The organism is Streptomyces sp. NPDC006012 (assembly GCF_042871185.1).
Classification (GTDB): domain Bacteria; phylum Actinomycetota; class Actinomycetes; order Streptomycetales; family Streptomycetaceae; genus Streptomyces.
Genome location: NZ_JBIAIE010000026.1, coordinates 57,349 through 108,225 on the forward strand (window position 1 = coordinate 57,349; position 50,877 = coordinate 108,225).

At 72.3% G+C, this 50,877-nt stretch carries 44 protein-coding genes and 1 pseudogene (1 of these 45 only partly in view); 22 read left to right on the forward strand and 23 right to left on the reverse strand.

Annotation, left to right across the window (positions count from 1 at the left end):
• Positions 1-325 carry the 3' end of a hypothetical protein gene (locus ACFYPJ_RS31775; RefSeq protein ID WP_389024684.1) on the forward strand. It extends 491 nt beyond the left edge of the window, so only the last 325 of its 816 coding nucleotides appear in the window; its start codon lies off the left edge, out of view; it ends in the stop codon at positions 323-325.
• Between the two features lie 84 nt (positions 326-409).
• Here the strand turns inward: ACFYPJ_RS31775 and ACFYPJ_RS31780 are convergent, their stop codons facing one another.
• Entirely contained in the window at positions 410-1,066 is a 657-nt protein-coding gene (locus tag ACFYPJ_RS31780) for a winged helix-turn-helix transcriptional regulator (protein WP_389024685.1), read from the reverse strand.
• An 87-nt stretch (positions 1,067-1,153) separates the two neighbouring features.
• Here ACFYPJ_RS31780 and ACFYPJ_RS31785 point away from each other — a divergent pair, with 87 nt between their 5' ends.
• Together ACFYPJ_RS31785 and ACFYPJ_RS31790 are read left to right on the forward strand one after the other, a co-directional pair.
• The gene (locus ACFYPJ_RS31785; RefSeq protein WP_389024686.1) at positions 1,154-2,362 is read left to right on the forward strand and encodes a pyridoxal phosphate-dependent aminotransferase; all 1,209 of its coding nucleotides are present in this window, start codon (positions 1,154-1,156) and stop codon (positions 2,360-2,362) included.
• A 133-nt stretch (positions 2,363-2,495) separates the two neighbouring features.
• A complete protein-coding gene (locus ACFYPJ_RS31790; RefSeq protein WP_389024688.1) occupies positions 2,496-2,837 on the forward strand; it encodes an SCO4225 family membrane protein in 342 nt (113 codons plus the stop codon).
• A 32-nt stretch (positions 2,838-2,869) separates the two neighbouring features.
• Here ACFYPJ_RS31790 and ACFYPJ_RS31795 read toward each other — a convergent pair whose 3' ends face one another.
• A complete protein-coding gene (locus tag ACFYPJ_RS31795) occupies positions 2,870-3,310 on the reverse strand; it encodes an ATP-binding protein (RefSeq protein ID WP_389024690.1) in 441 nt (146 codons plus the stop codon).
• Positions 3,311-3,471: 161 nt separating this feature from the next.
• Between ACFYPJ_RS31795 and ACFYPJ_RS31800 the strand changes: the two genes are divergently transcribed.
• The 7 genes from ACFYPJ_RS31800 (at position 3,472) to ACFYPJ_RS31830 (ending at position 7,645) form a co-directional block, all read left to right on the forward strand.
• Complete coding sequence (locus tag ACFYPJ_RS31800) at positions 3,472-4,305, forward strand: helix-turn-helix domain-containing protein (protein WP_389024769.1); 834 nt, start codon at positions 3,472-3,474, stop codon at positions 4,303-4,305.
• Positions 4,302-4,508, forward strand: coding sequence for a DUF397 domain-containing protein (locus tag ACFYPJ_RS31805; RefSeq protein WP_389024692.1), 207 nt, complete (start codon positions 4,302-4,304; stop codon positions 4,506-4,508). Before ACFYPJ_RS31800 ends, ACFYPJ_RS31805 begins: the two co-directional genes overlap by 4 nt.
• Positions 4,509-4,550: 42 nt before the next feature.
• Positions 4,551-5,084 carry a hypothetical protein gene (locus ACFYPJ_RS31810; protein WP_389024771.1) on the forward strand — a complete coding sequence of 178 codons (534 nt, stop codon included), beginning with the start codon at positions 4,551-4,553 and terminating at the stop codon, positions 5,082-5,084.
• A 3-nt stretch (positions 5,085-5,087) separates the two neighbouring features.
• Positions 5,088-5,693 carry a histidine phosphatase family protein gene (locus ACFYPJ_RS31815; RefSeq protein WP_389024694.1) on the forward strand — a complete coding sequence of 202 codons (606 nt, stop codon included), beginning with the start codon at positions 5,088-5,090 and terminating at the stop codon, positions 5,691-5,693.
• Between the two features lie 150 nt (positions 5,694-5,843).
• The gene (locus tag ACFYPJ_RS31820) at positions 5,844-6,515 is read left to right on the forward strand and encodes a hypothetical protein (RefSeq protein WP_389024696.1); all 672 of its coding nucleotides are present in this window, start codon (positions 5,844-5,846) and stop codon (positions 6,513-6,515) included.
• A gap of 70 nt (positions 6,516-6,585) precedes the next feature.
• Positions 6,586-7,008, forward strand: coding sequence for an acyl-CoA thioesterase (locus ACFYPJ_RS31825; protein WP_389024698.1), 423 nt, complete (start codon positions 6,586-6,588; stop codon positions 7,006-7,008).
• Positions 7,009-7,381: 373 nt separating this feature from the next.
• Positions 7,382-7,645 carry a hypothetical protein gene (locus tag ACFYPJ_RS31830; RefSeq protein WP_389024700.1) on the forward strand — a complete coding sequence of 88 codons (264 nt, stop codon included), beginning with the start codon at positions 7,382-7,384 and terminating at the stop codon, positions 7,643-7,645.
• Between the two features lie 45 nt (positions 7,646-7,690).
• Here the strand turns inward: ACFYPJ_RS31830 and ACFYPJ_RS31835 are convergent, their stop codons facing one another.
• From ACFYPJ_RS31835 to ACFYPJ_RS31865, 7 genes are all read right to left on the reverse strand, one after another.
• Positions 7,691-9,079: a nucleobase:cation symporter-2 family protein gene (locus ACFYPJ_RS31835; RefSeq protein WP_389024702.1), complete on the reverse strand. Its 1,389-nt coding sequence runs from the start codon at positions 9,077-9,079 to the stop codon at positions 7,691-7,693.
• Between the two features lie 310 nt (positions 9,080-9,389).
• Positions 9,390-10,769: an 8-oxoguanine deaminase gene (locus ACFYPJ_RS31840; protein WP_389024704.1), complete on the reverse strand. Its 1,380-nt coding sequence runs from the start codon at positions 10,767-10,769 to the stop codon at positions 9,390-9,392.
• A gap of 117 nt (positions 10,770-10,886) precedes the next feature.
• Positions 10,887-11,876, reverse strand: a complete 990-nt coding sequence (pucL, locus tag ACFYPJ_RS31845) for a factor-independent urate hydroxylase (protein WP_389024706.1) — start codon at positions 11,874-11,876, stop codon at positions 10,887-10,889.
• Between the two features lie 7 nt (positions 11,877-11,883).
• The gene (uraH, locus tag ACFYPJ_RS31850; RefSeq protein WP_389024708.1) at positions 11,884-12,297 is read right to left on the reverse strand and encodes a hydroxyisourate hydrolase; all 414 of its coding nucleotides are present in this window, start codon (positions 12,295-12,297) and stop codon (positions 11,884-11,886) included.
• Positions 12,294-12,812: a 2-oxo-4-hydroxy-4-carboxy-5-ureidoimidazoline decarboxylase gene (uraD, locus tag ACFYPJ_RS31855; RefSeq protein ID WP_389024710.1), complete on the reverse strand. Its 519-nt coding sequence runs from the start codon at positions 12,810-12,812 to the stop codon at positions 12,294-12,296. The genes uraH and uraD overlap by 4 nt, the downstream gene beginning before the upstream one ends.
• A gap of 162 nt (positions 12,813-12,974) precedes the next feature.
• Positions 12,975-13,286 carry a helix-turn-helix domain-containing protein gene (locus ACFYPJ_RS31860; protein ID WP_389024773.1) on the reverse strand — a complete coding sequence of 104 codons (312 nt, stop codon included), beginning with the start codon at positions 13,284-13,286 and terminating at the stop codon, positions 12,975-12,977.
• Between the two features lie 47 nt (positions 13,287-13,333).
• Positions 13,334-13,585 (reverse strand): hypothetical protein, encoded by a 252-nt coding sequence (locus ACFYPJ_RS31865; RefSeq protein WP_389024712.1) that lies wholly within the window; start codon positions 13,583-13,585, stop codon positions 13,334-13,336.
• Positions 13,586-13,753: 168 nt separating this feature from the next.
• Here ACFYPJ_RS31865 and ACFYPJ_RS31870 point away from each other — a divergent pair, with 168 nt between their 5' ends.
• The 3 genes from ACFYPJ_RS31870 (at position 13,754) to ACFYPJ_RS31880 (ending at position 16,953) form a co-directional block, all read left to right on the forward strand.
• Entirely contained in the window at positions 13,754-14,584 is an 831-nt protein-coding gene (locus ACFYPJ_RS31870) for a TIM barrel protein (protein ID WP_389024714.1), read from the forward strand.
• Positions 14,585-14,636: 52 nt separating this feature from the next.
• Entirely contained in the window at positions 14,637-15,551 is a 915-nt protein-coding gene (locus tag ACFYPJ_RS31875; RefSeq protein WP_389024716.1) for a 2-hydroxy-3-oxopropionate reductase, read from the forward strand.
• Between the two features lie 667 nt (positions 15,552-16,218).
• Positions 16,219-16,953 (forward strand): TIGR04222 domain-containing membrane protein, encoded by a 735-nt coding sequence (locus tag ACFYPJ_RS31880; RefSeq protein WP_389024718.1) that lies wholly within the window; start codon positions 16,219-16,221, stop codon positions 16,951-16,953.
• A gap of 87 nt (positions 16,954-17,040) precedes the next feature.
• Here the strand turns inward: ACFYPJ_RS31880 and gcl are convergent, their stop codons facing one another.
• The gene (gcl, locus tag ACFYPJ_RS31885) at positions 17,041-18,825 is read right to left on the reverse strand and encodes a glyoxylate carboligase (RefSeq protein ID WP_389024720.1); all 1,785 of its coding nucleotides are present in this window, start codon (positions 18,823-18,825) and stop codon (positions 17,041-17,043) included.
• 265 nt (positions 18,826-19,090) lie between these two features.
• Between gcl and ACFYPJ_RS31890 the strand changes: the two genes are divergently transcribed.
• On the forward strand, positions 19,091-19,759 hold the full coding sequence (locus tag ACFYPJ_RS31890) for a hypothetical protein (protein ID WP_389024722.1): 669 nt from the start codon (positions 19,091-19,093) through the stop codon (positions 19,757-19,759).
• A gap of 1,031 nt (positions 19,760-20,790) precedes the next feature.
• Here ACFYPJ_RS31890 and ACFYPJ_RS31895 read toward each other — a convergent pair.
• Together ACFYPJ_RS31895 and ACFYPJ_RS31900 are read right to left on the reverse strand one after the other, a co-directional pair.
• Complete coding sequence (locus tag ACFYPJ_RS31895; protein WP_389024724.1) at positions 20,791-22,395, reverse strand: AMP-binding protein; 1,605 nt, start codon at positions 22,393-22,395, stop codon at positions 20,791-20,793.
• Positions 22,392-24,062 (reverse strand): AMP-binding protein, encoded by a 1,671-nt coding sequence (locus ACFYPJ_RS31900; RefSeq protein WP_389024726.1) that lies wholly within the window; start codon positions 24,060-24,062, stop codon positions 22,392-22,394. The genes ACFYPJ_RS31895 and ACFYPJ_RS31900 overlap by 4 nt, the downstream gene beginning before the upstream one ends.
• A 198-nt stretch (positions 24,063-24,260) precedes the next feature.
• Between ACFYPJ_RS31900 and ACFYPJ_RS31905 the strand changes: the two genes are divergently transcribed.
• Complete coding sequence (locus ACFYPJ_RS31905; RefSeq protein ID WP_389024728.1) at positions 24,261-25,094, forward strand: response regulator transcription factor; 834 nt, start codon at positions 24,261-24,263, stop codon at positions 25,092-25,094.
• Between the two features lie 53 nt (positions 25,095-25,147).
• Here the strand turns inward: ACFYPJ_RS31905 and ACFYPJ_RS31910 are convergent, their stop codons facing one another.
• Positions 25,148-26,227: an alpha/beta fold hydrolase gene (locus ACFYPJ_RS31910; RefSeq protein ID WP_389024730.1), complete on the reverse strand. Its 1,080-nt coding sequence runs from the start codon at positions 26,225-26,227 to the stop codon at positions 25,148-25,150.
• Between the two features lie 326 nt (positions 26,228-26,553).
• On the opposite strand from ACFYPJ_RS31910, the gene ACFYPJ_RS31915 reads away from it, so the two are divergent.
• Complete coding sequence (locus ACFYPJ_RS31915) at positions 26,554-27,489, forward strand: helix-turn-helix domain-containing protein (protein WP_389024732.1); 936 nt, start codon at positions 26,554-26,556, stop codon at positions 27,487-27,489.
• 3 nt (positions 27,490-27,492) lie between these two features.
• Here the strand turns inward: ACFYPJ_RS31915 and ACFYPJ_RS31920 are convergent, their stop codons facing one another.
• The gene (locus tag ACFYPJ_RS31920) at positions 27,493-28,083 is read right to left on the reverse strand and encodes a flavoprotein (protein WP_389024734.1); all 591 of its coding nucleotides are present in this window, start codon (positions 28,081-28,083) and stop codon (positions 27,493-27,495) included.
• Between the two features lie 456 nt (positions 28,084-28,539).
• Between ACFYPJ_RS31920 and ACFYPJ_RS31925 the strand changes: the two genes are divergently transcribed.
• Positions 28,540-31,383 (forward strand): AAA family ATPase, encoded by a 2,844-nt coding sequence (locus tag ACFYPJ_RS31925; RefSeq protein ID WP_389024736.1) that lies wholly within the window; start codon positions 28,540-28,542, stop codon positions 31,381-31,383.
• Between the two features lie 201 nt (positions 31,384-31,584).
• Entirely contained in the window at positions 31,585-32,373 is a 789-nt protein-coding gene (locus ACFYPJ_RS31930) for a S1 family peptidase (protein WP_389024738.1), read from the forward strand.
• A 201-nt stretch (positions 32,374-32,574) separates the two neighbouring features.
• Here the strand turns inward: ACFYPJ_RS31930 and ACFYPJ_RS31935 are convergent, their stop codons facing one another.
• Positions 32,575-33,669 carry a PP2C family protein-serine/threonine phosphatase gene (locus tag ACFYPJ_RS31935; RefSeq protein WP_389024740.1) on the reverse strand — a complete coding sequence of 365 codons (1,095 nt, stop codon included), beginning with the start codon at positions 33,667-33,669 and terminating at the stop codon, positions 32,575-32,577.
• Between the two features lie 482 nt (positions 33,670-34,151).
• Here ACFYPJ_RS31935 and ACFYPJ_RS31940 point away from each other — a divergent pair, with 482 nt between their 5' ends.
• On the forward strand, positions 34,152-37,376 hold the full coding sequence (locus ACFYPJ_RS31940; protein ID WP_389024742.1) for a S8 family serine peptidase: 3,225 nt from the start codon (positions 34,152-34,154) through the stop codon (positions 37,374-37,376).
• A gap of 132 nt (positions 37,377-37,508) precedes the next feature.
• On the opposite strand, the gene ACFYPJ_RS31945 is transcribed toward ACFYPJ_RS31940, so the two are convergent.
• Positions 37,509-38,750, reverse strand: a complete 1,242-nt coding sequence (locus ACFYPJ_RS31945; RefSeq protein WP_389024744.1) for a ThuA domain-containing protein — start codon at positions 38,748-38,750, stop codon at positions 37,509-37,511.
• A 286-nt stretch (positions 38,751-39,036) separates the two neighbouring features.
• Between ACFYPJ_RS31945 and ACFYPJ_RS31950 the strand changes: the two genes are divergently transcribed.
• A complete protein-coding gene (locus tag ACFYPJ_RS31950) occupies positions 39,037-41,253 on the forward strand; it encodes an MMPL family transporter (RefSeq protein WP_389024746.1) in 2,217 nt (738 codons plus the stop codon).
• A gap of 131 nt (positions 41,254-41,384) precedes the next feature.
• Here ACFYPJ_RS31950 and ACFYPJ_RS31955 read toward each other — a convergent pair whose 3' ends face one another.
• The gene (locus ACFYPJ_RS31955; RefSeq protein WP_389024748.1) at positions 41,385-42,614 is read right to left on the reverse strand and encodes a beta-ketoacyl-[acyl-carrier-protein] synthase family protein; all 1,230 of its coding nucleotides are present in this window, start codon (positions 42,612-42,614) and stop codon (positions 41,385-41,387) included.
• 68 nt (positions 42,615-42,682) lie between these two features.
• Here ACFYPJ_RS31955 and ACFYPJ_RS31960 point away from each other — a divergent pair.
• Positions 42,683-42,769 (forward strand): annotated as a pseudogene (locus ACFYPJ_RS31960) (acyl-ACP desaturase); the annotation flags it as partial.
• A 60-nt stretch (positions 42,770-42,829) separates the two neighbouring features.
• On the opposite strand, the gene ACFYPJ_RS31965 reads toward ACFYPJ_RS31960, so the two are convergent.
• Genes ACFYPJ_RS31965 through ACFYPJ_RS31975 form a run of 3 tightly spaced genes read right to left on the reverse strand, consistent with a single transcriptional unit; the run spans position 42,830 to position 45,560 of the window.
• Positions 42,830-44,041, reverse strand: coding sequence for a cytochrome P450 (locus ACFYPJ_RS31965; protein WP_389024750.1), 1,212 nt, complete (start codon positions 44,039-44,041; stop codon positions 42,830-42,832).
• A 23-nt stretch (positions 44,042-44,064) separates the two neighbouring features.
• Positions 44,065-45,297, reverse strand: coding sequence for a beta-ketoacyl-[acyl-carrier-protein] synthase family protein (locus ACFYPJ_RS31970; protein WP_389024752.1), 1,233 nt, complete (start codon positions 45,295-45,297; stop codon positions 44,065-44,067).
• A complete protein-coding gene (locus tag ACFYPJ_RS31975) occupies positions 45,291-45,560 on the reverse strand; it encodes an acyl carrier protein (protein WP_389024754.1) in 270 nt (89 codons plus the stop codon). The genes ACFYPJ_RS31970 and ACFYPJ_RS31975 overlap by 7 nt, the downstream gene beginning before the upstream one ends.
• A gap of 554 nt (positions 45,561-46,114) precedes the next feature.
• Here ACFYPJ_RS31975 and ACFYPJ_RS31980 point away from each other — a divergent pair.
• Positions 46,115-46,681 carry a universal stress protein gene (locus tag ACFYPJ_RS31980; protein ID WP_389024756.1) on the forward strand — a complete coding sequence of 189 codons (567 nt, stop codon included), beginning with the start codon at positions 46,115-46,117 and terminating at the stop codon, positions 46,679-46,681.
• A gap of 19 nt (positions 46,682-46,700) precedes the next feature.
• Here ACFYPJ_RS31980 and ACFYPJ_RS31985 read toward each other — a convergent pair whose 3' ends face one another.
• From ACFYPJ_RS31985 to ACFYPJ_RS31995, 3 genes are all read right to left on the reverse strand, one after another.
• Positions 46,701-49,247, reverse strand: coding sequence for a DUF4118 domain-containing protein (locus tag ACFYPJ_RS31985; RefSeq protein WP_389024758.1), 2,547 nt, complete (start codon positions 49,245-49,247; stop codon positions 46,701-46,703).
• A gap of 1 nt (position 49,248) precedes the next feature.
• Positions 49,249-49,929 carry a response regulator gene (locus tag ACFYPJ_RS31990; RefSeq protein WP_389024760.1) on the reverse strand — a complete coding sequence of 227 codons (681 nt, stop codon included), beginning with the start codon at positions 49,927-49,929 and terminating at the stop codon, positions 49,249-49,251.
• 130 nt (positions 49,930-50,059) lie between these two features.
• On the reverse strand, positions 50,060-50,767 hold the full coding sequence (locus ACFYPJ_RS31995; protein WP_389024762.1) for a potassium-transporting ATPase subunit C: 708 nt from the start codon (positions 50,765-50,767) through the stop codon (positions 50,060-50,062).
• Positions 50,768-50,877: the final 110 nt, after the last annotated feature.

Below are 50,877 nucleotides of genomic sequence, written 5' to 3' on the forward strand. Positions count from 1 at the left end.
TCTGGGGCAGCCGGTGCGTGCCGAGCTGCGCGCCGACGCCAAGCACATCGGCGGCTCGGCCGCGGTGGACGGCTCGCTGGCCGAGCCGCTGGTGCCCGGGAACTCCGTCAAGCAGGACACGGCCGGGGACGAGGAGAAGGACGGGTCGGCGAAGACCGCGGTGCTCTCCAGCATCAAGCCCGACGACGGCTGGTCGTCCGGCTGGTGGTCGGACCGCTGGGTGTGGACCGGGGTGGGCGGTGTGCTGGCCGCGCTCGCGGGTGTCGGCGGGTACACGCTGACCCGTGGCTCGGGGCGGCCGTCCCGGGTGCCGCCGGGCGTCTGAGGACGACCGCACGCAACCGACCGCGCGCGCACGACCGCGCGCGCAGGAGGGCCCGCCGGACGGACCGGCGGGCCCTCACTCCTTTCACGCCTCCCGCAGCGCCTTGGCGAGGGGGCCGTCCCCGGTGACGGTGAGGCGCCCGGACCGCACCGCGTCCGACACCCGCAGCAGGCCCCGGGCGACGGCCGTACCGGTCCCGGTGTCCATCGAGAGCCGCGCCTCGGGCTCCGCGGGCGCCTGTCCGTCGCCGTACACCGGTCCGTCCTCGGCGCCGACGTACAGGTGGAAGTCCCCTTCGTCCAGACGGATTTCGACCAGGTGGACTTCGGCCAGGCGGACGTCGACGAGCCCTTCCTCCGCCAAGGCCCGCAGCAGGGGCAGCGCGAACCAGTGCGCGCGCACCGCGTCGGTCGGGCCGCGTTCCCTCAGCTCGGACTGCCCCCATGCGCCCAGTGCCTGCACGACGGGCAGCAACTCCCGTCCGCGTGCGGTCAGTTCGTAGACGTACGCGGCGGCCGGCGGGGGCAGCCTGCGGCGGGTGGCGAGGCCGTCCCGCTCCATGTCCTTCAGCCGCGAGGCGAGTACGTCCGTGCTCACTCCCGGCAGATCCGCGTGCAGGTCGGTGTAGCGGCGCGGACCCGCCAGCAACTCGCGGACGATCAGCAGGGTCCAGCGGTCGCCGACGAGGTCGAGCGCGCGAGCGGCGGAACAGTACTGGTCGTAGCTTCGGCGAGGTGACATGCGACGCAGTCTAGACATGTTGTTGGACTTTCCAAGCTCTCACTTGGTAAAACCAAGCAACACCAGTTATCTGAGGGGAAGCGGCGCATGGAGTTCCGGCAGTCGAACAAGCTCAGCGAGGTCTGCTACGAGATCCGCGGCCCGGTGATCGAGCAGGCCGACGCGCTGGAGGAGGCGGGCCACAGCGTGCTGCGCCTGAACACCGGCAACCCCGCGCTGTTCGGCTTCGAGGCGCCGGAGGAGATCGTCCAGGACATGATCCGGATGCTGCCGCAGGCCCACGGCTACACGGACTCACGCGGCATCCTCTCCGCCCGCCGGGCGGTCGCCCAGCGCTACCAGAACCTTGGCCTCGCGGTCGGCGTCGACGACGTGTTCCTCGGCAACGGCGTCTCCGAACTGGTGTCGATGGCCGTGCAGGCGCTGGTGGAGGACGGCGACGAAATCCTGATCCCGGCACCGGACTACCCACTGTGGACGGCGGTCACCACGCTGGCGGGCGGCAAACCGGTCCACTACCTGTGCGACGAGCAGGCTCAGTGGTACCCGGACCTGGCCGACATGGCATCGAAGATCACCGACCGCACCAAGGCCGTGGTGATCATCAACCCCAACAACCCGACCGGCGCCGCCTATCCGAAGGAAGTCCTCGACGGCATCCTCGACCTCGCCCGCCGCCACGGCCTGATGGTCTTCGCCGACGAGATCTACGACCAGATCCTGTACGACGGCAGCGTCCACCACCCCGCCGCCGCGCTCGCCCCCGACCTGGTCGTCCTCACCTTCTGCGGGCTGTCGAAGACGTACCGGGTGGCCGGCTTCCGCTCGGGCTGGCTGGTGGTCACCGGACCCAAGCAGCACGCCAAGGACTATCTGGAGGGCCTGACGATGCTGGCCTCCATGCGGCTGTGCCCCAACGCGCCCGCCCAGTACGCCATCCAGGCCGCGCTCGGTGGCCGCCAGTCCATCCACGAACTCACCGCACCCGGCGGACGCCTGCGGGAGCAACGGGACGTGGCCTGGCAGCGGCTCAACGAGATCCCGGGCGTGTCCTGCGTGAAGCCCAAGGGCGCGCTGTACGCCTTCCCCCGCCTCGACCCCAAGGTGCACAGGATCCACGACGACGAGAAGTTCGTCCTCGACCTGCTGCTCCGGGAGAAGATCCAGGTCGTCCAGGGCACCGGGTTCAACTGGCCGTCCCCGGACCGCTTCCGGATCCTCACCCTGCCGCACGCGGACGACCTGGAGGCGGCGATCGGGCGGATCGGACGGTTCCTCGGCGGATACCGGCAGTGACATCCGCCGGGCCCGGTGCCTGAGCGCGGTGTGGCCCCCAGGCGGGGATGAGTACCGGTACTCATCCCCGCGAAACGTTCCCCGGGCCACCCTGTGAGGACACCATCACGGCCCGACCCGAAGGACACCTGACATGCCGAACGCCTCCCGCACGCGCCGCTTCCTCGCGCTCGCCACGGACAACTGGCCCGCACGCGGCTATCTCGCCGTGGTCGCCGCGTCGCTGGCGTTCTTCCTGTACGCCGTGTACCTGTCGCCGGACCCGGGGTTCGCCGCGATCTGGCCGTACATGACCACGGCCCCGCTCAGCATCCTCGCCTTCCTGGTGCCGACCCCGGAATGGGACTCCTCGCTCTCCTGGCTGAGCCCATTGATCTTCTCCGCCGGTGTGGCGTTGTCCGGTCTGGTCAACGCGGCCCTGATCGGCCTGCTCGCGCGCGCGCTGCGCACTGGGACGCCGCACCCGACCGCCTGAAGAAGTCACCGGCCGGGGCACCGTCACGCGGGTCACGCGAGAGCGACCTCGCACCAGACGGTTTTGGTGTACGGGTCCGCACACGTCGTACCCCAGTGGGTGGCCAGTGCCTCCACCAGCAGGAGCCCTCTGCCGGACTCGGCTTCGAGACGGGCCGGTCGGAGGGTTCCGGGGCCGGGCGGACGGCGGTCGGGACGCGGATCCGTCACCTCGATACGGAGCGTGGCGTCCGCGGGGTACAGGGTGAGCCGGAGGCGGAAGCCCTGGCCCCGCGCCCGGCCGTGCAGTGCCGCGTTCGCGGCGAGTTCGGTCACGAGCAGCGCCACCGTGCGGTTGGCCTCGGTGTCGTACGTCCAGCCCCAGCTGTGGACTTGCTCGGCCGCCAGGTGCCGGGCGAGCCGGGCGCCTCTCGGAGTCGCGGAGAGGAGGAGGGTGGAATGACGGGTCACCGAGTCGGCAATATCAGCGTTCACCTCACCCAGCGTGGTCACTCGTATCTACGCTGAACAGCAACACCATCGGTACGCAGCGTCACTGTCCGGTCGCGGTCCGGGACTGTCCGGACGGCGACGCGTGACGCGGCGGACGGGTCGGCAGTTGCGCACGAGAGCCATGCGGTGGAGGTGTCGGAGTGGTGGACGTGACCGGTGGAGACACCGAGGACGAGGAGTCGGCGGCCGTCCTGCGGACCGTCGGCAAGGTCGTCAAGATGTGGCGCGAGCGGAAGGGGCTCACCCAGGCCGACCTGGGTACGGCCATCGGTTACAGCGAGGAGCAGGTGTCCTCGGTGGAACGGGGACGGCGGGCACCGAAGTCGCAGCTCCTCGAAACGGCGGACCAGGTGCTCGAAGCCGGCGGGATGATCGCCGGGTTGACGAAGGACGTGGAGCGGGCGCGGTATCCGAAGAAGGTGCGGGATCTGGCCAAGTTGGAGGCGGAGGCGGTCGAGATCTGCGCCTACGACAATTCCGTCGTCAACGGGCTCTTGCAGACGGAGGAGTACCTGAGGGCCGTGTTCGGCGCACGGCGACCGGCGTTCTCCGAGGAAGAGGTGGAGCGGCTTGTCGCTGCGCGGTTGGCGCGGCAGACGATCATCGATACCAAGCAGATGATCCCGGCCTTCGGCTTCGTGCATGATGAGGCGACCCTGCGGAGGCGCGTCGGGGGCAGAATGGTCCTGCGCCGACAGCTCGAACGGCTACTGGAAATCGGGCAGATGCGGAACGTGGAAATCCAGGTGCTACCTCTGGATCGCGAGGACAACGCCGGTCTCGGCGGGCCCTTTCACCTGCTGCGGCTCAGGGAGGGCACCACGGTGGGGCACAACGAGGTTCAGCGGACCAGTCGACTGATTTCCGAGCCCAAGGAGATCCAGATCCTCGAACTGCGCTACGGGGTCGTCCGGGCCCAGGCCCTTCCACCGCAAGACTCAATGGCCTTCATCGAGAAAGTTCTTGGAGAGACATGAGCGTGCAGCCCTCGACCGGTCACGACCCCGAGTTGAAGTGGTTCAAGAGCAGCTACAGCACCGACGACGGCCCCGCCTGTGTGGAGGTCGCCTTCGTCCCCGGCACTGTCTGGATACGGGACTCGAAGCGGCACCGGAGCCCCCAACTCACCGTCGGCGCCAAGCCATGGTCCGCCTTCGTCTCCTACACCACCGCGCACTGAGTACCCCAACCGAAAAGGGGGCCGCCGATGGCGGAGATCGACCTGACCGACCGCCCGCTGCTGCTCCTCGACGTCGACGGCCCGCTCAATCCCTTTCGTGCCCGGTTCCTGCGGCACCGCGGCTTCGTCACCCGGCGGCTGCATCCGGCGGACTGGTCGACTCGGCAGCCGCCGGGATCCCGGCGGCTGCGCCGCGGGCTGCGGGTGCGGCTGCACCCCGGTCACGGCGCCCGGCTGCTCGCCCTGCCGTACGAGCTGGCGTGGGCGACCACCTGGATGCACGAGGCCAACGAGATGATCGCGCCGGTGATCGGGCTGCCGGGCACGCTGCCGGTCATCGAGTGGCCCGAGTTGTTCGCCCCGGATCCCGAGGGGCTGTACTGGAAGACCCGGCACGTGGTGGCGTGGGCGGCCGGGCGGCCGTTCGTCTGGGTGGACGACATGGTCACGGATCTCGACGTACGGCATGTCGCCGCGTACCACGACCGCCCCGCGCTGCTCCTTCCGGTCGACCCGCGCCACGGCCTGCGGGAGCGTGAATTCATGGAGTTGGAGCGCTGGGCTCGTAGCCTGTGACCCATGGGTGATCTTCTCCTGGTCCGGCACGGCGAGACCGAGTGGTCACGGTCCGGACGGCACACCGGCTGGACGGACCTGCCGCTCACCGACCACGGCCGGGACGAGGTGCGTCGACTGCGGCCCCTGGTGGGCTCGCTGCGGATCGGCGCGGCGTTCGTCAGCCCGCTGCACCGGGCCCGGGAGACGGCCGGACTCATCGGGGCGGACGGCGCCCGCGTCGACCCCGACCTGCACGAGTGGGACTACGGGGGCTACGAGGGGATCACCACCGACGAGATCCAGCGCACCCGGCCCGGCTGGTTCCTGTTCACCGACGGGGTCGCGCCGGGGCCGCCGGAGCACCCCGGGGAGTCTCCCGAGCAGGTGGGCGCACGGGCCGACCGTGTCCTGGCCAGGGTGGACGCCGCACTCGCCGACCTCGACACCGACGCCGATGTGCTGCTGGTCGCGCACGGGCACTTCCTGCGCGTCCTCACCGCCCGCCGCCTGGGGCTGCCGCCCGCGCACGGTGCGCTGTTCCGGCTGGAGACCGGGACGCTGTGCCGGCTGGGCACCGAGCACGAGCGGCCCGTGATCGCGGAGTGGAACGCCCGGCCGGCCGGCTGACCGGGCCGGGTCGGGCCGGGCCGGTCCCACCGACGGGTTCGGCCCGCTGTCGGACCCCGGTCGTACGCTTCGAAGGGAGCGTACGACCGGCCCCGGGCAGGGTCGGTCGGCGGCTCCGTAAAGGGAGTGTCCACCGGGGAGGAGCAGGCCGTGACCCGACCGCCGACCGTCGCGCAGCGGCGGGTGATCGACGCCGCCGATCCCGTCACCGGACGGCTGCGCGGCACGGAGCCGCAGTTGGCGGCGCTGGTGAAGCGGGGGTTGGCCTTCCGGCATCCGCGTCCGCCGCACGACCACTTCCTCACCCCGGCGGGACACCGGGTGCGCGAGACGGCCCCGGCGCCCGCCGCCCCTGCCGGACCGGCCACGGCCCCGGCCGAACACCCCCACCTTCCCTCAGCCCCGGCCGACGACGGCGGGGTGTTCGCGGCCCGCGTCGGCGGACCGGAGGAGACCGGGGCCGCCTCTGGCCCGGACCGGGCGCGTGAGGTGCACACCGCCTGGCAGGGGCTGCTCGAACTGCGCCGGATGACGAACACCGACGGGTCGGCGGACCGCCCGTGCGGCTGGGAGCGCGCGCATCTGGTGCGGGCCGCCGCGCTCGCCCTGGAGGCGGCCGGACACCGGCCGGCCGGGCCGGACGCCGACGGCTACCGGGTGCGCGCGACCCCGCAGCCGGAGGCGGTCGCGGTGTACGCGCCGGACGCGGAGGAGTTGCGGGCCTGCGCGGCCACTCTGGAGGGCGCGGGCTGGCAGGCCGGGGAGTACACCCGGCCGAGGACACGGGAGCGGTATGTCCTGGCGTCCCCGCGCCGGGTGTGAGGTGCATGCCAGGATCGGAGGCATCAGTGCCTCATACACGAAGCACCGGAACACGAGAGAGAGCCGAACCGTGAGCGAGCCGTTTTCCGTCCGGGTGACCGTCCGCGGATACGAGACGGATGTCCAGGGCCACCTCAATCAGGCGGTGTACCTCAGCTACGCGGAACACGCCCGCTGGTCGGTGCTGCAAGCCGCCGGAATCAGCCAGAGCCTGCTGGCCGACCGGGGTGTGGGCCCGATCGTGCTGGAGACGACGATCCGCTATCTGCGTGAACTCCTCACCGGTGACGAGGTCGACGTGACCTGCGTGTTCGAGTGGGGCGAGGGCAAGACCTTCCGGATCCGGCAGACGGTGACCAAGGCCGACAAAACCGTGGCGGCCGAGATCATCGGCGTCGGCGGGATCCTCGATCTGAAGCTGCGCAAGCTGGTCGCCGACCCACGCAAGACCGTCACGGAACTGGCGACCGACCCCGGCCTGCTCGGGCTGTGACGACCCGCGGAACGGCTCTGCGCGTCGAGCGGCTCGGGCCGGTGCCCGGCATCGTGGGCCGCCCGTGACGCCACGGCCCATGACACGGCCGCCCGTGACGCGGCGGCCCGGCCACGGTGGCGTACGGCCCAGCCGGGTGGCGGGGCTCACCACTACCGCAGCGGCCCCGGCGGTGGCGCTACGGCGGCGGTATCCCCGACACTGGGCGAGGCGGACCTGAACTCGCCTGGAAACGGGTGGACTTGAGCATGCCGATACGCACGCGTGCCGGGCTCACGGGGCTCGTTGTCGGCGCGGCGCTGCTCCTGGGGGCCTGCACGGACGGCCGGCCCCGGTTCCCGGCGCCGGCACGGCGGGCAGCAGGCCGGTCGAGGTGGACGGGTACGGCACCGAGCAGCGCGCGGGCCGTCTCGTACTCTCCGCCGAGTACACCGTCCGCAACCCCACCCGGGCGCCGGTCCGGTACCGGATCGCGTTCGCCTTCCTCGACCAGGACGGGATGACCCGCGACCGGAAGTGGGTCACCCACACGGTGGAGGCGGGGCGGTCGGGCGACGGGACGGTGTGGGTGCCCTGGGACGGGAACGACCCGACGAGCGGGGTGTCGGTGGCCGAGGTCCTGGAGACTCCGCTCTGAACGACCCGGCGCCTGCGCGGCGGCCGGCGGTCGAGGAGAGCGCCGTCAGTGGCCGGCGGCGGCGATCTCCTCGCCCGCCTCCATGGGGTGGGTGACGTCCCGCGCCTGCCCGTCGCGGCCGAGGTGGTTGAAGACCAGGTTGAGCAGCACCGCGGCCACGCAGCCCGTCGAGATGCCCGAGTCGAGGACGATCCGCACGGTCTGCGGGAAGGCGTGGTAGAAGTGCGGCGCGGTGATCGGGATGATGCCGACGGCGAGGGACACCGCCACGATCAGGACGTTGTTGTCCCTGTCCAGACCCGCCCTGGCCAGCGTCTGGATGCCGCTCGCGGCCACCGAGCCGAACAGCACCACGCCCGCGCCGCCGAGCACCGGGGGCGGTACGACGGCGATGAGCGAGGCGGCCATCGGGCACAGGCCCATCAGGACCAGGAAGCCACCGCCGGCGGCGACCACGAACCGGCTGCGTACCCGGGTCATGGCGACCAGCCCGATGTTCTGCGCGAAGGCGCTGCACATGAAGCCGTTGAACAGCGGGCTGATCGCCGTGCCGAGCGTGTCGGCGCGCAGCCCGGCCGCGATGGTCCTCTCGTCGGCGGGCCGTTCGACGATCTCGCCGAGCGCCAGCATGTCCGCGGTCGACTCCGTCATCGACACCACCATGACCACGCACAGGGACAGGATCGCGGCGAGGTGGAACTGCGGTGTCCCGAAGTGGAAGGGGGTCGGGAAGCCGATCACGTCCGCGTCGGCGACCGGGCCGAAGTCCGTGACGCCGAGCGGTATCGCGACGACCGTCCCGGCGATCAGGCCGAGCAGGACCGCGATCTGTTTGACGAAGCCGCGGGTGAAGCGGCGCAGCAGCAGCACGATCACGAGGGTCGCGGCCGCGAGGCCCAGGTACTTCGCCGAACCGTAGTCGTGGGCGGCGGGGTCGGGGCCCTGCGCCCAGCCGAAGGCGACGGGCAGCAGCGACACGCCGATGAGCGTGATGACCGACCCGGTGACGACCGGTGGGAAGAAGCGGACCGCCTTGCAGAAGAAGGGCGCGGCCAGGAAGCCGAGGACTCCGGCGACCATCACCGCGCCGAAGATGACGGGCAGGGCGTCGGACTTGTCGTGGCTCGCGGCCACGATCGCGGTCATGGGGGCGACTCCGGCGAAGGTGACGCCGTTGACGAAGGGCAGCCGGGCGCCGATCTTCCAGAACCCGAGGGTCTGCAGGAAGGTGGCGAGGCCGGCGGTGAACAGACAGGCGCCGGTGAGGAAGGCCAGATCGGTGCCGGACAGGCCCACGGCGGCGCCGACGATCAGGGGCGGGGCGACGACCCCCGCGTACATGGCGGCGACGTGTTGCAGACCGCTGGTGGCCAGTTTGAGGGCGGGGAGTTTCTGATCGACTGGGTGGGGCGCGGCAACGGGGTTCGCGGACACGGCGGCTCTCCTCCGGTCGGTTGCACGTCGGCTCTGACGCGGGTGTCAAGGAGGTGGGGTATGCGGTTGTGGGGGTACCCCGCGCCGCGGTGGAGCCGGCGCGCGGGAAGGATCTGGAACGGGTCCGTTCCGGGGAACGGGTGACCGTCGCCGGGGCGCGCGGCCGAGCCGCGCGCCCCGGCGACGGCCGCCGTGGAACCCCCTGGGTTCCACGGCTGCCGACCGGGAGCCGTCCCTCCCGGCCGGAGCTGGTGCCCCGAAAGGCAGTGTTCGTCCCGTCCCAGCAGGACATCGCCTGCCGGGGCGCTGGTCAGTCCTGCGCGGCGAGCCGCGCCAGGCGTTGGGCCTCGGCCCTCGTGGACCGGGCGATGGCGTCCTCGTCGACGTGCAGCAGCCGCCCGTCCGCGACGATCTGCCGGCCGTTCACGAACGACGCCGTGACCGGCGCCGCCGCCCCGAGCACCAGCGCGGTCACCGGGTCCGCGATGGACGCGTGGGCCAGCGTGCCGAGATTCCACAGCACGAGATCGGCCAGCTTGCCCGGCTCCAGCGAGCCGATCTCGGCCGCGCGGCCCAGCACCCGGGCACCGCCGAACGTGCCGAGTCTGAGCGCCTGGCGGGCGTTCAGAGCGGCCTCGCGGTGTGCGCCGAGACGGTTGATCAGCAGGGCGTTGCGCAGTTCGGTGTGGAGTTCGCCGGACTCGTTGGACGCGGTGCCGTCGACGCCGAGGCCGACGGGGACGCCGGCCGCGAGCAGGTCGGGGACGCGCGCGATGCCGGCCGCTAGCCGCGCGTTGGAGGAGGGGCAGTGGGCCACGCCGGTCCCGGTACGGGCGAAGGCGGCGATGTCGGAGTCGTTCATGTGGACGCAGTGCGCCATCCACACGTCCGCGCCGAGCCAGCCCGTGGACGCGAAGTAGTCGGTGGGGCCCATGCCGAACAGTTCGTGGCAGAACTTCTCCTCCTCGGCCGTCTCCGAGCCGTGGGTGTGCAGCCGCACCCCGAGCTGCCGCGCCAACTCGGCCCCGGAACGCAGGAGTTCGGTGGAGACGGAGAAGGGCGAGCAGGGCGCGACGGCGACCTGGGTCATGGCGTCGAAGGAGGCGTCGTGGTGGCGGCGGACGGTCTCCTCGGTCGCGGCGAGGGCGCCGTCCAGGGTCTCGACGGCGAAGTCCGGCGGCAGCCCGCCGTCCCCCCGGCCGCGGTCCATCGAGCCGCGGGCGAGGGTGAACCGGACGCCGGTCTCGCGGGCGGCGCGGATGATCGCGCCGGACAGGTCGCCGGAGTCCCGCGGATACACGTAGTGGTGGTCCATGGCGCAGGTCACGCCGCCGCGGGCCATCATCGCCAGGGAGCCCTGGGCCGCCGCGTACACCATCGGTTCGTCGATGCGTGCCCAGGTCGGGTACAGCGCGACCAGCCAGTCGAAGAGGTTGTGGTCCGTGGCCAGGCCCCGGGTGATCCACTGGTAGAAGTGGTGGTGGGTGTTGACCAGGCCGGGGGTCACCAGATGGCCGGTGGCGTCGATACGGCGTCCGACGTCCGTCAGCCTCTCGGGTGCCCTGCCCGCGCCGACCGCCTCGATGCGGTTGCCGGCGATGACGACGTGTCCGTCGGCGTACTCGGTGTCGTCGGCGTCGACCGTCGCGATCGAGCAGTTCTCGATGACGATGCGCTGGGCTGCTGCCATGATTCGTCCTTTTCGCTCTGTGCACCGAAGGGGTGAGGGCACGGCAGGACCCCGGGGATTCGAGTGCCGCGGCCGAGGAGCGCTGCTCGTCGGCCGCGGGTGCCGAAGGCGGGTCGGTCAGAGGTTGGTGAGGTCCACCGGGATCCGCGCCTCGCGGCCTTCCCGCAGGACGGTGGCCTCGATGAGGCCGTAGGGGCGGTCGGCGGCGTAGTACACCTCGTTGTCGTTCTTCAGCCCGAAGGGCTCCAGGTCGACGAGGAAGTGGTGCTTGTTCGGCAGCGAGAAGCGGATCTCGTCGATCTCGCCGCGGTGGGTGAGGATGCGCGTGCCCATCTGGTAGAGCGTCTGCTGCAAGGAGAGGGAGTAGGTCTCCGCGAAGGCCAGGAGCAGGTGCTTCCTGGTCTCCTCGTAGGAGGTCTCCCAGTCGGGCATCGGCTGTGCGTCGTCGCTCCAGCCGAACCGCCAGCGGCCGGTGACCTCGGTGGCCAGGATACGGTCGCGGGCTTCCGGGAGCGTCGTGTACTTGTCCTTGACGTAGCCCCAGAACTCCGAGTCGGTCGAGTTCATGACGACCAGGTCCTTGAGGCCCGAGACGACCTCCCACGACGAGCCGTCGTAGGTGATCTGGGTCAGCCGGGTCTCCTGGCCCTTGCGGGCGAAGGAGTGCCCGGCGTCGACCGCACCGCCGGGCCGGCCCCCGGTACCGGCGGCCGGGATCCGTTCCCAGGCGTACTCCTCTATGCGGATCCGGGCCGTCCTGATCGGCTCCTGGTTCGTCACGAAGTGGCGGGCGAGGTGGATGCCGAACTGCTCGGCGGACTCGATGCCGTACTCCTTGGCGAACGCGAACACCGTGTTCTTGGTGGTGTCGGTCGGCAGGACGTTGGCGTTGGATCCGGAGTAGTGGACGTCGTCCATGTCGCCGCTCAGCGCCACGGAGACGCTGAGGTCCTTGATGTGGTGGGTCGCGCCGTCCCGCGTGATCCTGACGACCCGGTTCTCGGCCTTGCCGTACTGGTTCTGTCCGAGGATCACGTGCTGGCCCCGGACCGCGCCGGGGGCGGGGCGGGGGTCGGACGGTTGGGCGGGGCGGGAATTGACTGCCATGTGTCTGCTAGCTCCCTCGGTAAACGGAGTAGCCGAACGGGTTGAGCAGCAGCGGTACGTGGTAGTGCTCCCCGGCGGTCACCGCGAAGGTGACCGCCACCTCGGGGAAGAACACCGTGCCGCTGTCCCGGTTAGCGGGGGCGTCCTGCTGCGCATCGGCTTGGTTCTTCGCGCTGTTCTCGAAGTACGTCTCGACCTCGAAGTCGAGGCGTACGTGGGTGGTCCCATCCGGCAGGGCCGGCAGGTCCTTGCACCGCCCGTCCGCGTCGGTCGCACAGGCGCCGAGCGGTCGCAGGTCCGCGTCGCGCCCGGCGCGGGCGGCGAGCCGGACGGTGACGCCCGCGGCGGGGCGGCCGGCGCTGGTGTCCAGGATGTGGGTGGACACGGAGGTCTGCCGCGGGGCGGTGGTGGTCGTGCTCATTCGGGGAGGTCCTCTTCGACGAGTCGGGCCAGCCGGACACGGTTGATCTTTCCCAGCTCGGCGCGGACGATCGCCCGCTCCTGCTCCGGCGTGTTGCCGATCCGTTCCCGGACCGCGTCGCGCAGTTGTTCGGCGGTCTTTCCGGTGGCGCAGACGAGGAACACCTGGCCGAACCGGTCCTGGTAGGCCAGGTTCAGTTCGAGCATCTCGGCCTTCAGCTGTGCGGAGGCGCCGGCCATGCCGCGCTGCTCCCGGGCCGAGGCCGGGTCGCCGGGTCTCGGGCGGCCTATCGGCGGGTGCGCGGCCATCACCTCCGCGAGGTCCGCGGGGGTCAGGGCGGCGGTGGCGGCGTCGCTGGCGGCGTAGAGGTCGTCCACCGTGGCGTACGGGCGGTCAACGAGGAGCCGTCCCGCCCATGCCGGTGCGGCGCACGCCGCCCGGAGGGCGGCGCGGGCCGTGTGCTCCGCCAGGACGTTGAACCGGGCCAGGCCCGGGGGTGTGGGTGTCGAAGTCACGGGAGCCTCCGTTGCCGGGAGCGGCTTCGTACGGATCGGGCTGCGGCCAGCTAACGCCCTGCGCCACACGCCGTCAACACTTTGTTGAAAATCCGAGCGGCCGGACCATCCTCGTCCGGCCCTCGGACGTCGGCTGCCACCTCCCCGGGACCAAGGCCCTGATCAGGTCTCTTTCTCGCGGTTGAGGTAGTTGTAGACGGTGAAGCGGCTGACCCCGAGGGCGGTGGCCACGGTCTCCACCCCGTGCCGCACGGAGAAGGCGCCGCGCGCCTCCAGGACCCGTACGACCTCCTGCTTGGCCTTGCGGTCCAGGTCGGCCAGCGGCTTGCCGCGCCTGCGCTCCATGGCGGCGAGGATGTGGTCCAGCGAGTCGGCGAGCTGGGGCAGGCGCACGGCCACCACGTCGGATCCCTCCCAGGCGAGCACGACGTCGTCGGGGCCGGCCTCGTCCGGCGGCAGCAGTTGCCCGCCCATGGCGTCGACCAGTGGCTTCACCGCCGCGATGAACGGCTCGTCCCCGCTCAACTGGCCTCCTCCCCCGCCACGTTGACCTGGAGCGAGATCCGGGTGGCGCCGGCGTCGAGCGTGCGGCGCAGCAGGGCGTCCACGGCGGTCAGCACGGCGTCGGCGGAGCCCTCCGCGGTGTTGCCGAAGGGGCCGACGTCCACCGCGTCCAGCCCGGCCGCCTCGATGACCTCGCGGGCCACCAGCGCATGCGCCGGAGCCTCGTCGAGGTCGAAGGGCTCCGTCGTGAACTCCACCCGCAATCGCACTGTGCCCCCATGGCATCGCTCGCCCGGCCGCTGTGGGACGACCTTAACGGACGCCCGGGCCGACGGCTCCTGGCCTTGACAACCACCCACCCAGGGCTGCAGTCTTCCATTAAGCAGAAATCAACTTCCACAATATGAAATTCTCGACCGGAAGGGGGCGCGGCCCCGATGGGATTCGCAGACCAGCGCTTCACCGTCAACCTGTCGATCCTCTATACGGAGCTCCCCCTCCTGGAGCGTCCCACCGCCGCCGCCGCGGCCGGCTTCACCGCGGTCGAGCTGTGGTGGCCCTGGGTCGGCTCCCCCGCCCCCGAGCGGTCCCAGCTCGCCGCCCTGAAACAGGCGATCGACGACGCGGGCGTCCAGCTCACGGGCCTGAACTTCTACTCGGGCCGGCTCCCCGGACCGGACCGCGGGGCACTGTCCGTCCCGGGGGAGGAGTCCGAGCGGTTCCGCACCAACATCGACGTCGCCGCGGACTTCGCCGCCTCGCTCGACTGCACGGCGCTCAACGCCCTGTACGGCAACCGCGTCCAGGGCGTGGACCCGGCCGAGCAGGACGCCCTGGCCCTGGAGAACCTGGCGCTGGCGGCCCTCGCGGCCGACCGGATCGGCGCGATCCTGCTGATCGAGGCGCTGAACAAACCCGAGTCGCCGCTGTATCCACTGGTGTCGGCACCGGCCGCGGTCGAGGTCGTCGACCGGGTGAACGAGGCGACCGGGCTCGGCAACGCCCGCTTCCTCATGGACCTCTACCACCTGTCCATGAACGGCGAGGACCTGCCCGCGGTCATCGAGCGCCACCTGCCGAGGACCGGCCATGTGCAGATCGCCGACAATCCCGGCCGCGGGGCCCCGGGCACCGGCTCGCTCCCCCTGGAGGACCTCCTCGCCCAGCTGCGGAAGGCCGGCTACGAGGGCCGGGTCGGCCTGGAGTACAAGCCGGGCGACCGCCCGAGCGCCGAGGCGTTCGAGTGGCTCCCGAGCGAAGCGCGCTGAGCCCCGGCGCCGACCCCCGACCGAGCACAGCAGTCAGAGAGGCACCCCCATCATGAGCACCCCTGCGGACTCCCCCCGCGCCACCCTTCCGACGGTTGCCTGGATCGGCCTCGGCATCATGGGCGCGCCCATGTCCGAGAACCTGATCAAAGCGGGGTACGACGTCACCGGTTTCACCCTGGAGCAGGAGAAGCTGGACCGGCTCGCCGCCGCCGGCGGCACCGCGGCCGGCTCGATCGCCGAGGCGGTACGGGACGCCGACGTGGTCATCACGATGGTGCCGGCCTCCCCGCAGGTCGAGGCGGTCGCCTACGGCCCGGACGGCATCCTCGCGCACGCACGGCCCGGCACGCTGCTGATCGACATGTCCTCGATCACCCCGCAGACCTCCGTCGACCTGGCCGCCGCCGCCCGGGAGAAGGACATCCGCGTCCTGGACGCCCCGGTCTCCGGCGGTGAGGCGGGCGCGGTCGAGGCCGTGCTGTCCATCATGGCCGGCGGTGAACCGGCCGACTTCGAGGCCGCGAAGCCGATCTTCGAGGCGCTGGGCAGGACCATCGTGCGGTGCGGTCCGCACGGCTCCGGCCAGACCGTGAAAGCCGCCAACCAGCTGATCGTCGCCGTGAACATCCAGGCGTGCGCCGAGGCCGTGGTCTTCCTGGAGAAGTCGGGCGTGAACCTGGCGGCGGCCCTGGACGTCCTGGGCGGCGGCCTGGCCGGCTCGACCGTGCTGGCCCGCAAGAAGGACAACTTCCTGAACCGGGACTTCAAGCCGGGCTTCCGCATCGATCTGCACCACAAGGACATGGGCATCGTCACGGACGCCGCGCGCGCCGTCGGCGCACCCCTGCCGGTGGGTGCCGTGGTCGCCCAGCTGGTCGCCAGCCTGCGTGCCCAGGGCGACGGCGGCCTGGACCACTCGGCCCTGCTGCGGGCGGTGGAACGCCTGTCCGGCTCCGCGCTCTGAGCCGGCCCCAGTCTCCGGGCGGCGCCGGTGCCGACATCAGTCGTGTCGCGCCCAGGCACCGACGCCGCCCGGAATCCAGTTCAGCAGACCGCCGATGCCGGCTCCCCGCGAGCGCGCGGGTTTGAGCCCCCGCGCCGCGTCCGGACGAGCGGCCAGGCCGATGTCGAGGCGTGGCCGTCGAGGACGCGGTACGGGCGGGGCCGGGCCGCGGCGGACGTCCCCGGGGCCCGGCGAAGCCGCGGGCCGGGGACCTGCGAACCAGTGCGGTGGTGAAGGACCCGGGCCCCCTGCCCTACCGAAGGGGAGAGCGTCCCCGGTCCGTCGCGACCGCCGCGGTCCCGGCCCCACCTCACGGGCCGGGATCACGGCCGCCTCCCTCGGTGGCCGCGGTCCCGGCCCCGCCTCTGCACGAAGAGGCCCCACGATCCCGCCCGGCGGCGCGCATGTCCTCTCGCGCCCGGTCACGCGCCGCCGGGCGGCCAGGTACCCGCGGGCAGGACCGCGACGGGGCCGGGGTACGGCCGCTGCCGTACCCCGGCCTACGCAACCCTCAAATCAAGCTCTGAGCATCGCGCGCGGAGGCTTCGAGGGCCCTCGCCCGCGGGCACACCACCGGCACGCGGCGCCCTCCCGCACCGGGGCGGCGGGCCCCGCACGGGGGTTTCTCATGAGCCATGCGACAACGACCGCACCGGACCCGTACGCGGTCGCCCTGCTGCGCGGCGGCGACCGCGCCGCGGTGACCGCCGCCCTCGCCGGGCTGCAGCTGCGCGGCGTGGTCGAGGCCGGGCGGCCGGGCACGGTGCGCCGGACCGGGGTGAAAGGCGCCGTGTCCTTCCGCCATCCCTTGGAGAAGGCGGTACGCACGAGCCTCTACCGGCCGGCCGGACCACGGGAGCTGCCCGCCCGGGAGGTGGTGCGCCGGGCCCTGGCCAGGATGCGGGCGGAGCTGGTGGCGCAAGGACTGCTGCGGGCGCTGCCACCTGGCCGCACCCGCACCGGCCGCCGGCACCTGGCGGAGCTGCGGGAGCGCCATGCTCTCCCGGACGGCCCCGCCGGCCCCGACGGCCTCGCGGAGGACGCCGTGCTGTTCGCCGTCGCGCTGTACGGCGAGCGCGCCCTGACCGCCGTCCTGCCGCGTTTCGCCCGCGAGGCCGGGCTCGTCGGCCGTGGCGCGCTCGCGGACGAAGGCCGTTTCCCCTTCAGCCGGGGCAACGACATCCGCTTGCTCCGCCACCGGGCCGACGACGGCATCCTGTTCGACCTGGACGGGGACGACCGCGACCACGGGGGCGGGTCCGTGCACCACGGCCACGGTGGTTCGGCGCACGGCCACGACCACGGCGGCGGCTCCCACGGCCATGACTACGGCGGCGGCTGCGGAGGCGGCGGGTACGGCTGAACTCCCCCGCACCCGACGGCCGGGGCACCCCGAGGCACGCCGCGGGGGCGGCCCGTCGCCGGGCCGCTCCCGTGTGCACCGGCCGGGTCAGACCTTCAGCGTCCGGATCGACGTCGGCGCGTGACCGGGTTCGGTCGCGATCTCCTCGAACTCGACCACGTTGCCGATGTCGTTCGTCCCCGACATCGAGATGTTGGTGACGCGCTCCAGGATCGCCTCGACGACCACCGGCACCCGGTGCTCGGCGGCGAGTTTCTTGGCCTGCTCGAACGCGGCGCCCAGCTCGTTCGGGTCGGTGACCCGGATCGCCTTGCAGCCGAGGCCCTCGACGACCTTGACGTGGTCGACGCCGTAGACGCCCAGTTCCGGCGAGTTGATGTTCTCGAACTCCAGGCTGACCTGGAAGTCGATGTCGAACGCGCGCTGCGCCTGACGGATCAGGCCCAGATAGGAGTTGTTCACCAGGACGTGGACGTACGGGATCCGGTGCTGGGCGCCGACGGCCAGTTCCTCGATCATGAACTGGAAGTCGTAGTCCCCGGAGAGGGCGACGACCGACGCCTCCGGGTCCGCCTTCGCCACGCCGAGCGCCGCCGGGACGGTCCAGCCCAGCGGGCCCGCCTGACCGCAGTTGATCCAGTGCCGGGGCCGGAAGACGTGCAGCATCTGGGCGCCGGCGATCTGCGAGAGGCCGATCGTGGTGACGTACCGGGTCTCCGGGCCGAAGGCCTTGTTCATCTCCTCGTAGACCCGCTGCGGCTTGATCGGGATGTCGTCGAAGTGGGTACGGCGCTGGAGCCTGGCCCGCTTCTCCTGTGCGGCGGCGGCCCAGCCGGAGCGGTCGGGCAGCCGGCCGGCCGCCTTCAGCTCCCGGGCCACCTCGACGAACAGGTGCAGGGCGGCCTTCGCGTCGGAGGCGATGCCGTAGTCCGGCGCGAAGATCTTGCCGAGCTGGGTGGGCTCGACGTCGACGTGGACGAACTTCCGGCCGGCCGTGTAGACGTCGAGCTTCCCGGTGTGGCGGTTGGCCCACCGGTTGCCGATGCCGAGGACGAAGTCCGACTCCAGGAAGGTCGCGTTGCCGTAGCGGTGCGAGGTCTGCAGGCCGACCATGCCGGCGTTCAGCTCGTGGTCGTCCGGGAGCGCACCCCAGCCCATGAGTGTGGGCACCACCGGAGTACCGGTCAACTCGGCAAATTCCACGAGGAGTTGGCAGGCGTCGGCGGTGATGACGCCGCCGCCCGCGACGATCAGCGGGCGCTCGGACGCGTTGAGCAGCGCGAGCGCCTTCTCGATCTGGGCGCGGGTTGCGGCCGGCTGGTAGACGGACAGCGGCTCGTAGGTCTCCGGGTCGAACTCGATCTCGGTGAGCTGGACGTCGAGCGGCAGATCGATCAGGACCGGTCCCGGCCGGCCGGACCGCATCAGGTGGAACGCCTGCTGGAAGACGCCCGGGACCTGTGCGGCCTCCAGCACGGTCACCGCCATCTTGGTGACGGGCCCGGCGATGGAGGCGATGTCGACGGCCTGGAAGTCCTCCTTGTGGATCACCGCGGTCGGCGCCTGGCCGGTGATGCACAGGATCGGGACGGAGTCGCCGGTGGCCGAGTACAGACCGGTGATCATGTCGGTGCCGGCCGGGCCCGAGGTACCGATGCAGACACCGATGTTGCCCGCGTGGGTGCGGGTGTACCCCTCGGCCATGTGCGAGGCGCCCTCGACATGGCGGGCGAGGGTGTGGGTGATGCCGCCGGATGCCCTGAGCGCCGCGTAGAAGGGGTTGATCGCCGCGCCCGGCACACCGAATGCGTCGGTGACGCCCTCCCGCTTGAGGATCTCAACTGCCGCGCGGGCAGCGGTCATACGAGCCATCGAGTACTCCTGCTTCGGCTGTCGGTTGCGTACTCCCGTCGCGCCCCGCGGTGAGCACTGCCCTGTGGTGACGTGCGATGCCTGCGGCACCGCTTCCGCACTGACACTTCACGTTACTTCCGCATTGTGGAATTCAACTTCTACTATCTGGAATCAATGTAGGTCGGGGAGCAAACGTCGTCAAGAGACGGACAACGGAGGGCCGACGGGAGCACGATGGGACGGCTGTCCCGACACGACGCGATGGAGAAGGTGGGAGAGGGCCATGCCCGAGAGCCTCCCGGTGCGCTGTCCGGTCTGCCGGCGCGAGCACGTCTACAGCGCGCCCGCCTACCCCTGCGCATGCGGCGTCCCGGTCGCCCCCGCGCTGAATCCCGGCGCCGAGCCGGCGGTTATCGGCCACCTGGCCTGGGACGACCACTGGGTCACCGTGCGCTGCCCGGCCTGCGGCCGCCGGGACGACTGGCCGCACCCGGAGCTGGGCTGCCCGTGCGGGACGGCCCTCAGGGTCCCGGTGTCGGGCGGCGCGGCGGCGGCCGGCGGCGCCGAGCCCCGGGCGGCCTTCCGGCCCGTCACCATCCGCACCGCGCGCGACGCGGTCACCGATGCCGCGCTCTATCTGCGCTGGCTGGGCTACCGGGACATTCGCCGCGCCGACCAGCGGCCCACGGCGGGCATCGGCCTGGCCGCCCGGGGCCTGCTGGCCCAGGTCGACCCGACGGCCGGCCCGGCTTCACCGCGGGATGTCGAGTGCCTGTGGCTGACGGCCATGTCGGAGTCCGCGCAGTGCGTCTACTTCTCCCTGTGCGGGTACGCCGACGAGGCCCGCGACCGCGCCGACACCCTGGACATCCCCTTGTTCGTCCTCGACCTCACCGGCACACCGCAGCCGGTCAACGCCCCCGCCGCCCGCCTGGACGAGCACGGCCCCTGACACCGCGTCCGGATGAACCACCGGCGGGCCGGTCCCGTTACAACCGGGGGGAGAACGCCCGGCGGCCGGACTCAGGCCGCGGACTTACCGGAGGTTGAAAGATGCCGAGAAACGCCCACCCGGCACGAAAGAGGACACGCCGCGAGGCTTCCGAGGGGACGGCTTTCCTCCGAGACTACATAGACCCGAACAAGTCCGGCGACTTGTCAGTGAGGGACTATGCGACTTTTCGAGGCATAAATGACCATACCGCCGCCGGCTGGGCCCGCAAAAAGGAGGGCCAGGCTTACCTGGGGTTGGAGCCCGAGGAGCAGCACAAGCTGGAGGCACGCCTGCAGGAGAACAAATCGCAAAGTTACCGGCACCGGGAGCCGAGGACTGCCGTCAGCACCGCAGCGGCACAGGCACCCACACCGGATCCGATGAGCCATTTCACAGGAGCTCCGGAAGGAGTCCCCTCGACCGAGTGGCTGGCGCCGACGGGGGAGACCTTCGAATATCCGTACGGCACCTACGTCGCGGCCCAGTACCAACCCGGTGCCCCTGGTTCCTCCACCATGGCAAACGCCGCCGGCGGCCTCGAATTGACCGGACGCGCCCTCGACTGGACCCAAACAGGGCTCCCGCCCCTGCCGACAGGCCGCGAACCGCACCCGGACCCGGTTTACGGAAACCACTACAACAGACACCGCGGCAGCGGGCACAACACCGGAACGGGACACGGCCGCTGACGCCCCCACAGCAGCCACACCTCCACGCCCCCTCCTGAAACAGCAGGAGGGGGATCCCCGCAGCTCACGCCCCAGGCCAACACCCCGCCACCCCGGCCGAGTCCACACCCTGACGCCACGTCCACCTGAACCACCCGCGCCCCGGCCCTGTTGTCAGCAGGAGAACGTCCCCAGCGGCCGGACTCCCGGCCACAGGCAGTCAACACCCCCGCCGCCCGCCTGGACGAGCGCGGCCCCTGACACCGCGTCCGGATGAACCACCGGCGGGCCGAGCGGAGACACCCCTGCCCGGCGGAGCGTCTACGCGTACCGCGCCCGCAGTTCGACCTTGCGGACCTTCCCGGACACGGTCATGGGGAAGGAGTCGACGATCTCCAGCCGGCTCGGGATCTTGTAGTGCGCGATCCGGTCCGCGCAGAAGGCCCGTACGTCCGCGAGGGTCGGTGGGTCGGCCGGGTCGCGCGGGACGACGCAGGCCAGCACCTCCTCGCCGTACCGCTCGTGCGGCACCCCGACGACCTGGACGTCCCTGATCCCCGGATGGGTGTAGAGGAACTCCTCGATCTCCCGCGGATAGACGTTCTCACCGCCCCGGATGATCATGTCCTTGATCCGGCCGACGATCTCGACGTACCCGTCGTCGCGCATCGTCGCGAGGTCCCCGGTGTGCATCCAGCGGCCCGCGTCGACGGCCTCGGCGGTCAGCTCGGGCTCGTTCCAGTAGCCGAGCATCACGCTGTAGCCGCGGGTGCACAGCTCCCCCGCCGCGCCGCGCGGCCGGGTCATTCCGGTCGCCGGGTCGACGACCTTCACCTCCAGGTGCGGCAGCACCCGGCCGACCGTGCCCGTGCGGTGCTCCAGATCGTCGTCCGTCCGGGTCTGGAGGGAGACCGGGGAGGTCTCGGTCATGCCGTAGCAGATGGCGACCTCCGCCATGTGCATCTCGGCGACCACCCGCTTCATCACCTCGACCGGGCAGGGCGAGCCCGCCATGATGCCGGTGCGCAGCGTGGACAGGTCGTAGTCGGCGAAGCCGGGCAGGTTCAGCTCCGCTATGAACATGGTCGGTACGCCGTACAGCGAGGTGCAGCGCTCGTTCTGGACCGCCTCCAGCGTCGCCGCCGGGTCGAACGACGGCGCCGGGACGACCATGCACGCGCCGTGCGAGGTGGCCGCCAGGTTTCCCATCACCATGCCGAAGCAGTGGTAGAAGGGGACCGGGATGCAGATCCGGTCCTGCTCGCTGTAGTCGATCAGCTCGCCCACGAAATAGCCGTTGTTGAGGATGTTGTGGTGGGAGAGCGTGGCACCCTTCGGGAAGCCCGTCGTGCCCGAGGTGTACTGGATGTTGATGGGGTCGTCGCAGGACAACTCTGCTTCTCGCGCAGCCAGTTCGGCCCGTGGCACGGTCTCCGAGCGTGCGGTGAACTCCGCCCAGCCCGGGTCGCCGAAGTAGACGGTCTCCCGCAACTCGGGGCAGTCGCCCCGTACTTCTTCGATCATCGCGCGGTAGTCGCTGCTGCGGTGCCGCACGGACGCGAACAGAGTGGAGACACCGGCCTGGCGCAGGACGAAACCGACCTCGTGGGAGCGGTAGGCCGGATTGATGTTCACCATGATCGCGCCGACCCTGGCGGTGGCGTACTGGACCAGTACCCACTCGGCGCAGTTGACCGCCCAGATGCCCACCCGGTCGCCCTTGGCGACCCCGCTCGCCAGCAGCGCACGGGCCAGCGTGTCCACGTCCGCGGCGAATCGGGTGTACGTCCAGCGGCGCCCGGACGCGACGTCGACCAGTGCCTCACGGTCCGGCCAGGCCGCGACCGCCCGGTCCAGGCTGGCCCCGATGGTGTCGCCGAGCAGCGCGGTGCCGCTCGTCCCGTGGGCGTAGGACCACTCGCTCACCTGATGTCCTCCTCGCGGAACTCGTTCGCGGAACCGGCTGCCGTGGCCTCGCGCAGTTCGATCCGGCGGATCTTGCCGGAGACGGTCTTGGGCAGCTCGCCGAACTCCAGGCGGCGGATGCGCTTGTAGGGGGCGAGGATCTCGCGGGAGTGCTCGAACAGCATCTTCGCGGTGTCCGGTCCCGGCTCCCAGCCCTCGGCGAGCACGATGTACGCCTTCGGCACGGCCAGCCGCAGTGCGTCCGGCGCGGGCACCACGGCGGCCTCGGCCACCGCCTCGTGCTCCAGCAGCGCGCTCTCCAGCTCGAACGGGGAGATCTTGTAGTCCGAAGCTTTGAACACGTCGTCCGTGCGGCCGACGTAGGTGATGTAGCCGTCCTCGTCCCGGGAGCCGATGTCACCGGTGCGGTAGTAGCCGCCGGCCATCGCCTCGGCCGACCGGTCCGGCTCGCCGTGGTAACCCGCCATCAGGCCCACGGGCCGCTCGGACAGGTCGAGACAGATCTCGCCCTCCGCGACCCCGGGGGCGCCGGAGACCGGGTCGAGCAGGACGACCCGGTAGCCCGGGCTGGGCCGGCCCATGGAACCCGTCTTGAGCGGCTGGCCGGGGCTGTTGGAGACCTGCACGGCGGTCTCGGTCTGCCCGAAGCCGTCGCGGATGGTGACGCCCCAGGACCGCCGGACCTGCTCGATGACCTCGGGGTTGAGCGGCTCACCGGCGGCGGCGGCCTCCCGCGGCGGGGTGCCCAGCTGGGTCAGGTCGGACTGGATGAGCATGCGCCACACGGTCGGCGGCGCGCAGAAGGTGGTCACCCGGGCCCGATCCATTTCGGCCATCAGTCGGGCCGGGTCGAAGCGCGTGTAGTTGTGGATGAAGACGGTGGCCTCGGCGTTCCACGGGGCGAACAGATTGGACCAGGCGTGCTTGGCCCAGCCGGGCGAGGAGATGTTCAGATGCACGTCGCCCGGCCGGACGCCGATCCAGTACATGGTGGCCAGGTGCCCGATCGGGTACGAGGTGTGGGTGTGCTCGACCAGCTTGGGGCGGGCGGTCGTGCCGGAGGTGAAATAGAGCATCAGCGGGTCGTCGGCGAGCGTCGGCCCGTCCGGGGTGAAGTCCGAGGAGGCGGCGTACGCGTCCTCGTAGCGCTGCCAGCCCGCGGGGGCGCCGCCGACCGCGACGCGCGTGTAGCGACCGGGTACGCCGGTGAACTTGCCGGTGTCGGCCGCGCTCGCCAGCACGTGCCGGACCCGGCCGCGCTCGACGCGGTCACGCAGGTCGGCGGGGCCCAGCAGCGGGGTGGCCGGGATGACCACGGCACGCAGCTTCATCGCGGCGAGCGCGGTCTCCCACAGTTCGGCCTGGTTGCCGAGCATGACCAGGACGCGGTCCTCGGCCCGGACGCCCTGCGCGCGCAGCCAGTTCGCCACCCGGTCGGAACGGTCGGACAGTTCGGCGAAGGACAGCCGGCGCTCGCTGCCGTCCTCCTCGACGATGCGCAGGGCGGTGCGGTCGTTGCCGTCCGCGATGACGTCGAACCAGTCGAGGGCCCAGTTGAAACGGTCCGGGCGCGGCCACTCGAAGCCCTGGTAGGCCGTGGCGTAGTCCTCGCGGTGTTCCAGCAGGAAGTCCCGTGCCCTGCGGAACAGCTCAGTCGCCGTCGTCATCTGTGCTCCCTGTTGCTCGGTAGCGCGCCACCGGAGCGCGCCGGCTGCCGCCGGCGTCGGCTCACCCCTGCGGCTCACTCCCATCGGTGCCGGACCATTGCCGGGCGGCTCTCTGGCATCGTGTAATCCGTGATGCAGATCTCACTACCCCCGAACGGGGGTGTGGATCGCAATGAGCCACGGTGAAGGGGCGAACAGGTGGCGGCAGACGTCACGGGGGCGGTGGAGATCAGCGGTGCGCTGTCCCGGCTGCGACGGGTCACGGGACTGCCGGTCGCCTTCGGCGGCCTGGTGGAGGCGGGCCGGCCGAGGGTGCGGATCAGCGAGCTGAGCGGGACGTCCACAGCGGCCCTGCGCGCACTCGCGGTGACCTCGGGCAACGGGCTCGGCGGCAAGGCGGTGGAGCTGGCCAGGCCGTGTGCGGTGACGGACTACTCGGCCTCGCGGCAGATCAGCCACGAGTACGACATCCCGGTGGCCGTCGAGGGCCTGCGCTCGGTGGTCGCCGTACCGGTGGTGGTGCGCCGGCGGGTGCGGGGCGTGCTGTACGGCGCACTGCGCTCGGCGCAGCCGCTGGGCGACCGCACGCTGAGTGCGGCGATGGCGGCGGCCCGGGACGTGGAACAGGCGCTCGTGGTGCGGGAGGAGGTGCGCGGGCTGCTGGCGGCGGCCCACCCGGAGCGCCCGGCCGACGGGGACGCCGGTCCCGTCCGGGAGCAGGTGCGCGAGGCGCACGCGGCGCTGCGCGCCCTGGCCCCGCGGATCGCCGACCCGGGGCTGCGGGCCGAACTCCTGGCCGCCTGCGGGCTGTTGACGAAGACGGAGGCAGCGCGGGGCGCGGGTCTGGCGCCGCGCGAGGTGGACGTCCTCGCCTGGGTGGCCGCGGGCGCGACCAACGCGGCGGTGGCGGACCGGCTGGGCCTGCGCCCCGAAACGGTCAAGGGCTACTTACGCTCGGCCATGCGCAAGCTGGGCGCCCACACCCGCGGGGAGGCGGTGGCGGCGGCCCGCCGGACCGGGCTGTTGCCCTAGCGGGGGTGGTGGGCCCGCCGCAGGAGAACGGACGCCGGATCCGGCGTCCGCAGTCAGAGGTGGTCTACGTCGACGACGGCCTGGGCGAAGGCGGTCGGTGCTTCCTGGGGCACGTTGTGGCCGATGCCGGCCAGCGTCCGGTGCTCGTACTTCCCGGTGAACCTGTCGCGGTACGAGGAGCCGTTGCCCGGCGCCGTGAACGGGTCCCGCTCGGCGTCGATGGTGATGGTGGGCACCCCGATGGACGGGGTGGCGGCGAGCTTGTCCTCGTAGCCGTCGTAGCGGGGTTCGCCCTGGGCGAGGCTGAGCCGCCAGCGGTAGTTGTGAATGACGATCGCGGGGTAGTCGGGGTTCTCGAAGGCGGTCGCGGTGCGGTCGAAGGTGGCGTCGTCGAAGTGCCAGGTGGGGGAGACGATGTACCAGACGAGGTGGGTCAGTTCGCGGCGGTGGGTCTTCTCCTCCATGGCCAGCCTGCCGCGCTCGGTGGCGAAGTAGTACTGGTACCACCAGGCGTACTCGGCCTTCGCCGCGATCGGTTTCAACTGGGCTTTGCGGTTGGTGATGAGGTAGCCGCTCACCGAGACCAGGGCCTTGACGCGCTCGGGCCACAGGGCCGCGATGATGTCCGCGGTCCGCGAGCCCCAGTCGAAGCCGGCGAACACGGCGTCGTGGATCTTGAGCACGTCCATCAGCGCGATGATGTCGAGGGCGAACACCGACTGCTGTGCGTTGCGGAACGTGCGGGAGGACAGGAAGGTCGTCGTGCCGTGGCCGCGGAGGTAGGGGACGATCACGCGGTAGCCCTGGTCCGCCAGCAGCGGAGCGACGTCGACGTAGCTGTGGATGTCGTAGGGCCAGCCGTGCAGGCAGATGACCACGGGGCCGTGGGCGGGGCCCAGCTCCGCGTAGCCGACGTTCAGCAGACCGGCCCTGACCTGCTTCAGCGCGGGGAAGGAGGTGTGCGTGCCCGGGGTGATCGCCGGCACGACCGGGATCCTGCCGCCGCCCCCGCCGCCCTCGCCGCCGCCACCGCCCCGGGGGACGGCGGAGGGGCCACGCAGTCCGGCCGGCGAGACGGCAGCCGTTCCCGTGCCCAGACCCAGGACTTTGCTGAAGGTGCGCCTGTCGATCATGTGAACCCTCCGTCTGTCGCCGGTGTGCCGACCGGTACGGGGCTGCTACGAAGGAGAAGGGTGTGTGGCGTCACTCCGGGTACGTCCCGCGACGACATTGGCGCAGAGTTTCATCACTGGTCAACATGATGACAATTTTCAACATTTATGGCACATATCGTCATTGAGTCGACCATAAATGTGGACACACGGCAACTCAGGGTGCGAAGGCCCGGTCGGTCTCCGCTCCGGCCGCGGGTGGTCACCCGCGCGCTTCGGGCCCCGTGTCCCCCTCTTCGGAGCGGGCCCGGCAGGTCACGGTTGGCGCGGGCCGTCATCATGGAGACATGCATGCCTGCTCGCGTACCCAGTGGTCCAGTGCCGACGTCGAGGCGTCGGACGCGTTCGCCTACTGGGCCGACGTCGTCTGCGACACGTTCGTCGGGGTGGCGGTGCGCCCCGGGCCGGACGCGGGCTTCGAGGGCCGGATCGAGACCTCGGTCCTGGACGGGATCGGGTTCGCCGCCCTGACCACGGGCCCCCAGCAGGTGGCACGGACGCGCCGGCTGATAGCGCGTGACCGCGAAGACGTCCTCCTCGCCAACATCCAGCTCCGCGGCCGGGCCAGGCTGGAGCAGAACGGACACGTGGCCGTGCTCACCCCGGGGGCGATGGCCTTCGTCGAGAGCGCCCATCCGTACGCGCTGGACTTCGCGGACGGCTTCTCCCAGCTGGTGGTCAAGGTGCCCAGGGCCCGGCTGCCGCACCGCTCGCTGAGCGGTGCGACCGCCGTGGAGCTGGATGCCTCCGGACCCGGCCGGGTCGTCGCGGACTTCCTGGTCGGGCTCAACCGTCTGCAGGGCCACGCCCCGGGGGAAGCGGCGGCGCTGCTGCCGCACGCCGTCGACCTGCTGGACACGGCGCTGGCCTGGGCCGCGGGCGCCGCGCCGCGTCAGACGTCGGCGGCGGCGCTGACCCGCGAGCGTGTCCATCGTTTCGTGCGCCGTCACCTCACGGACCCTCGCCTGGACGCCGCCGCGGTCGCCGCGGGCTGCGGTGTCTCCCGGCGCACGATGTACCGCGTGCTGGCACAGGACGGCGAATCGCTCACGGCACTGATCCGCCGGCTGCGGGTGTCACAAGCCCAGCGGCTGGTTCTGGCGCACCCCGAGCGCCCGCTCGCCGCCGTGGCCCGCGAGTGCGGGTTCGGCAGCGAGGCGCAGCTGTACCGGACGTTCAGAGCCGTCACGGGCATGACGCCCGGCGTCTACCGTTCCCGATGACGCTCAGCCGGTCCGGGGCCCGCCCTTCGGCATGAGCTCCCTGACCGACTCGATGAACTGGGGCGGAGCCGGCGGCATGGGGGCCTTGACGAACTCGCCGAGGCCGACGTCGTAGCGCTGCCCCCACTGCGGTTCGACGACGTGGTAACCGTCGAGACGGAGCTGGTCCACATTGCGCTGGACGGCGGGCTTGTTCCACATCTCGCCGGTCATCACCGGGAAGAAGACCACGGGGAAGTCGGCGGCGGCGATGGTCGCGCTGAGCATGTTCGGCACGGCGCCCGTGGCGGTGACGGAGAGCATGTTGGCGGTGGCCGGCAGGACGGCCATCATGTCGTGTTCCGCCGCCAGGGTCGCCTGGTTCTCCCGCGCCCAGTCGTCCGGATCGGTCCCCGTCACCACGCGGTCCGCGAAGAGGGCGACGGTGTGCGGCGGGAGGAACGTGGCGGCGGTGTGCGTCATCAGGACGGTGACGGTCCCGGCGAACGTGGTGCGCAGCGCGTTGATGTACATCGGCAGCGTGGCGACGGCGGCGGAACCGGTGGCGCCGATGAGCAGGCGCCCACCGAAGCTGGAGGGGTTGTTGCTGGTCATGCCTCCAAGATGGTCCGGCGCACCGACCGGGGTGTGACCATGTGTGCCACGGGAGCTGACCGTACGTGCCGGGTCCGGGCCGGCCGCGCCGCCGGCTCTCCCCGTCCCCCGCGTTTCGGCGGGGGAGAAGGCGAGCGGGCCCGACGGCGGGCGGCTGCGCGGTCACCCTCTCCTTGGCCGTGGATCCGGGTGGCCCGGCACCGCTGCGAGGAGTCCCGTGCCGCACTCCCCCACGCCCGTACACGAGAACGGGAACACGCGCCGAACGCGGCTCCCCCTTCCGCGGAGACCCAAAGAAGGGCCCCAAGCCCCACCAGGAGCCCGGCATCCGTTCACTTGACGAAGATTTGAATTTCTCGGTACGCGCCCCCGGTTATTGCCCTCGGTACACCGTCCATCCGAATTTCAGGAATCATTGCCTAGAATTTGGCCCGGACACGACACACAAGGGGAGTGGTGACCGTGCGACGGGACTTCCGGGAGCCTGCGAGATACCGCCCCGACCTGGTCTTCGGCCGGGACGAACCATTAGCCGCCGCGCGTGACCAGCTCGCCTCGGGCGGCAGCGTGCTGCTGCACGGCCCCGCCGGAATAGGGAAATCGACCGTCCTGCGGGCCTTGGCCGCCGAATACGCGGGAGCCGCCCGCACCGTGTTGCGCTGCTCCGCAACCGAGTCCGAATCCCATCTTCCCTTCCTCGCCCTCGCCGACCTTCTCGGCCTGGTCCTGGAGGAGGTCTCCGGCCGGCTCCCCGCGGCCCAGCGCACTGCCCTGGAGTCGGCACTGACCGGCCGCGGCGAATCCACCCTGCAACGCGACGGCCTGGCGCTGCGCCTCGCGGTGCTGTCCGCGCTGCGCGCACTCGCCGCCGAGGGCACCGTCCTGGTCGTCGCCGACGACCTGCAGTGGCTGGATCCGGCCAGCGCCGAACTCCTCGGCTTCGCCGCACGCCGCCTGGGCGGCACCCCGGTGCAACTCCTGTGCGCGGTACGCACGGAGGGGCAGGAGTACGACCGACAGTTACGTGCCTCCCCGCCGGACACCGTGGCCATCCGGCTCGGTCCGCTCAGCCGTGCCCAGGTCGCCACGCTGCTCGACCACCGCGGCCACCGCCTGCCGCGCTCCACGGTCCGCGAGATCCACCGCACCAGCGGCGGCAACCCGCTGTTCGCCCTGGAGCTGGGCCGCGCGCTGTCCGAAAGCCCCACCCCACCCCGGCCCGGCGAGCCGCTGCCCGTGCCCACCTCGCTGCGCGCCCTCGTCCTCAGCCGCCTCGACCTGCTGTCGGTCGAGGCCCGCCGCACCCTGCTGGTGGCGAGCGCGGGCGCCCGTCCCACACCCGCGCTGCTGCTCGCGGCCGGCCGCGACAACGTGGAGGCCGAATGCGCCCAGGCCGCCGAACTCGGTCTGCTGGCCACCGACCTCGACGGCCCGTCGGGTCCCACGATCCGGTTCGCGCACCCGCTCATCTCGGCCGCGCTGTACGCGGAAGCGCCCGCGCACGAGCGGCGTGCCGCGCACGCCGCGCTGTCCACCGCGGCCGGCGATCCGATCGAGCGGGCCCGCCACCTCGCCCTGGCCACCACCGGCACCGACCCGGAGGTCGCCGCCCGGCTCGCGGAGGCCGCCACCCTGGCACGGGACCGCGGGGCCCCCTTCGTGGCCGCGCACCTCGCCCTGCTCGCCGGCCGGCACACCCCCGCCGGCACCGTGCCGGGGCCGGACGAGCACCGGTTGCAGGCCGCCGAGGACGCGATCACCGCGGGCGAGGTGGACCTCGCCGGGGACATCGCCCGTGAGGTGCTGACCCAGGCCACCGCGCCCGCCGACCGGGTACGGGCCTGGATCATCGTGATCGACACGGCGGGCCACACCATGACCGAGGTCGACTCGGTCTTCCCGCAGGCCCTGGCCGACGCCGGGGACGACCCGCGGCTGCTCGCCCTGGTCCACTACCAGCTGGCCTGGCGGGGGCTGATCCTGCAGGGCGACTTCACCGAGGCCCGTGAGGCGGCCGCGCACGCCGCGGAGCTGGCCGCCCGTGGCGGCGACCGGCGCACCGAACTGCTCTCGCTGGCCTTCCAGGCCCAGACCGAGACCCTGATGGGTCACCCGGACGCACCCGCCACCATCAAGCGCGCCCTGAAGGAACCTCAGGATCCCGCGGTGGCCTGCCATCACAACGGCGCGGGCAGCGCCCGGTTCCGCTGGCTGGTCATGGGCGACCAGTTGGCTCAGGCGCGAGCGACCGTGACCGCGCTGCTGCGCGAGGTGCGGCGGCGCGGGTCGGTGGAGAGCGAGGTGCACTTCCTGCGCGGGCTCGCCGAGACCGAGCTGCGTTCCGGGCACTGCGGCCGGGCCCTCGACCTGGCCCGCGAGGGCCTCCGGCTGGCCCGGGACTCCGGGATCGGGCAGACCGCCTCCGCCATGCTCACCTCGCTCGCCGAGTCCTCCGGCGGGGACGTGGACCGGGGGCTGGTGCTCGCCCGGGAGGCGGCGGACCAGGCCGAGGAGGACGGCGACCAGATGTATCTGTCACGGGCCCTGGGCGCGCTCGGGTACGCCCAACTGGTGGTCGGGGACCCGGCGGGCACGGTCCGCTCGCTGCGCCGGGTGCGCGAACTGGAGGACGGACTCGGCATCACCGACCCGGCGCGCGGCCGCTGGCAGGGCGACCTCGCCGAAGCGCTCGTCCGTATCGGTGAACCGGTCGAGGCGCAGGCCGTCATCGATGTCACCCGGGAGCACGCGCTGCGGCTCGGCCGGGAGAGTGTCCTCGCCGTCCTGGACCGGTCCGAGGCGCTGGCGCGCGCCGCCCACGGCGACATGGAGGCCGCCGTCTCCCAGCTGACCGCCGCTCAGGACCGGCTCGCCAAGCTGGGCTACGGACTGGAGGAGGCCCGGGCCGCCTTCGCCCTGGCCGGGCTGCACGTCCGGTGGGCGGAGGCCGACGCTCCGGGGGACGGCCGCGGCCCGACGACGTCGTACGAGGAGGCCATCCGCCTCTTCAGGCGGTGCCGTGCGCTGCCCTGGCTGCGCCGGGTGGACGAGGCCGCGAGCGCGCCGGAACCACGGCCGGCCGCCGCCCCGGCCGCGCTCGACGGCCTTGAGGGGCTCGCCCCGACGGAGCGTCAAGTGGCCGCGCTGGTCATGGAGGGGGCGACCAACCGGGAGATCGCCGCGCGCCTGTTCATCAGTGTGAAGACGGTCGAGGCGACCCTGACCCGGGTCTACCGCAAGCTCGGGATCCGTTCGCGGGTGGACATCGTCCGTTTGGCGGCGGGCCGCCGCGCGAAGTGAGGGCGCTGCCGGTTAACTGGGCGCGACCGAGGGTTTTCCCTGCCCTACTCCCTTAGGGGGTTCCCTCTCTTGGGAGTCGAGGGTTCCGGGTCCTAGCGTATGGGCGTGCCGCTCGCCCGGGCACATGAGGGTCTCTCCCGCGACTCTCATGACCCCCCACCCCGCGCGTCCCCCACCGGCCACCCCCCACTGAGGAGACTCATGTTCGGGCTCACCCGTGCCAGAAAGACCGCCGCCGCCTTCGTGGCCACCGCCGCTGCCGCCACCGCACTGATCGCCGCCCCCTCGGCGCTCGCCGCTCCGCAGCCCATCGTCGGCGGGACGACGACCACGACGACCGCGTACCCGTTCATGATGCAGATCACGGACGCCGCCCAGAGCCAGTTCTGCGGCGGCACCCTGGTGTCCGCCACCAAGGTGGTCACGGCCGCGCACTGCATGGTCGGCGAGAGCACCGGCAGCGTCCGGGTGGTCGGCGGCCGGACCTACCTGGGCGGGACGGACGGCACGGTCAGCCGGGTCAGCAAGATCTGGATCAACCCGGACTACACGGACGCCGCCAACGGCGACGACGTGGCCGTGCTGACCCTGTCCACGTCGATGCCGTACACCACGGCGCCGTACGTCTCCTCCTCCCAGACGGGTGTGTACGCCGCCGGTACCACGGCCCGCGTCCTCGGCTGGGGCACCACCTCGGAGAACGGGGGCTCCTCCAACCAGCTGCGGACCGCGACCGTGCCCGTCGTGTCCGACTCCAGCTGCCGTACCGCCTACGGTTCGGACTTCGTCCAGACCGACATGGTGTGCGCCGGATACACCTCCGGCGGCGTGGACACCTGCCAGGGCGACAGCGGCGGTCCCCTGCTCATCGGGGGCGCCCTGGCAGGGATCACTTCCTGGGGCGAGGGCTGCGCCCGGGCCGGTTACCCGGGTGTCTACACCCGGCTGACCACCTTCTCGAACCTGGTGGCCGCGCAGGTCGGGTCGTAGCCCGGCCGGGCACCCGGTCCCGTCCGAGAACTCCTGAGCGCCCCTCAGGCCGAGCCAGGGGGGCGTTGCGAGCCACCACGAGCGGCCCGCAGCGCCCCCCTTTCCAAGGGCCGTTTTCCATGGGGCGCTTTCCATGGGCCGTTTTCCATGGGCCGTCCGCCCGGCTCCGTCCGGCCGCGGTGTCCGGTCGGCTTCCTCCGGTCAGATTCTGCGGATGGCGACGGCGGCGACGTCGTCGCTCAGGTTGTCCCCGCTGTGTTCCAGCAGGGCGTCATGCAGGCATGTCAGGACCTGCCGGGGCGGGTTGTCCATGTTGTCGCGGGCCCAGACGGTGAGGGGGAAGAAGGTTCCGTCGGCGCCGCGGGCCTCGGTGACGCCGTCGGTGTAGAGCAGGAGTTGGTCGCCGGCGCCGAAGGCGAAGCGGCAGATGTGGAAGGTGGGGGTGAGCAGGCCGCCGAGGTTGAGGGGCGGGGCGGGATCGTGGGAGTCGAGGACGTGGACGCTGCCACGGCGGCCGAGCAGGGGTGGGGGGTGGCCGCAGCTGAGGATGGTGGCGTGGGCGGCGTCGCGGGGGATCTCGGCGAGGACGGCGGTGGCGAAGAGTTCGGACGGGTCGCCGTGGGCGAAGGCGGCGGCGGCGTCGCGGGACAGGGCGGTCTCCAGACGGCTGGCGATCTGGGCGAGGTCGACGGCGTCGTAGGCCGCCTCCCGGAACGAGCCGAGCACCGCCGAGGCCGCGGCGAGAGCGGGCAGACCTTTGCCGCGGACGTCGCCGATGATCAGGCGGATCACGTCGGAGGTGTCGGCCAGGCCGTAGAAGTCGCCGCCGACCCGTGCGTGCGGGGTGGCGGTCAGGTAGAGGCTGCCGATCTCCAGAGGTCCGACGTGGCTCGGGATGGGCCGCAGCAGCACCTTCTGCGTGGCATCCGCCACGGTACGGACCTCGGTGATCGTGCCCTCGCGCTGCAGGCGCAGATGGCTGGCGTACGCCGCGGCCAGGGTGACGGCGCCGATCGAACCTACGGTGAACGCGGCGGTGTGATCCGCCGACACCATGGCGTACACCCCGGCCCCCAGCAGACAGACCAACCCGAGGAGCAGTGTGGGGACGACCGGCCACAGCACCGCGGCGAGCGCGGGTACCGCGGGCAGGAGCCGGTAGACCGGTTTCTCGGGTGGCGTCAGCACCTCGCCGACGGCGAGGAGCACCGCCAGGAGGGCCGGCGAGACCAGCACCGGATCCCGGCGCAGCCGGCCCAGCCAGCCGGTCCTGGCCCTAGCGGATATTCGCCTCATAAAAGGCAAATATATGCAAAGTACTCGCCGAAGGTGACTACGGGCCGACCGCCGCCGCCGAGTCGGCCGTCAGGTCGATTCCACACATCGCACGGACAGTGAGAGCGGCCTTCCTTTTCGTGACCGCATGTCCGGCACTGATCACGGTACGAGGGCTCACGGACTCGGGACGACATCCCTCTTGATCATTGAATGAGGGTCAAAGGCGGCCCGAAAGCATTCCCGACGAGACGGACACGGCCCACGTCAACCACCCTTTTCCGCAGGGCGGTTGACCGGCATGATCTACGTCTCCCCCGGCATCTCGACCATGGTGGATATGGCACGTCCCTGACAGGATGAGCTGCTTTTTGAACGGCGCTCACGTCACACCCCTGCCCGCCCCACCGACAGACAGGACGACAGTGCTGGGATCACGAAGAAGAACAAGACGGCTCACGTATGCCTCCGCCTGCTCCGGCGCGCTGATGATGACGGTGGCCATGACGACGGGGCTCACGACCGCCCCGGCCGCCGCAGCGGGTTCCCCGGCCGTGGCGGCGCCGTCACCCGCCGCCGCCTCCTCCTACCGAACGGTCACGCTGATCACCGGCGACCAGGTCCTGCTGGACGGCGACAGCAACGCCGTCGGTGTGACACCGGCCAGAGGCAGGGCCGGCATACCCCTGCAGATCAGCCACACCGGCGACCACACCTACGTCGTCCCCGCGGACGCCGACAGACTGATCGCCGAGGGCAAGGTCGACCGGGCGCTGTTCGACGTGGCCGAGCTGGCCCGCCCCGAGTACCGCGACCTGACCCGCGGCGGCGCCCCGGTGCTGGTGAAGTACACGGCGGCGAACCCGGCGGCCCGCGGCCGGCTGCACGCGGACACGGACACGCAGGTCCGGGAACTCACCTCCGTGGGCGCCGAGGCCCTGGTGGTGCCCCCCGAGGAGACCACCGCGGCCTGGTCCGCGCTCACCGACACCAAGAACCGCACGAGCGAACTGGCCCCGGGCGTGGCGTCCGTCGCCCTCGACCGGGTGGTGACCGCCGCCCTCGACGTGAGCGTTCCGCAGATCGGTGCACCCGGCATGTGGAAGGCCGGCTTCGACGGGACCGGCGTGAAGATCGCCGTGCTGGACACCGGCATCGACTCCGGGCACCAGGACCTGGCCGGCCGGATCGTCGCCCAGCAGAACTTCTCGACCGACGACGACGTCCTGGACCACAACGGGCACGGGACCCACGTCGCCTCGACGGCCGCCGGTACCGGAGCGGCCTCGGACAGCAAGTACAAGGGCGTGGCCCCCGGCGCCCGGCTGATCAACGGCAAGGTCCTCAACGCCGCCGGCTCCGGCCTGACGTCCGAGATCCTCGCGGGCATGGAGTGGGCCGTCGCGCAGGGCGCCGACGTCGTCAACATGTCCCTCGGCGCCCCCGACGAACCGGGCACCGATCCCCTCGAAGAGGCCGTCGACGCCCTCTCCGACCAGGCGCTGTTCGTGATCGCCGCGGGCAACTCCGGATCCGCCGCGGGCACGGTCGGCTCCCCGGGTGTGGCCGAGGACGCGCTGACCGTGGGCGCCGTGGACAAACTCGACCAGCTCGCCGGCTTCTCCTCACGCGGCCCGCGCTGGGACGGGGGCGTCAAGCCCGACGTGACCGCGCCCGGTGTCGGCATCACCGCGGCCGCGGCCGAGGGCACCCGGCCGGACGACCCGCACCCCGCGCCCGGATACGTCACCCTCAGCGGTACTTCCATGGCCACCCCGCACGTGACCGGGGCGGCGGCCCTGCTGATGCAGCAGCATCCGGACTTCAGCGGCGCGCAGATCAAGGCGCTGCTGACCGGATCCGCGAAGCCCGGCGGCTACAGCCCCTACCAGCAGGGCACCGGACGGATCGACCTGACCCGGGCCACCGCGCAGACCGTCGTGGCCGAGCCCGGCTCGCTGAACTTCGGCCGCACCTCGTGGCCGCACACCGACGACGAGCCGCAGACCCGCACGGTCACCTACCGCAACTACGGGGACCAGCCGGTCACCCTGGACCTGACCGCCACCACCACCGGTCCCGACGGCGGCGCCGCCCCCGACGGTCTCTTCACCCTCGGCGCCGGCCGGGTCACCGTCCCGGCCGGCGGCACCGCCGGTGTCGAGGTGACCGCGGACACCCGGGTCGGGGGCGAGACGAGCGGCGCGTACAGCGTGACGCTCGTCGCCACCGGCGGCGGCCAGACCATCCGCAGCGCGGGCGGGGTCGACCGCGTGGCGAACACCTACCGGGTCACCGTCAAGGCCCTCGGACGCGACGGCCTGCCGCCCGGCTTCTACGACTGGGCCGCCTGGCTCACCGGCATCGGCAACGACGAGCTCAAGCTGGTCCAGGGCGAGGACGGGACCGGCACCGTGGAGGTGCCGGCCGGCGAGTACGCGTTCGTCGGACGCAACTTCGCCGACGACGGCATCGACAATCTCGTCGCTCCGAAGGTGACGGTCGACCACGACATGACCATCGCCTTCGACGCGCGCGACACCCGGCCCGTCGAGGTGACCCTGCCGGACCCGCAGGCCACCGGCTATTCCACGCTCATCTCGACCCAGGTGCGCTCCAGCGGCGCCGAGGCGTCCATCGGCATCGGGCTGAGCGCCAGTCTGAACGGCGCCCGCACCGCGATGATCGGCGAGGCACCGGCGCCGGGCGAGGTCACGTCGTACTTCACCTCGCACTGGTACAACGGCGCGACCGAGTACCACATCGCCGACACCCTCCGGGACGGCTTCTACACCGGTCACGTCCAGCACGTCACCGCCAAGGACCTGGCCAAGCTGACCCTGCATCAGGGGGCGTCCGTCCCGGACGTCCTGGGGCTGAACTGGACCATCCTTCCGGCAGCCGGGGGCCTGGGCGTCGGCTTCTACGACGACCTGCCCAGCACCCGGACGGTGTACGTCCAGGGCGGCTACACCTGGGCGGCGCTCTCCGAGCAGCGCAACCCGACCAACGGCAAGGTCCAGACCCAGTACGAGGTCCCGGCCCGCGCCTACCCCGCCGGTACGAGCCGCGCCGAGACGGTCGGCACCGGCGTGTTCGGACCGGCCCTCGGCGACGGCGGCGGACTCGTCCGGGACGGCGACACGCTCACCGGGACGATCGCCCCGTTCACCGACGGCGCGGGACACCGCGGCGACAGCCTGTACGACGCGGCATCGGCCTCCACCACGCTGTACCGCAATGGCAGGAGTTACGCCACCGCGAACGGCGTGCTCGACGCCGTGAGGTTCGAACTGCCGCCGGACAGGGCCCGCTACCGGCTGGTGACCACGGTCGGCCGGGCGTCGACCGGTGTCTCCTCGGTCACCTCCGAGGTCACCTGGCAGGCCGAGTTCACCTCGGCCCGCACCGCCTCGCGCACCGCGGTCCCGGCCAGTGCCGTCCGCTACACGCCGCGACTCGCGCTGGACTCCACCGCGCCGGCCGGCGTCCGGCAGTCGGTGCCGGTCACCGTGCAGGGTTCGGCGGCCGGCCGGAACCTGGCGTCGCTGACGGTGTCCGTGTCCTACGACGGCGGAAAGACCTGGCGGCCAGTGACCGTCCGGCACGGCGCGGTCCGCGTGGCCAACCCGCCCGCGGGCGGCTCGGTCTCGCTGCGCGCCGAGGTGAGGGACCGTCAGGGCAACGCGTTCGCCCAGACGGTCCTCGACGCCTACCGCACCAAGTGACCCCGGCCGCCCCGGCGGCAGGCAGGGGATGAACGACGGCCGGGCCGCGGGACGCCGGCAGTGGCGTCCCGCGGCCCGGCCACTCCCCCGCCGGGACCTGCGGCGGTACGAGCCGTGCCCTGCTCCGACCGGTCAGGAAGGCAGGGTCCAGCTCTGGTTGGCCGCACCGGTGCAGGACCAGATCTGCAACCGGGTGCCGTTGGCGGAGCTGGGGCCGGTGGCGTCCAGGCACTTCCCGGACTGCGGGTTCACCAGCGACCCGGACGCGCCGGGCTGCCACTGCTGGGCGCCGGAGCCGTTGCAGTCGTAGAGCTGCACCTGGGCGCCGTTCGCGAGGCCGCCCGAGGTGATGTCCATGCACTTGCCGAGCGCCCGCAGGCTGCCGTCCGCGGCCACCGTCCAGTTCTGCGCGCCGGTGCCGTTGCAGTCGTAGAGCTGCACCGCGGTGCCGTTGGCGGTGCCGGCGCCGGCCACGTCCACGCATTTGCCCCCGTAGCCGTGGATCGGTCCGGTGCCGGCCGGCGGCGGGGTCGTGCCCGACTGTCCGCCCAGCCAGCGCAGGCCCTGGATGAGCAGTTGGTTCTGCTGGGTGCTGGCGAAGGTGGAGGACAAGGGGGTGTTGGTGGAGTAGTCCATCGCGTTGTGGCCGAAGTTGGCGTAGATCATCTTGTAGTTGCGGTTGGACCAGACGATCGGGTAATAGCCGCTGTACCAGGACTGGTTGGGGTCGGTGCCGACCGGGAAGGTGGAGGCGTCCAGCGACGCGAGGATGTCGATCGCCGGGTTCTGCCGCAGGTCGTTCTGCCAGCTGTACCACTCGCTGACCGAGGAGGCGATGGTGGCCGGCAGGCCCGCCGTGGCCGGGTGGGCGGGGTCGTCGATCCTGAGCGTCTCGGCGGTCGGCCCCCAGGTGTTGCTCCTGAAGGTGCCCGTGCCCAGGAAGGTGTTGTGATACCAGGGCCAGTCGCTGCTGTCGTCGTTGTAGGCGGAGACGTGGAAGCCGAAGAAGCCGCCACCGTTGTCCATGTAGGTCTTGAACGCCGACTGCTGCGCGGCGGTGTGGGGGTAGTTGTCGAGGAACATCACCGCCTGGTAGTTGGCCAGGTTGGCGGTGTTCAGCTGGTTCCAGTCGTTGGTCGAGGTGTACGAGAAGCCGTTCTGCGCGGCGGCCTGCGGGAACCAGGTGTTGGCCTCGCGGACGAAGCTGATGTGTGCCGCGTCGTACGTCCCGTCGTAGAAGGCGAGCACCTTGAAGGCGGGAGCGGTCTGCGCCGCGTGTGCCGGAATCGTCTGCAGGCCGAGCACTACGGCGAACAGTGCGAACAACCGCGACAGGGTCCGGGACCACCGGCGGGTGGTGCGGGGTCTGAACATGTGGGGGCCCTTCCTCGGATACCGGATGGGAACATGTGCCCGTGCACTGCATTCCTTAGCCCCTTCATCATGTCCAGGTCAATGGTCCAGACCTACTTGCCCTCTCGGGGCGCCGAGTCCGAGCTGAACGTTTCCGCTTCCGGCACCAGGCACTCCCGTCGGCCCCCGTACCGCCAACTGGCCCCCGTCCGCAGTGGAATCCGGGCAAAACCATGCCCGGCACGCGACGTTCTCGTTGGCCCAAGTGGTGAAAGGGTCGATGTGCCGAGGCGGGAGTGACAGACGGATGCTTGACCAGAGCCGCAGACAGGCGTGGGGGATGCTCTTGTGTGCGCTGTCCGTACTGGTGGTCGCCGCGTTACAGATCGTGCCGGCCTTCGAGATGCTGGGAACCGGGGGCACCCTGGCCACGGGGACGGAGGCGGAGCACGCCGAACGGCGGGCCGCCCGGCTCGGTCTGCCCCGCCCGGACGTCATCTTCGCGGTGTCCGCGATGCCCTCGACGTCCGCGGCCTCCACGGGTCCGGGGGCCGCCGCCGCGACCTCGGCACGCCTCACCGACGCGGATCGCAGGATCACGTCGCTGCTGGCGCACACCCCGGGCGTCGACGCGGTCACCTCCTTCGGCACCACGGGTGACCCGTGGCTGCGCTCGCGCGACGGGCGGACGCTGCTGGTCACGGCCGACCTGGCGGGCGACGAACGCCGGCGGGGCCGGACCGCCGAACGGATCGCGCCGGAGGTACGCGCGGCTGCCGCGCCCGCGACGCTGGAGATCAGCGGCTCGGCATGGCTCACGGCACAGATCGACGCGCAGTGCGAACGGGACCTGTTGCGGGCCGAGTTGCTCGCCGCGCCGGCCGTACTGCTGGTGCTGCTGGTCGCCTACGGCTCCCTGGTGTGCGCGCTGCTGCCGGTCCTGGTCGCGGCCTGCGCCGTGGTGTGCACCATCCCGGTACTGGGACTGCTGGCCAGGGTCACGGACGTGTCGGTGTTCGCCGTCAACGCCGCCTCCGCCATCGGCTTCGGGCTGGCCGTCGACTACACCCTGTTCCTGCTCTCCCGCTACCAGGAGGAAATGGCGTACGGCGCGACGCCGGTGCGGGCCCTGCGCACCGCCTGGCGGACGAGCGGGCGGTCCGTCGTCTTCTCCGCCGCCGCGGTCACCGCCTGCCTGGCGGCCACGCTCGTCGTCCCCTCACCGCTGCTGCGAGCCCTGGCCCTGGCCGGGATCGTCGTCACCGTGCTGTCGGCCCTGGCGGCACTGTTCCTGCTGCCCGGCCTGCTGACCCTGCTGGGCTCCCAGCTGCATCGCGGCGACCCGCTGCGCGGGCTGCGCCGGTACCGGCTGGGCGAGCCCAGCAGATTCTGGCAGTCGGTGACCCGGCGGGTGACCGCCCGGCCACTGCCCTCCGGGGCCGCCGCCGGCGTGGTGCTGCTCGTCCTCGCTTTGCCGTTCAGCCGGGTACACCTAGGCGTCATCGACCAGCGGGTCCTGCCCGCGTCCGCGCCGGCCGCCGCTGCCGTGACCCGGCTGGAGGCCGGCTTCGACCACCCGCCCGACCGGCTGCTGTCGGTCGTCGCCGACCTGCCCCCGGCCGCCGGGGCCCAACAGCGCGCACGCGAACGGTACGAGAGCAGGCTGCGCGCGCTGCCAGGGGTGGCCGGGGTACGGACGGTACCGGCGCCGACGGCCGCCGCGATGCGTTCGGCACAGGGCGTGTTCGTCGTGGCCGCCGGCCACGCACCCGGCGGGGAACAGGCCGCCCGGCTCGTGCGCGCGGTGCGGCAGGTACCCGGCGTCGCCCTGGTCGGTGGCCGCGCCGCCGAGATCACCGACACCGTCGTCGCGGTGCGCGCGGCACTGCCCGGGGCCGGCTGCTTGCTGGCGGCCGCGTTCGTGGTGCTGCTCGTCCTGCTGACCCGCAGCCTGGTCGCCCCGCTGAAGGCCATGGTGGTCGCCGTGCTCAGCCTCGGCGCGAGCGCGGGCGCGCTCGTGCTGGTCTTCCAACTGGGGTACGGCCGGAGCCTGGTGGCCGGTTTCTCCGTCACGGGTACGCTCGACGCGTCGCTGCTGCTGTTCACGCTGGCCATCGCGCTCGCCCTCTCGGTCGACTACGAGGTCTTCCTGCTCGGCCGGATCAGGGAGGAACACGACCGCACCGGCGACAACACCTTCGCCATCGTCCGGGGCATCGCACGCACCGGCCGGCTGATGACCTCCGCCGCGGCGGCCGTCGCGGTCTCCACCGTGGCCCTGGTCACCTCGCGGGTCAGCAGCCTGAAACTGGTGGGCGTCGGTGTGGCGGTCGCCGCCCTCGTCGACGCCCTGCTCGTGCGCGGGGTGCTGGTCCCCGCGGTCATGGCGGCTCTCGGCCCGGCGAACTGGTGGGCTCCGACCCTGCGCCGCGCCCGGCCCACCGGCACGCCCCGGTCGCAGCCGGACGGCCTGCGGCCCGAGCCGGACCACACGCTGACCGTGGTCGAGGGCCAGGGGAAATAGCGGACGGCTGAGACGGGCCCGAGGTCCTGGCCCGGACACCGGGGGGACGTTGATCTCCGACGCGAGTCACCGACAGTACGGGGCGCGGGCCGGCCGTGTCGGCAGCCGCGGGTGCGTTCGTCCGCGGGGCTTCAGGGCGTGCCGAGCACCAGGACGGTGTTCTGGCCGCCGAAGCCGAACGAACTGGACACGGCGACGCCGACCTCCGCGGGACGCGGCACACCGGTGACGATGTCGAGTTCCTGGCCCGGCAGTTGGCGATGCAGGTTCGCCGTCGGCGGGATGTGCTGGTGCTGCATCGTCAGTACGGTCAGCGCGGCCTCGATCGCGGCGGAGGCACCGAGTGCGTGGCCGAGGACGCCCTTGGGCGCGGTCACCGGCGGCGGGGTGCCGTCGAACGTGCGGAGCAGGGCGAGCGCCTCGGCGCTGTCGCCGGCCGGCGTGGAGGTGCCGTGGGCGTTGACGTGGTCCACGTCGCGCGCGGTGCAGCCGGCGTCGGCCAGCGCCGCGCGCAGCGCCCGCTCCGCGCCCGCCCCTTCCGGGTGCGGTGCCACCGGATGGTGGGCGTCGCTCGTACAGCCGTAACCGCGCAGCACGGCCCGGATCCGGGCGCCGCGGGCCCGGGCGTCGTCGGGGCGTTCGAGGACGAGGACGGCCGCGCCCTCGGAGAGCACGAGACCGTCCCGGTCGGCGTCGAAGGGCCGGCAGGCGGCGGCCGGGTCGTCCAGGCGCCGGGAGAGGGCCGTCATCTGGGCGAAGCAGGTGACCGGCATCCGGGAGACGCCGGATTCCGCGCTGCCCGCGAGGACGATGTCGCAGGCCCCGGCGAGCAGCAGGTCCCGGGCCACCCCGATGGCCGTGGCGCCGGAGGCGCAGGCGCTGGCCACGCTGAAGCTCGGCCCGTGGATCCGCAGGTCCATCGCGACCTCGCCGGGGACCATGTTGGGCACGCTGCGGGGCAGCGCCACTGGTGAGACGGCCGTGGGGCGGCCCTCGCCGAGCAGGGTGAACTCCCGGACGTAGGTCTCCAGGCTGTTGCCGCCGATGCCGAGGATGACGCCCACCCGTTCCCGCGGCCAGTGCTCGGGGTCGAGTTCGGCGTCGACGACGGCCTGCCGGGACGCGTGCAGGGCGAGGTGCGTGAAGCGGTCCAGACGCCGGGCGAGCCGGCGGCCGTACACGGCGACCGGGTCGAAGTCGTCGATGCGGCAGGCGATGTCCACCGGCAGACCGGCCAGTTGTGGGTCGGTGCGCGCGAGGCTGCGTCCTGCGCAGACGGTGCGCCAGGTCTCCTCGGCCGTCGGGCCGCCCGGTGTGATCATGCCGATGCCGGTGACGGCGACCTCACGTGTGTGCGGCACGGCCGCCTCCTTCCATGCGCTGGTACAGGGTGCGGAAGCGTTCCGCCGTGGCCTTCGTCCGCTCCAGCGCCACCCGGTTCGGCCGGGACCGGGCGTGGGGCGAGTGGGTGCACCGCTGGACGGCGGAGGAGGACCGGCACGCGCACGCCCTGCGCTACGTTTCAGCAGCCGTTCGGCGCTCGGTTCGAGCGCGGCGAGGAGGTCGGGGGCAGCAGTCATCGCGATGAGTCCGATTCCCGTCGGTCCGGGGCGGGGCCGGGAGGTGCGGTCGCCCGCCGCGCGGTGACGTGCAGGCTCCGTAACTGCGGCATGACGTATCCGGCGGTGGGCGGCGGGGGGCCCGCGAGCCGCCAGGTGACGGCGTACGGCAGCACGGCCCGGACGAAGGCGACCGCCTCCAGCCGTGCCAGGTGGGCGCCGAGGCAGTACTTGGGGCCGTGGCCGAAGGAGAGGGTGCCGACCGCCGCGGGGTCACGGGTGGCGGCGGCGATGAGGACCAGCAGATGGGTCTGCGCCGCGACGGGGACGCCGGCCAGGACCGTGTCACGGCTCGGGATCCGGCTGACCATGGCGGACGGCGGGCAGTGGCGCAGCCAGGTCTCGACCGCGTCGGGGATCAGCTCGGGCCGGGCCAGCAGGGTGGCCGCAAGTGCGCCGCCGTCCTTGAGCAGTTCGCGCATCGCGGTGCCCAGCAGCGCGAACGTCGTGCTGAAGCCGGCCTGCAGCAGCAGCCCGCACTCCGCCGGGGTGACCCGCGACCAGGCGGGCGGGGCGCCGCCCGGGTGGATCCTGCGCCGCAGGGCGCGAAGGTAGCTCTGGAAGTCCGCGAGGGCACGGTCGGCGCTCTCGAAGTCCGTCTCGGTGGGGAACAGTTCACCGACCATCTGGTTGCGCAGCGTCAGTTCGGCGAGATACGCCGCGTCCTCGTCGGGCAGGTCGAGCAGCGCGCACAGCACACGGGCGGGCAGCGGCAGCACCAGGTGCTCGACGGCGTCCGCGACGCCCTCCCGGGACACCACGGAGGCCAGCCGGCCGGCGCAGTCGTCGGCCAGCTCCCGGACGGTGGAGCGCAGGGCGGCGATCACCGGCCGGCTCACGAGCGCGGCGGACCGGCTCCGCAGGGCCTGGTGCCCGGGTGCATTGGTGTTGAGCAGACTGGCCGCGTACTGCTCCGCCGACGGATGGCGGCGCCACCCGGGCGTGTGCAGATCCCGCCAGGCGGGATCCGGCACCCGGAAGTCCGGGGAGCGCAGCGCGTGCCGGCAGACGTCGTAACCGCACAGCACCACGGTGCGCAGGGCCGGTACGGGGAGCACGGCGCCCAGTTCGCGCAGGCGGTCGTAGACCTCGTACGGGTCGGGGGCGCGGCGCAGCCCCAGCAGCAGCCGGGTCGCCCGTGCCTGCACGGACGAATCCGTGCTGATCACTTTCATGAAGCTCTCTCGGGAGGTCAGTCCGCTGCCACGGCCAGGACGCTGTTCTGGCCGCCGGGGGCAGTGGAGACGCACAGTGCCTTCCGCAGCCGTACGCCGCGGGGGGCGCCCGTGACGACGTCCAGGTCCATGCCGGGTTCCTGCTGCTCGTGGTTGGCCGTGGGCGGGACGAGGTGCCGGGCCGCGGTCAGCACCGTCAGGGCCGCCTCGGTCGCGCCGGAGGCCGCTCCGGCGTGCCCGAGGACGGCCTTGGCCGCGGTCACGGCCGGCCGGTGCGGCAGCAGCCGGGTGAGCCAGCGCGCCTCGGCCCGGTCGCCGGCCTCGGTGGCCGATCCGTGCGCGTTGACGTGCTCGACGTCGCGGGCCGCCCATCCGGCGTCGGCGAGCGCGGTGCGCGCCGCCTGTTCGCCGCCGCGGCCCTCGGGGTGCACGGCCGCGATGTGGTACGCATCGCCCGCCGCGCCGTAACCGGCGAGCCAGGCGAGCACCCGGACCCCGCGCGCCTGCGCGTGTGCGGCGGTCTCCAGGACGAGCACAGCGGCTCCCTCGGACGCCACGAAACCGTCGCGTGCCACGTCGAAGGGGCGCACGGCCGCGTCCGGCCGGGCGGCCCGCCGCGCCAGCACGCCCATCTGCGCGAAGGCGGCGAGCGTCACCGGATGCAGCAGGCAGTCGGCTCCCCCGGCCAGCATCACGTCCACGGCGCCGGACCGCAGCAGTTCCATGGCGGTGCCAACGGCGACCAGCCCGGACGCGCAGCCCGCCGAGGTCGCGAAGCCGGGGCCGGCCGCGCCGCGGTCCAGGGCGATCTCGGCCGCGCAGGCACTCGGCAGGGAGCGGGCGAGCCCCATGGGCGAGATCGTCGCCGCCCGGCCGGCCCGCCAGCGTTCGTGGGCGTCGGCGACCCCGGCCACGCCGGTGCCGCCGGCTCCCATCACGACCCCGATCCGGTGCGCCGCGACCTCGCCCGGCGCCAGGCCGCTCGCCTCAGCGGCCTCCCGGGCGGCGACCACGCCCAGTTGCGTCGGGCGGTCCATCCGCCGGGCCAGCCGCCGCCCCAGCAGGGCGTCACCGTCGAATCCCCTGACCCGGCACACCATGTCAACGGGCTCGTCCGCCAGTTCGGGTGCGCGCTCGGCCCGCCCCACCGCGGCGCAGACGGCACCCCAGGTCGGCTCGGCACCGATGCCGCCCGCGCTCACCAGTCCCACGCCCGTGACGGCCACCCGGTCTCGGCAGCGCCTCACCACGTCGGCGCGGCGGAGCCGGCCACCTGCAGACCGTCCGGGGCGCGCAGAGCGGCCTCGAACCGGTCGGCGATCTCGCCCAGCGTCAGGTCCAGGGACAGGTCCACGTCCTCCAGGCGCACCCCGGTCAGGTCGGTCACGATGACCGCCAACTCGGCCATGCTCAACGAGTCCAGCTCCAGCTCACGGCTTGTCGACCGCGGGGTGATCCGGTCCTTCTCGATACCGAATTCCTCCGCCAGCAGCTTCGCGAGCGTGTCGTACATTCAGGGTTCCTTCTTCGCAGTGTCGACCGTGGCCACGACGTGCACCGGCAACGGCCGCCCGGGACGGCCGTCAGAGATCCGCATGCAAAGGGGGCGAGGCGGCAGCGGCCGCCTCAGTGAGTCAAGTCCGAGGTTATGTCCCTGGGTGACGTCACGACGTTGATCAAGGCCCGCCGGACCTTTAGTTGACCCTTACGAGGGACATCCCGTCCGCGGTCGAGATGATCTTGCTGGGGTGGCCGTGGCATCCACCCGTCGTCCCGCGCCGCCACGAAGGCGGCCGGGGCGAACTCCTGCGCCGCGAGACGGAACACGGCGCCTGCCGCGCACCACCGCCCCAGGGGCGCGGCGCCCCGCGGCGGTGACCCGGCGTGGCGGCACGGCACGCGCGCGTGCGCTGGGGACGGCGGACCGGGGAGGTGGTCGTCAGAAGGGTGCCAAGAAGTGGGGTCCGGGGTGGTGGGAAGCCGGGGTGCGGAGGTGGACTGGGGAGGGTTTCCGAGGAGTTCCGTCGGCCGGAGGCACCGGCCGGCGTGTGCAGAACGGTGGATGCGATGTCCGAATCCCGCCCGCCCGCAGCCGCTCGCATCGTGGTAGGCGTGAGCGGCTCTCCGGGGAGTCTGACCGCCCTGGGCCGGGGCGCCGACGAAGCGCGGCGCCGAGGAGCCGAACTGTGGCCTGTGCTGGCCTGGGAGCCGCCCGGCGGCGAGCTGACGGACCGCAGGTCCCCGGCCTGCGCCCTGCTCGGCGAGGACTGGGAACGGCTCGCCCGGGAGCGGCTGGTGCGCGCGCTGCGCGAGGTGTTCGGCGGCATGGACCCGGGGCTGCCCGGACAGGCACTCGTCGTCCGGGGCGCCCCCGGACCGGTGCTGGTGGACGTCGCCGACCGGGACGGCGACCTGCTCGTGGTGGGCGCCGGGCAGCGCGGGCGGCTGCACCGCGCACTGTGGCCCTCGGTCAGCCGCCAGTGCCTCGCCCGCGCCTGCTGTCCGGTCCTCGCGGTGCCGCCGTCCCCGCTGGAGGCGGCGCTGGCGGCCGTGCACCGCCGCAACGCGTGGCGGCTGCGGCTGGACACCGGGGATCTGGCGAGGGAGTTCGAGACCGTCCCGCCGGACGCCTGAGACGCCGGCGGGCCGGCCGTCAGGAGGTGGCCGCCGCCGGCAGTTCCGGCCGCACGGGGCGGCGCCGCGGTGCCGTCCGTACGGCCAGCACCATGGTGAGGCCGCCGCCGGGCGTGTCCTCGGCGTGCAGGGTGCCGCCGATGGCCTCGGCGAAGCCGCGGGCCACCGCGAGGCCGAGGCCGACACCGACACCGCGGGGCGCGTCGCCGTAGCGCTGGAAGGGCTCGAAGATGCGGTCCTTGGCCTCGTCCGGCACTCCTGGTCCGCGGTCCACGACCCGGACCTCGACCCGGTCGGCGAGGGCGCTCGCGGACACCAGGACCTTCGCGTCGGGCGGGCTGTGCTTGACGGCGTTCTCGACGATGTTGGCGACGGCCCGCTCCATCAGCCCCCGGTCGACGTGGACCATCGACAGCGTCTCGGGGATGTCCAGGTGCACGCTGCCCTCGGGCACCCCGCCGAGCGCCCTGGGCACGACCTCGTCGAGATCGGTCTCGCGGATGAGGGGCGTCACGGTGCCGGTGTGCAGCCGGGACATGTCCAGCAGGTTCCCCACCAGGTGGTCGAGCCGGTCCGCGCCCTCCTCGATGGCCTCCAGCAGATCGGCCTGGTCCTGCTGGGACCACTCCACGTCGTCGGACCTGAGCGAGGACACGGCGGCCTTGATCCCGGCGAGCGGGGTGCGCAGGTCGTGGCTGACCGCGGCCAGCAGCGCGGTCCGCATCCGGTCGCCCTCGGCCAGCGCCTTCGCCCGGTCGGCCTCGTGCTGCAGGCGCCGGCGGTCCAGCACGACGGCGGCCTGCGCGGCGAACGCGGCCAGCACCCGGCGATCGGCGGCGGGCAGCACCCGGCCGCGCAGGGCCAGCGCCATGTGGTCGCCGACCGGTACGTCGACGTCGGCGTCCTCCGGGTTCGGTGCCGGTCCGGGTCCGACGCTGCCGGCGCAGGTCCAGGGCGCCGCCTCGCCGGTCCGCTCCAGCAGGGCCACCGACTCCATGGCGAAGGTCTCGCGGACCCGTACCAGCAGCGCCTCCAGGGTGTTCTCGCCGCGCAGCACGTTGCCGGCGAGGAAGGACAGGATCTCCGACTCGGCGCGCAGCCGGGCCGCCTGGTCGGTGCGCCGGGCCGCGAGGTCCACCACCGACGCCACGGACGCGGCGACCGACACGAAGATCGCCATGGCGACGATGTTCGCGGGGTCGGCGACGGTCAGGGTGTGGACGGGCGGGGTGAAGAACCAGTTGAGCAGCAGGGAACCGGCCACCGCGGAGGCGAGTGCCGGGAGGAGCCCGCCGAGCAGGGCCGCCGCCACCGTCAGCGACAGGAACAGCAGCATGTCGTTGGCGAGGCCGATCTGCGGAGTGGCGCCGGCCAGCAGCCAGGTCAGCAGGACCGGGCCGAGCACGCCGACGAGCCAGCCCCGGACGACCCGGGACCGGCCGAGGCGTGCGCCGCGCGCCACGGGCAGTCCGCGGCCCCTGCCCGCGTCGTCGTGGGTGACGAGGTGGACGTCGAGGTCGGGCCCCGACTCCTGGGCGACCGTGGCGCCGACGCCCGGTCCGAAGAGGTACTGCCAGCTCCGGCGGCGGGAGACCCCGAGGACTATCTGGGTGGCGTTCACGCCTCGGGCGAAGTCCAGCAGCGCGGCCGGGACGTCGTCGCCGACGACTTGGTGCCAGGTCCCGCCGAGGTCTTCGACGAGGGTGCGCTGGGCGCCCAGTTCCTTCGGGGAGGCGGTGGTGGCCAGGCCGTCGCTGCGGGCGATGCAGACCGCCAGCACCTCGCCGCCGGCGCCCTTCTCCGCCAGGCGGGCCGCGCGGCGCAGCAGGGTGCGCCCCTCGGGGCCGCCGGACAGGCCGACCACGATCCGCTCCCGCGAGCCCCAGATCTTCGACACCCGGTGTTCGCTGCGGTACTCGGTCAGATACTCGTCGACCCGGTCGGCCACCCACAGCAGCGCCAGCTCCCGCAGGGCGGTCAGGTTCCCCGGCCGGAAGTAGTTCGACAGGGCCGCGTCCACCTTGTCCGGCTGGTAGATGTTGCCGTGCGCCATACGGCGGCGCAGCGCCTGCGGCGACATGTCGACAAGCTCGATCTGGTCGGCGCGGCGGACCACCTCGTCGGGCACGGTCTCGCGCTGCCGCACACCGGTGATCGACTCGACCACGTCGCCCAGCGACTCCAGGTGCTGGATGTTGACCGTCGAGACCACGTCGATCCCGGCGGCGAGGATTTCCTCCACGTCCTGCCAGCGCTTGGCGTTGCGGGAGCCGGGGACGTTGGTGTGCGGCAGTTCGTCCACGAGCGCCACCCGGGGGCGGCGCGCGAGGACCGCGTCCACGTCCATCTCGGTGAACGTGCCGTCCCGGTAACCGACCTCCTTGCGCGGCACCTGTTCCAGGCCGTGCAGCAGCACCTTGGTGCGCGGCCGTTCGTGGTGTTCCACGACGGCCACCACGCAGTCGGTGCCCCGCTCGATGCGGCGGTGCGCCTCCGCCAGCATGGCGTAGGTCTTGCCGACGCCCGGTGCCGCGCCGAGGTAGATGCGGAGCTTGCCGCGGGTCATGTCACCCCTCGAAGCGATAGCCCATGCCGGGCTCGGTGATCAGATAGCGCGGGTGGGAGGGATCCCGTTCCAGTTTGCGGCGCAACTGCGCCATGTAGACCCGCAGATAATTGGACTTGTTGCGTTGCGAGACGCCCCAGACCTCCTGGAGCAGGTACGTCTGTGTGATCAGCCGGCCGGGGTTGGTCACCAGGATCTCCAGCAGGTGCCACTCGGTCGGCGTCAGCCGCACGTCCCGGCCGTCCCGTACGGCCTTCTTGGCGATCAGGTCGATGCTGAAGTGCTCGGTCTCCACCAGGCGCTCGGGGGCCGGCGCAACATCCTCGGTGCGGCGGACGGCGGCCCGCAGCCGGGCGAGCAGTTCGTCCATGCTGAACGGCTTGGTGACGTAGTCGTCGGCGCCCGCGTCGAGCGCGGACACCTTCTCGTCGGAGGCCTGGCGGGCGGAGAGGACCAGGATCGGCACGCGGGTCCAGCCGCGCAGCGCCTTGATGACGTCCACCCCGTCGATGTCGGGCAGACCGAGGTCGAGCAGGACCACGTCGGGCTGGCGCGCGGCGGCGAACCGCAGGGCCGTGGCCCCGTCGGGCGCGGCGTCCACGTCGTACCTGCGTGCCTCCAAGTTGATGACGAGGGCCCGCACGAGCTGCGGGTCGTCCTCCACGACGAGCACCCGGGTCATGAGCGCCTGCCTCTCCTGCTGCCTGGGGCCGTGCGCGCCGGTCGCGGGGCGGCCTGCGCATGAGGGCGGGAGCCGGCGGAACCGGGAGGTCTCCCGGGCCGCCGACTCCCGCGTGAGTCGCGTAAGGCCGTCACTTGCCGGCCACGAGGTCCTTGAGCGCGATGTTGAGTTCGAGGACGTTCACGCGGGGGTCGCCCATGAAACCGAGGGTGCGGCCGGTGGTGTGGTCCTTGACCAGCTGGTCCACCTGGGCGACGGGGAGGTGGTTGCGCTCGGCGACGCGGTGCGCCTGGAGTCCGGCGTAGGCCGGGGAGATGTTCGGGTCGAGGCCCGAACCGGACGAGGTGACCGCGTCGGCGGGGACGTCGGAGGGCAGGACGCTGTAGCCCGGCACCGAGTTGTCCTTGACGACGGCTTCCTTGGCGGCGACCACCTGGGCGCAGAGCGTGCCGTCCGCCGGCTTGGCGGGGCACGTGCCGTGCACGGCGCCGCTGTCCGCGGCGAGGTTGGTGGCGCCCGACAGCACCAGCGCGTACTGCGTGTTGATGCTGTTGCTGCCGAGCCCGTTCGCCGGGCGGCCCTGGAACCACTTCAGGTCCGCGTCGGGGGTCTCCTGACCCTTCTTCAGCGGCAGGTTGTACGACTGCCCGATCAGGGAGGAGCCGACGACCTTGCCGTCCGCCTTGATCTCGGAGCCGTTCGCCTTGTCGTTGAACAGTCCCTGGGCGATGCCGGTGACGACCAGCGGGTAGATGACGCCGGTCACCAGGGTCAGCACGAGGAGGGCGCGCAGGCCCGCACCGAGCAGCCGGACGGTGTTCGAGACGGAGTTGTTCATGGCGATCAGCCGATTCCGGGGATGAGGGAGATGAGCAGGTCGATGATCTTGATGCCGATGAAGGGTGCGATCAGGCCGCCGATGCCGTAGATCCCGAGGTTGCGGCGGAG

Excerpts from the sequence above, each read along its gene's own strand:
- ACFYPJ_RS31780 (WP_389024685.1), bottom strand. The coding sequence starts at position 1,066 with ATGTCACCTCGCCGAAGCTACGACCAGTACTGTTCCGCCGCTCGCGCG.
- ACFYPJ_RS31785 (WP_389024686.1), top strand. The coding sequence starts at position 1,154 with ATGGAGTTCCGGCAGTCGAACAAGCTCAGCGAGGTCTGCTACGAGATC.
- ACFYPJ_RS31790 (WP_389024688.1), top strand. The coding sequence starts at position 2,496 with ATGCCGAACGCCTCCCGCACGCGCCGCTTCCTCGCGCTCGCCACGGAC.
- ACFYPJ_RS31805 (WP_389024692.1), top strand. The coding sequence starts at position 4,302 with ATGAGCGTGCAGCCCTCGACCGGTCACGACCCCGAGTTGAAGTGGTTC.
- ACFYPJ_RS31815 (WP_389024694.1), top strand. The coding sequence starts at position 5,088 with ATGGGTGATCTTCTCCTGGTCCGGCACGGCGAGACCGAGTGGTCACGG.
- ACFYPJ_RS31840 (WP_389024704.1), bottom strand. The coding sequence starts at position 10,769 with ATGGCAGCAGCCCAGCGCATCGTCATCGAGAACTGCTCGATCGCGACG.
- pucL (WP_389024706.1), bottom strand. The coding sequence starts at position 11,876 with ATGGCAGTCAATTCCCGCCCCGCCCAACCGTCCGACCCCCGCCCCGCC.
- uraH (WP_389024708.1), bottom strand. The coding sequence starts at position 12,297 with ATGAGCACGACCACCACCGCCCCGCGGCAGACCTCCGTGTCCACCCAC.
- ACFYPJ_RS31860 (WP_389024773.1), bottom strand. The coding sequence starts at position 13,286 with ATGGGCGGGCAACTGCTGCCGCCGGACGAGGCCGGCCCCGACGACGTC.
- ACFYPJ_RS31870 (WP_389024714.1), top strand. The coding sequence starts at position 13,754 with ATGGGATTCGCAGACCAGCGCTTCACCGTCAACCTGTCGATCCTCTAT.
- ACFYPJ_RS31875 (WP_389024716.1), top strand. The coding sequence starts at position 14,637 with ATGAGCACCCCTGCGGACTCCCCCCGCGCCACCCTTCCGACGGTTGCC.
- ACFYPJ_RS31880 (WP_389024718.1), top strand. The coding sequence starts at position 16,219 with ATGAGCCATGCGACAACGACCGCACCGGACCCGTACGCGGTCGCCCTG.
- gcl (WP_389024720.1), bottom strand. The coding sequence starts at position 18,825 with ATGGCTCGTATGACCGCTGCCCGCGCGGCAGTTGAGATCCTCAAGCGG.
- ACFYPJ_RS31890 (WP_389024722.1), top strand. The coding sequence starts at position 19,091 with ATGCCCGAGAGCCTCCCGGTGCGCTGTCCGGTCTGCCGGCGCGAGCAC.
- ACFYPJ_RS31900 (WP_389024726.1), bottom strand. The coding sequence starts at position 24,062 with ATGACGACGGCGACTGAGCTGTTCCGCAGGGCACGGGACTTCCTGCTG.
- ACFYPJ_RS31910 (WP_389024730.1), bottom strand. The coding sequence starts at position 26,227 with ATGATCGACAGGCGCACCTTCAGCAAAGTCCTGGGTCTGGGCACGGGA.
- ACFYPJ_RS31915 (WP_389024732.1), top strand. The coding sequence starts at position 26,554 with ATGCATGCCTGCTCGCGTACCCAGTGGTCCAGTGCCGACGTCGAGGCG.
- ACFYPJ_RS31920 (WP_389024734.1), bottom strand. The coding sequence starts at position 28,083 with ATGACCAGCAACAACCCCTCCAGCTTCGGTGGGCGCCTGCTCATCGGC.
- ACFYPJ_RS31930 (WP_389024738.1), top strand. The coding sequence starts at position 31,585 with ATGTTCGGGCTCACCCGTGCCAGAAAGACCGCCGCCGCCTTCGTGGCC.
- ACFYPJ_RS31935 (WP_389024740.1), bottom strand. The coding sequence starts at position 33,669 with ATGAGGCGAATATCCGCTAGGGCCAGGACCGGCTGGCTGGGCCGGCTG.
- ACFYPJ_RS31940 (WP_389024742.1), top strand. The coding sequence starts at position 34,152 with ATGACGACGGGGCTCACGACCGCCCCGGCCGCCGCAGCGGGTTCCCCG.
- ACFYPJ_RS31945 (WP_389024744.1), bottom strand. The coding sequence starts at position 38,750 with ATGTTCAGACCCCGCACCACCCGCCGGTGGTCCCGGACCCTGTCGCGG.
- ACFYPJ_RS31950 (WP_389024746.1), top strand. The coding sequence starts at position 39,037 with ATGCTTGACCAGAGCCGCAGACAGGCGTGGGGGATGCTCTTGTGTGCG.
- ACFYPJ_RS31975 (WP_389024754.1), bottom strand. The coding sequence starts at position 45,560 with ATGTACGACACGCTCGCGAAGCTGCTGGCGGAGGAATTCGGTATCGAG.
- ACFYPJ_RS31980 (WP_389024756.1), top strand. The coding sequence starts at position 46,115 with ATGTCCGAATCCCGCCCGCCCGCAGCCGCTCGCATCGTGGTAGGCGTG.
- ACFYPJ_RS31985 (WP_389024758.1), bottom strand. The coding sequence starts at position 49,247 with ATGACCCGCGGCAAGCTCCGCATCTACCTCGGCGCGGCACCGGGCGTC.
- ACFYPJ_RS31990 (WP_389024760.1), bottom strand. The coding sequence starts at position 49,929 with ATGACCCGGGTGCTCGTCGTGGAGGACGACCCGCAGCTCGTGCGGGCC.
- ACFYPJ_RS31995 (WP_389024762.1), bottom strand. The coding sequence starts at position 50,767 with ATGAACAACTCCGTCTCGAACACCGTCCGGCTGCTCGGTGCGGGCCTG.